Annotated in this window: 53 protein-coding genes and 6 tRNA genes (1 of these 59 running past the window's edge); 5 read left to right on the top strand and 54 right to left on the bottom strand. The window is 37.0% G+C overall.

What is annotated here, in order from left to right; translation table 11 throughout:
- From KE503_RS06055 to licT, 9 genes are all read right to left on the bottom strand, one after another.
- Nucleotides 1–903 carry the 5' portion of an MATE family efflux transporter gene (locus KE503_RS06055; protein WP_212384717.1) on the bottom strand. It extends 435 nt beyond the left edge of the window, so only the first 903 of its 1,338 coding nucleotides appear in the window; it begins with the start codon at nucleotides 901–903; its stop codon lies beyond the left edge, outside the window.
- A gap of 212 nt (nucleotides 904–1,115) precedes the next feature.
- Complete coding sequence (locus KE503_RS06050; protein ID WP_212384716.1) at nucleotides 1,116–2,189, bottom strand: C40 family peptidase; 1,074 nt, start codon at nucleotides 2,187–2,189, stop codon at nucleotides 1,116–1,118.
- Between the two features lie 288 nt (nucleotides 2,190–2,477).
- The gene (locus KE503_RS06045; RefSeq protein WP_212384715.1) at nucleotides 2,478–4,568 is read right to left on the bottom strand and encodes a PTS transporter subunit IIABC; all 2,091 of its coding nucleotides are present in this window, start codon (nucleotides 4,566–4,568) and stop codon (nucleotides 2,478–2,480) included.
- 35 nt (nucleotides 4,569–4,603) lie between these two features.
- Entirely contained in the window at nucleotides 4,604–5,539 is a 936-nt protein-coding gene (manA, locus tag KE503_RS06040; protein WP_212384714.1) for a mannose-6-phosphate isomerase, class I, read from the bottom strand.
- 35 nt (nucleotides 5,540–5,574) lie between these two features.
- Nucleotides 5,575–5,967 (bottom strand): DUF956 family protein, encoded by a 393-nt coding sequence (locus KE503_RS06035; RefSeq protein WP_022375036.1) that lies wholly within the window; start codon nucleotides 5,965–5,967, stop codon nucleotides 5,575–5,577.
- A gap of 158 nt (nucleotides 5,968–6,125) precedes the next feature.
- Nucleotides 6,126–7,040, bottom strand: coding sequence for a PTS system mannose/fructose/sorbose family transporter subunit IID (locus tag KE503_RS06030; protein WP_117945198.1), 915 nt, complete (start codon nucleotides 7,038–7,040; stop codon nucleotides 6,126–6,128).
- Between the two features lie 20 nt (nucleotides 7,041–7,060).
- Nucleotides 7,061–7,858, bottom strand: a complete 798-nt coding sequence (locus tag KE503_RS06025) for a PTS mannose/fructose/sorbose transporter subunit IIC (RefSeq protein ID WP_249182984.1) — start codon at nucleotides 7,856–7,858, stop codon at nucleotides 7,061–7,063.
- A 32-nt stretch (nucleotides 7,859–7,890) separates the two neighbouring features.
- Nucleotides 7,891–8,874, bottom strand: coding sequence for a PTS sugar transporter subunit IIB (locus tag KE503_RS06020; protein WP_055197472.1), 984 nt, complete (start codon nucleotides 8,872–8,874; stop codon nucleotides 7,891–7,893).
- A gap of 224 nt (nucleotides 8,875–9,098) precedes the next feature.
- On the bottom strand, nucleotides 9,099–9,929 hold the full coding sequence (licT, locus tag KE503_RS14855) for a BglG family transcription antiterminator LicT (protein WP_022375039.1): 831 nt from the start codon (nucleotides 9,927–9,929) through the stop codon (nucleotides 9,099–9,101).
- A 431-nt stretch (nucleotides 9,930–10,360) separates the two neighbouring features.
- Between licT and KE503_RS06010 the strand changes: the two genes are divergently transcribed.
- A complete protein-coding gene (locus KE503_RS06010; protein ID WP_212384713.1) occupies nucleotides 10,361–11,215 on the top strand; it encodes a YihY/virulence factor BrkB family protein in 855 nt (284 codons plus the stop codon).
- A gap of 57 nt (nucleotides 11,216–11,272) precedes the next feature.
- On the opposite strand, the gene KE503_RS06005 is transcribed toward KE503_RS06010, so the two are convergent.
- Complete coding sequence (locus KE503_RS06005) at nucleotides 11,273–12,493, bottom strand: 6-phosphofructokinase (RefSeq protein ID WP_212384712.1); 1,221 nt, start codon at nucleotides 12,491–12,493, stop codon at nucleotides 11,273–11,275.
- Nucleotides 12,494–12,697: 204 nt separating this feature from the next.
- Here KE503_RS06005 and KE503_RS06000 point away from each other — a divergent pair, with 204 nt between their 5' ends.
- On the top strand, nucleotides 12,698–14,470 hold the full coding sequence (locus KE503_RS06000; RefSeq protein WP_212384711.1) for an aminopeptidase P family protein: 1,773 nt from the start codon (nucleotides 12,698–12,700) through the stop codon (nucleotides 14,468–14,470).
- Nucleotides 14,471–14,538: 68 nt separating this feature from the next.
- Here KE503_RS06000 and KE503_RS05995 read toward each other — a convergent pair whose 3' ends face one another.
- Nucleotides 14,539–15,372, bottom strand: coding sequence for a substrate-binding periplasmic protein (locus KE503_RS05995; protein WP_022375043.1), 834 nt, complete (start codon nucleotides 15,370–15,372; stop codon nucleotides 14,539–14,541).
- Nucleotides 15,373–15,517: 145 nt separating this feature from the next.
- On the opposite strand from KE503_RS05995, the gene sigG reads away from it, so the two are divergent.
- The gene (sigG, locus tag KE503_RS05990) at nucleotides 15,518–16,294 is read left to right on the top strand and encodes an RNA polymerase sporulation sigma factor SigG (RefSeq protein WP_022375044.1); all 777 of its coding nucleotides are present in this window, start codon (nucleotides 15,518–15,520) and stop codon (nucleotides 16,292–16,294) included.
- A gap of 14 nt (nucleotides 16,295–16,308) precedes the next feature.
- Here the strand turns inward: sigG and KE503_RS05985 are convergent, their stop codons facing one another.
- The 3 genes from KE503_RS05985 to rpiA all read right to left on the bottom strand — a co-directional run bounded on the left by KE503_RS05985 (nucleotide 16,309) and on the right by rpiA (nucleotide 18,943).
- Complete coding sequence (locus KE503_RS05985) at nucleotides 16,309–17,256, bottom strand: magnesium transporter CorA family protein (RefSeq protein WP_022375045.1); 948 nt, start codon at nucleotides 17,254–17,256, stop codon at nucleotides 16,309–16,311.
- Nucleotides 17,257–17,343: 87 nt separating this feature from the next.
- Entirely contained in the window at nucleotides 17,344–18,309 is a 966-nt protein-coding gene (locus tag KE503_RS05980; RefSeq protein WP_249182983.1) for a Gfo/Idh/MocA family protein, read from the bottom strand.
- Nucleotides 18,310–18,322: 13 nt separating this feature from the next.
- Entirely contained in the window at nucleotides 18,323–18,943 is a 621-nt protein-coding gene (gene rpiA, locus KE503_RS05975; protein WP_117945272.1) for a ribose 5-phosphate isomerase A, read from the bottom strand.
- A gap of 135 nt (nucleotides 18,944–19,078) precedes the next feature.
- Between rpiA and KE503_RS05970 the strand changes: the two genes are divergently transcribed.
- Nucleotides 19,079–19,387 (top strand): hypothetical protein, encoded by a 309-nt coding sequence (locus KE503_RS05970; protein ID WP_022375048.1) that lies wholly within the window; start codon nucleotides 19,079–19,081, stop codon nucleotides 19,385–19,387.
- Nucleotides 19,388–19,456: 69 nt separating this feature from the next.
- Here KE503_RS05970 and KE503_RS05965 read toward each other — a convergent pair whose 3' ends face one another.
- From KE503_RS05965 to addB, 8 genes are all read right to left on the bottom strand, one after another.
- Complete coding sequence (locus KE503_RS05965; RefSeq protein ID WP_212384710.1) at nucleotides 19,457–20,770, bottom strand: fibronectin type III domain-containing protein; 1,314 nt, start codon at nucleotides 20,768–20,770, stop codon at nucleotides 19,457–19,459.
- A gap of 46 nt (nucleotides 20,771–20,816) precedes the next feature.
- Entirely contained in the window at nucleotides 20,817–21,698 is an 882-nt protein-coding gene (gene hslO, locus KE503_RS05960) for an Hsp33 family molecular chaperone HslO (RefSeq protein WP_022375050.1), read from the bottom strand.
- Nucleotides 21,699–21,709: 11 nt separating this feature from the next.
- Complete coding sequence (locus KE503_RS05955; protein ID WP_055197456.1) at nucleotides 21,710–22,444, bottom strand: class I SAM-dependent DNA methyltransferase; 735 nt, start codon at nucleotides 22,442–22,444, stop codon at nucleotides 21,710–21,712.
- A gap of 9 nt (nucleotides 22,445–22,453) precedes the next feature.
- Entirely contained in the window at nucleotides 22,454–24,016 is a 1,563-nt protein-coding gene (gene cls / locus KE503_RS05950) for a cardiolipin synthase (protein ID WP_022375052.1), read from the bottom strand.
- 103 nt (nucleotides 24,017–24,119) lie between these two features.
- A complete protein-coding gene (locus KE503_RS05945; RefSeq protein ID WP_212384709.1) occupies nucleotides 24,120–24,677 on the bottom strand; it encodes a thiamine phosphate synthase in 558 nt (185 codons plus the stop codon).
- Nucleotides 24,678–24,702: 25 nt separating this feature from the next.
- Nucleotides 24,703–24,909: a small, acid-soluble spore protein, alpha/beta type gene (locus KE503_RS05940; protein ID WP_022375054.1), complete on the bottom strand. Its 207-nt coding sequence runs from the start codon at nucleotides 24,907–24,909 to the stop codon at nucleotides 24,703–24,705.
- A gap of 54 nt (nucleotides 24,910–24,963) precedes the next feature.
- A complete protein-coding gene (addA, locus tag KE503_RS05935) occupies nucleotides 24,964–28,530 on the bottom strand; it encodes a helicase-exonuclease AddAB subunit AddA (protein ID WP_212384708.1) in 3,567 nt (1,188 codons plus the stop codon).
- Nucleotides 28,496–31,849 (bottom strand): helicase-exonuclease AddAB subunit AddB, encoded by a 3,354-nt coding sequence (gene addB, locus KE503_RS05930; RefSeq protein ID WP_212384707.1) that lies wholly within the window; start codon nucleotides 31,847–31,849, stop codon nucleotides 28,496–28,498. The genes addA and addB overlap by 35 nt, the downstream gene beginning before the upstream one ends.
- 117 nt (nucleotides 31,850–31,966) lie before the next feature.
- On the opposite strand from addB, the gene KE503_RS05925 reads away from it, so the two are divergent.
- Nucleotides 31,967–32,401, top strand: a complete 435-nt coding sequence (locus tag KE503_RS05925) for a hypothetical protein (RefSeq protein ID WP_022375057.1) — start codon at nucleotides 31,967–31,969, stop codon at nucleotides 32,399–32,401.
- Between the two features lie 51 nt (nucleotides 32,402–32,452).
- Here KE503_RS05925 and KE503_RS05920 read toward each other — a convergent pair whose 3' ends face one another.
- The 32 genes from KE503_RS05920 to istA all read right to left on the bottom strand — a co-directional run bounded on the left by KE503_RS05920 (nucleotide 32,453) and on the right by istA (nucleotide 57,582).
- Nucleotides 32,453–33,961, bottom strand: a complete 1,509-nt coding sequence (locus KE503_RS05920; protein ID WP_212384706.1) for a glycosyltransferase family 39 protein — start codon at nucleotides 33,959–33,961, stop codon at nucleotides 32,453–32,455.
- Between the two features lie 172 nt (nucleotides 33,962–34,133).
- A complete protein-coding gene (locus KE503_RS05915; RefSeq protein WP_022375059.1) occupies nucleotides 34,134–34,619 on the bottom strand; it encodes a hypothetical protein in 486 nt (161 codons plus the stop codon).
- A gap of 106 nt (nucleotides 34,620–34,725) precedes the next feature.
- On the bottom strand, nucleotides 34,726–35,388 hold the full coding sequence (locus KE503_RS05910) for a methionine ABC transporter permease (protein ID WP_055197443.1): 663 nt from the start codon (nucleotides 35,386–35,388) through the stop codon (nucleotides 34,726–34,728).
- A gap of 1 nt (nucleotide 35,389) precedes the next feature.
- Nucleotides 35,390–36,400: a methionine ABC transporter ATP-binding protein gene (locus tag KE503_RS05905; protein ID WP_055197441.1), complete on the bottom strand. Its 1,011-nt coding sequence runs from the start codon at nucleotides 36,398–36,400 to the stop codon at nucleotides 35,390–35,392.
- Between the two features lie 197 nt (nucleotides 36,401–36,597).
- Nucleotides 36,598–37,449: a MetQ/NlpA family ABC transporter substrate-binding protein gene (locus KE503_RS05900; protein ID WP_022375062.1), complete on the bottom strand. Its 852-nt coding sequence runs from the start codon at nucleotides 37,447–37,449 to the stop codon at nucleotides 36,598–36,600.
- Nucleotides 37,450–37,699: 250 nt separating this feature from the next.
- A tRNA-Lys gene (locus tag KE503_RS05895) sits at nucleotides 37,700–37,772 on the bottom strand.
- A gap of 36 nt (nucleotides 37,773–37,808) precedes the next feature.
- Nucleotides 37,809–37,882: transfer RNA gene (locus KE503_RS05890), tRNA-His, on the bottom strand.
- Between the two features lie 48 nt (nucleotides 37,883–37,930).
- Nucleotides 37,931–38,004, bottom strand: a tRNA-Arg gene (locus tag KE503_RS05885).
- 29 nt (nucleotides 38,005–38,033) lie between these two features.
- Nucleotides 38,034–38,104 (bottom strand) — tRNA-Gly (locus KE503_RS05880).
- Nucleotides 38,105–38,110: 6 nt separating this feature from the next.
- A tRNA-Pro gene (locus tag KE503_RS05875) sits at nucleotides 38,111–38,185 on the bottom strand.
- Between the two features lie 78 nt (nucleotides 38,186–38,263).
- Nucleotides 38,264–38,344: transfer RNA gene (locus tag KE503_RS05870), tRNA-Leu, on the bottom strand.
- A gap of 168 nt (nucleotides 38,345–38,512) precedes the next feature.
- On the bottom strand, nucleotides 38,513–39,268 hold the full coding sequence (locus KE503_RS05865) for a CHAP domain-containing protein (RefSeq protein ID WP_212384705.1): 756 nt from the start codon (nucleotides 39,266–39,268) through the stop codon (nucleotides 38,513–38,515).
- Between the two features lies 1 nt (nucleotide 39,269).
- Nucleotides 39,270–39,539 (bottom strand): phage holin, encoded by a 270-nt coding sequence (locus KE503_RS05860; RefSeq protein WP_212384704.1) that lies wholly within the window; start codon nucleotides 39,537–39,539, stop codon nucleotides 39,270–39,272.
- A gap of 52 nt (nucleotides 39,540–39,591) precedes the next feature.
- Nucleotides 39,592–40,455, bottom strand: coding sequence for an SGNH/GDSL hydrolase family protein (locus KE503_RS05855; protein ID WP_212384703.1), 864 nt, complete (start codon nucleotides 40,453–40,455; stop codon nucleotides 39,592–39,594).
- Nucleotides 40,455–41,840 carry a hypothetical protein gene (locus KE503_RS05850; RefSeq protein ID WP_212384702.1) on the bottom strand — a complete coding sequence of 462 codons (1,386 nt, stop codon included), beginning with the start codon at nucleotides 41,838–41,840 and terminating at the stop codon, nucleotides 40,455–40,457. The genes KE503_RS05855 and KE503_RS05850 overlap by 1 nt, the downstream gene beginning before the upstream one ends.
- Nucleotides 41,824–42,111 (bottom strand): hypothetical protein, encoded by a 288-nt coding sequence (locus KE503_RS05845; RefSeq protein ID WP_212384701.1) that lies wholly within the window; start codon nucleotides 42,109–42,111, stop codon nucleotides 41,824–41,826. The genes KE503_RS05850 and KE503_RS05845 overlap by 17 nt, the downstream gene beginning before the upstream one ends.
- On the bottom strand, nucleotides 42,101–42,298 hold the full coding sequence (locus tag KE503_RS05840) for a hypothetical protein (RefSeq protein ID WP_212384700.1): 198 nt from the start codon (nucleotides 42,296–42,298) through the stop codon (nucleotides 42,101–42,103). Before KE503_RS05840 ends, KE503_RS05845 begins: the two co-directional genes overlap by 11 nt.
- 9 nt (nucleotides 42,299–42,307) lie before the next feature.
- The gene (locus KE503_RS05835) at nucleotides 42,308–45,235 is read right to left on the bottom strand and encodes a hypothetical protein (RefSeq protein ID WP_212384699.1); all 2,928 of its coding nucleotides are present in this window, start codon (nucleotides 45,233–45,235) and stop codon (nucleotides 42,308–42,310) included.
- The gene (locus KE503_RS05830) at nucleotides 45,232–45,627 is read right to left on the bottom strand and encodes a hypothetical protein (protein ID WP_212384698.1); all 396 of its coding nucleotides are present in this window, start codon (nucleotides 45,625–45,627) and stop codon (nucleotides 45,232–45,234) included. Before KE503_RS05830 ends, KE503_RS05835 begins: the two co-directional genes overlap by 4 nt.
- Before the next feature lie 12 nt (nucleotides 45,628–45,639).
- Nucleotides 45,640–49,377, bottom strand: coding sequence for a hypothetical protein (locus KE503_RS05825; RefSeq protein ID WP_212384697.1), 3,738 nt, complete (start codon nucleotides 49,375–49,377; stop codon nucleotides 45,640–45,642).
- 4 nt (nucleotides 49,378–49,381) lie between these two features.
- Nucleotides 49,382–49,957, bottom strand: coding sequence for a Gp15 family bacteriophage protein (locus tag KE503_RS05820; protein ID WP_212384696.1), 576 nt, complete (start codon nucleotides 49,955–49,957; stop codon nucleotides 49,382–49,384).
- Nucleotides 49,957–50,370, bottom strand: coding sequence for a hypothetical protein (locus KE503_RS05815; RefSeq protein ID WP_212384695.1), 414 nt, complete (start codon nucleotides 50,368–50,370; stop codon nucleotides 49,957–49,959). Before KE503_RS05815 ends, KE503_RS05820 begins: the two co-directional genes overlap by 1 nt.
- Before the next feature lie 12 nt (nucleotides 50,371–50,382).
- Nucleotides 50,383–50,922 carry a hypothetical protein gene (locus KE503_RS05810; protein ID WP_212384694.1) on the bottom strand — a complete coding sequence of 180 codons (540 nt, stop codon included), beginning with the start codon at nucleotides 50,920–50,922 and terminating at the stop codon, nucleotides 50,383–50,385.
- A 71-nt stretch (nucleotides 50,923–50,993) separates the two neighbouring features.
- The gene (locus KE503_RS05805) at nucleotides 50,994–51,500 is read right to left on the bottom strand and encodes a hypothetical protein (protein WP_212384693.1); all 507 of its coding nucleotides are present in this window, start codon (nucleotides 51,498–51,500) and stop codon (nucleotides 50,994–50,996) included.
- On the bottom strand, nucleotides 51,500–51,967 hold the full coding sequence (locus KE503_RS05800) for a minor capsid protein (RefSeq protein ID WP_212384692.1): 468 nt from the start codon (nucleotides 51,965–51,967) through the stop codon (nucleotides 51,500–51,502). Before KE503_RS05800 ends, KE503_RS05805 begins: the two co-directional genes overlap by 1 nt.
- A 10-nt stretch (nucleotides 51,968–51,977) precedes the next feature.
- Nucleotides 51,978–52,430 (bottom strand): hypothetical protein, encoded by a 453-nt coding sequence (locus KE503_RS05795; protein ID WP_212384691.1) that lies wholly within the window; start codon nucleotides 52,428–52,430, stop codon nucleotides 51,978–51,980.
- A 16-nt stretch (nucleotides 52,431–52,446) separates the two neighbouring features.
- Nucleotides 52,447–52,950, bottom strand: coding sequence for a hypothetical protein (locus tag KE503_RS05790; protein ID WP_212384690.1), 504 nt, complete (start codon nucleotides 52,948–52,950; stop codon nucleotides 52,447–52,449).
- A gap of 16 nt (nucleotides 52,951–52,966) precedes the next feature.
- Nucleotides 52,967–53,986 (bottom strand): hypothetical protein, encoded by a 1,020-nt coding sequence (locus tag KE503_RS05785; protein WP_212384689.1) that lies wholly within the window; start codon nucleotides 53,984–53,986, stop codon nucleotides 52,967–52,969.
- 121 nt (nucleotides 53,987–54,107) lie between these two features.
- The gene (locus KE503_RS05780; RefSeq protein ID WP_212384688.1) at nucleotides 54,108–54,743 is read right to left on the bottom strand and encodes a phage scaffolding protein; all 636 of its coding nucleotides are present in this window, start codon (nucleotides 54,741–54,743) and stop codon (nucleotides 54,108–54,110) included.
- Nucleotides 54,744–54,991: 248 nt separating this feature from the next.
- The gene (locus KE503_RS05775; RefSeq protein ID WP_212384687.1) at nucleotides 54,992–55,414 is read right to left on the bottom strand and encodes a hypothetical protein; all 423 of its coding nucleotides are present in this window, start codon (nucleotides 55,412–55,414) and stop codon (nucleotides 54,992–54,994) included.
- A 127-nt stretch (nucleotides 55,415–55,541) separates the two neighbouring features.
- A complete protein-coding gene (istB, locus tag KE503_RS05770) occupies nucleotides 55,542–56,294 on the bottom strand; it encodes an IS21-like element helper ATPase IstB (protein WP_117660813.1) in 753 nt (250 codons plus the stop codon).
- The gene (gene istA / locus KE503_RS05765; protein WP_212384686.1) at nucleotides 56,257–57,582 is read right to left on the bottom strand and encodes an IS21 family transposase; all 1,326 of its coding nucleotides are present in this window, start codon (nucleotides 57,580–57,582) and stop codon (nucleotides 56,257–56,259) included. Before istA ends, istB begins: the two co-directional genes overlap by 38 nt.
- Nucleotides 57,583–57,671: the final 89 nt, after the last annotated feature.

Below are 57,671 nucleotides of genomic sequence, written 5' to 3'. Positions count from 1 at the left end.
ACCAAGGCATTCTCCAACAACTGTCATCAAGCCAATTCCCATTCCAATCGACATGATTCCATTTAAGTTCTCGATGATATTCGTCATTCCCTGTGCTGCGATTGCCGCCGTTCCCATTAAAGATACTGTTGATTGAATTGCAAGTTTTCCAAACTGGAACATTCCATTTTCAATTCCTGATGGTATCCCGATATGTAAAATACGCTTGATTTCTTTCCATTCCGGACGAATTGAAAAATAATCTCTAAGCTGCACTTTCATATTTGGGCTTCTTAATTTATAAAGTACTGCGATCATTGCAAATGCTCTGGCGATCATTGTTGCTGCAGAAGATCCTGCTACTCCAAAATGAAAAATCCATACAAACACTAGATTCAATACGACATTAATTCCATTTGCAATAAATGAAATCTGCATTGGAAGTTTACTGTTCTCCTGTGCTCTTAAAATGCAGGCTCCGTCATCGTACAATGCAATAAATGGATAGGACATTGCAGAAAAAAAGAAATACTTCTTTGCATTCTCCATGACTGCTGGTTCCACCTGACCAAAGATCAAACCAAGAATCTGACTGCTGAATAAATGACATGCAATTGCAATGATCAGTGACATGGCGAATGTAATAAACACTAACTGTCTGGCTGCATTCGTTGCCCTCTCCTTTTTCTCACACCCAAGATAATGTGAACAAACAACCGTACCACCAGAAGCCAATGCAAAAAATGCCTGAACAACCAAAATATTGATGGAGTCCACTAAACTGACCGCTGAAATTGCTGCCGATCCTAAGTTACTGACCACAAGAGTATCTACCGTACCCATAAATGAATTTAAAAGCTGATCTACTGCCAATGGTAACATAAGAGCGATCAGCTTTTTGTTTGTGAAACGTCTTTCTTTCATGCTTTCTTTCTACATCTCTTTTCTGTCTTTATTTTCCTAACCAAAAATATTCCTTTTTCATTTTATAAATCTGATGTTCTTCTGTCAACATCAGAACTTTAATTTTTTATTTTCATACCAAATATATAAAAAAAGGAACACAGAAGACCAATCCGACATGAATTGCTCTCCTGCGCTCTTTTCATATACAAACAATATTCGTAGTTCTTTTTCTATCCTATGATACGTCTCGCACAGATTGGTGTTCTGTAATTTACATTTGAAATCTTAATTCCACCTCTTGGATATGGTGCAGAATTACTTGCATGTACCACCTGACCACCACCGATATAAAGTGCCACATGATTGATACTTCCACCATCTCCGTAAAACACTAAATCCCCAGCTCTTAAGTTGCTTGTAGATACTGCTCTTCCATCCCCTGCCTGAGAACTGCTTGTACGGCTGATGCTGTATCCAAATTTTGCCATGATCTGCTGTGTAAATCCAGAGCAGTCAATTCCCCTTGTTAAACTGTTTCCTCCATAACGATATGGATTTCCAACAAACTGTTGTGCATAACTTGCCATTCTACTTCCTGTCACTGACGAGCTGCTGTATGATACAGAAGCTTTCTTTGTTGTCTGTGCAAAACTTGTTTTTGCAGTTTCATCTCTTGTTTTGGTTGCATGTTTTGCTTGTTCCTTTGCTTTTTCCGCCGCCTGAATCTGTTTCATGGATTTTGCTTTTCCAAAAGAGTATGTTACTTTTGCATAATCTTTTGAGACATATCCTGTTTTACCATCAACTTTGACTTTTGCCCAATCACCGTTCTGCTTCTTAACTTTTAATTTATCATCTTTAGATGCCAATGCAATAATCTTCGATTCCGTAGACGCATTCTTGCGAACTCTTAATGTTTCTGCCTGAACTTTGGCTATTTTCTTCACATTTTGTTTCGCAAAATTCTCAATTTCATCTCCAAAAACAAGATACTGATTTTTTACATACCCTGTAACATTTCCTGATCTTACTTTTGACCATTCTGATCCTCTCTTTAACACGGTTGCAATATTCCCTTTTTTCATTTTTCCTAAGATCTTCGCATTTGTACTTCCTTTTTTTCGAACATTCAATGTCGTTGTAGAATAAATATCTGCAACTGCCTTATTCGCATACTTGCTGTTTGTTATTGTATTGGTTTCTTTTGTCGTATTTTTCTCATCTGCTTTTATATTTCCTGTCGTTAACATACTTGCTACAATCGTAAGCATCGCCATCGATAGTCTCATTTTCCTCGTTATCATAATGTTCCTCCTTTAAATGTTACAATTTTGTTAACTCGAGTATGTGTGTATTATAGCACTTATAGATAGTATGTCAATACTTTTCATTATTATTTCGTAATATTATTGTAATATTTTATTGATTTTTGTAACATTATGTCGATTATATTGATTTAAAATTTTTTATTTCTACTATTTTTCGCATGCAAACAAAAAGAAGGGATGTTATTTATAATCTAATATCGATCATAAATAACATCCCTTCTTTTTAAGTTTAAGAATTGTATCTATATTTAATTTTATAGTTACCTATTTGTAGATAGTTAAAATTTCTTCCCCTACATTACACTCTCCGATATGATTTAATGCAATGCTTGCATATTCTGCATTATTACTTATAACGACTGGAGTTGTCATAACATATCCATCTGCTTTTATATCTTCTAAATCAAACTCACAAATAAGTTCTCCTTTTTTCACTTTCTGTCCGGCTTCTACCTTCATATAAAAACCTTTTCCATTTCGTTTGACGGTATCAAGACCTAGATGAATGAGAACTTCTGCACCTTCCTTTGACTCCATAGCAAGTGCATGCTTGGTGCGGAATACAGCCGCAATAATGCCATCTACTGGTGCATATAATTTTCCTTCTTCTGGAACAACTGCAAATCCTTCTCCTAACATTCCTCCAGAAAATGCTTCATCTCCAACTTCTTCTAACTCAATCACTTTTCCTTTGATCGGACAGGCAATGCTTTCCTGTTTCGTTTCTTCCTCGGAATGTACATTTTCCTTTAGTAACTGTTTGATTTCTTTCTTTGCACGTCTAGTTCTTAAGTAATCTTCAAATTCTGATTTCAACACTGTTACATGTGGACCATAGATAATCTGAATACTGTTACCTCGTTTCAGAATTCCCCTTGATCCCGTTTCCCTGATCATAGCATCATCTACCAGACTTATATCCTTAAGTCCACACCGAAGTCTTGTAACACAACAGTCAATATCTCCAATATTCTTTTTGCCCCCAAGGCCAGCTGCAATTTTCGCTAATAATTCTTCTGAGAAATCTTCTCTGTATTCATATTCAGACTCCTCTTCGAATTCTATTGTTGTTTCTTCTTCTCTTCCCGGTGTCTTAATATCAAATTTCAGGATCAGAAAATGGAACAAAAAATAATATACGATAAAATAGATAATCCCAAGTGGAATTACCATCATCCAGTTTGTCTTTCCCTGTCCTTGCAAGATTCCAAAAAAGAACAGATCAATAAGGCCTCCTGAAAATGTTAATCCCACTGTAATTTTCAGTACATGCATCATCATATATGCAAATCCCGCAAAAATACAATGAATTGCATATAATCCAGGAGCGATAAACAGAAATGTAAATTCCAATGGTTCTGTAATTCCTGTAAGCATTGATGTTAATGCAGCAGAAATCATAAGCCCACCGACAACTTTTCTTTGTTCAGGTCTTGCACAACGATAAATTGCAAGTGCTGCTCCTGGCAGTCCAAAGATCATTAGTGGAAACTTTCCTGCCATAAATCTTGTCGCTTCTACATTAAAATGTGTGGTTGCAGGATCTGCCAACTGAGCAAAAAAGATATTCTGTGCTCCATCAACCATCTTCCCTGCCACTTCCATCGTTCCACCAAGTGATGTCTGCCAGAACGGAAGATAAAATACATGATGCAGTCCAAATGGAATCAATGCACGTTCCAGCACTCCGTAAATAAAAGTTCCAAAATATCCAGAGGCTTTCACAATTCCTCCGAGCGAATACATTAATCCCTGAATCGGCGGCCAGATAAAGAACATTAAAATTCCTACTCCAACATATACAATGGTACAAATGATCGGTACAGCTCTCGTCCCGCCAAAAAAAGACAAAACTTCTGGAAGTTTTATTTTATAAAGTCGATTATGCAGATATCCAACCCCAAGACCAACAATAATTCCACCAAATACACCTAACTGCAATGATGTAATTCCAAGAATCTGGTCAGTTGCTCCCGTATGCATCGTATAAGTATCACCATATAAAGACAACATGGATGAAATTGCTTCATGCATCACAAAAAAAGACAATACCCCGGATAATGCTGCTACAGCTTTCTCTGCCTTCGCCATTCCTATAGAAACTCCCATTGCAAATATTAGTGCAAGATTGTCAAAAATGATACTTCCACAATCGCCTCCCACTTTAAAAATTCCATACAAAACTGTCCCCGGACCCATGATCTTAATCAGATGGTATGTTCGAAGCATTGTTTCATTCGTAAATGATTGTCCAATTCCAAGTAAAAGTCCTGCGACCGGCAGAATGGCAATTGGAAGCATAAATGCACGTCCAACTCTCTGCAGAACATCAAATATTCTTCCTTCTTTTTTCATAAAAACTTCCTTATTAATATATTCTGTCTATAAGATTACAATGTAGAGATCATTATTTCCATTGTACCATCAAAAATAACTTCTTTCTGATCAGAACAAATAACAAAATGATCTCCTTTTTTCACTTTATTTTCTTCTAATGTTCCAGATCCTTCCGTAATACTTACCATCATAAACGGATTGTCATTTTGAATCACATTTTTACCAGTCAACTCATAACGATCAACTTTAAAAAATTCACTATCAACATATCTTGTTTTTATACCATTCTCAAGAGTTGTCTGAAGAAATTCTTTGTTCTGATCTATGTTGGCAGGTACATTTGTTACATCGATTGACTGCTTTACATGAAGCTGTCTTTCATTTCCATCTGCATCTTTTCTATGATAATCATAGACACGATATGTGATATCTGAAGACTGCTGCGCTTCATAGATTAAAGATCCACTACAGATCGCATGTAATGTTCCTGATGGAATGTAGAAGAAATCTCCCTCTTTGATCTTAAATGAATTTAATAGATGTTCATAATCATCATCCTCAATTGCTTTTATAAACTCTTCTTTTGTTTTTGCATGATGTCCCATCACCATTTTTGTTCCTTCATCTGCCTGAAGTACAAACCAACATTCTGTTTTTCCAAGAGAATTTTCATGTTCTTTGGCATAAGCATCATCTGGATGCACCTGTACAGATAAATCATTTTTGGCATCAATGATCTTTACAAGTAATGGAAATTGATTTCCTTCGATATTTCCAAATAATTCTCTGTGATTTTCAAACAGCCAAGATAAAGTTTTTCCTTCGTATTCTCCATCCGCGATTGTACAATCTCCATTCTTATGTGCAGAAATTGCCCAGCACTCTCCTGTGTGATCACTCGGGATCTCATATCCATAAATATCTTTTAATTTTGTTCCACCCCAGATCATTTCTTTAAAAACCGGATTCATTCTTAAAATATGTCCCATAACAGCCTTCTCCTTTTTCATCTTGTAACCAAAAGTTACTTTTGTTTTTTGATCTTCACACTCTTCTTAGATGGCATAAAATTACGTTTTAACACATCAAAGAAGCTTAAAGAACGTACAAGACGCTCGGATGGTATATATTGGTTGATCGCACGCAACACTTTCTTTGGTTCTTTGGACGCAAAAGAATAAGTTCCATTTTTCTTTGTCTGAATCGCGTAACGTGGAATCTTCTTTCCTTTAAACATCACAGATGCGATCACATAATCAACTTCTCCCCATGGAATCTGAATATAATCATTGACATTTCTTGTATTAAAGAATTCAAATCCTTTATCTCCGACCATGATCTTTCCATAGTTTGTAAGTCCCTGATAAGACGTTGCCTCTACTACAACATCGACTCTTGTATTAATTGATTGTGCCATAAGCCCTCCTTCGTTTCATATGTTCTCTTTGTTTATTTTATACAATTTTCTTTGCTTATACAAGATGACTTTTTATCTATTTTATTTATATAAACTTTCTTCTTATATAAGCAAAAAGCCCGGACATCCGGGCCTTTTGTATATGTGCTTGATCATTCTTATAATAATCCAATAACGTGTCCACCGATACCAACGATGAATAATGCGATGATAATGATGATTGGAGAAACGTTTTTCTTTAATAACCACATGCATAACAGTGTTAACAGTAATGGTACAAATCCAGGAATCAGGGAGTTTAAGTTGTCCTGAAGAGTTGTAACCTTCGTTGGATCAAGTGCCATACCGGATGCCTGCTGTGCTAATGCAGTTTTGATTCCTTCAGCTCCTGCTGGAAGTTTAGCCCAATCGATATAAGCTCCTTCACTTAATGTAACTTTAGATACAACTGGAGTAAAGTTGATACTTACCCAACGTTCGATCAATGCACCAAGGACGAACATACCAAGGATAGATGCTCCTTTTGTAACTTTCTGAAGTAATCCACCAGATAAGTCTTCTGTGATCTTTGTTCCTACGTTGTAACCAAATTCCTGTGTATACCACATAAATGCCCAACGGATAACGTTCCATAATACGAAGAATAAAACTGGACCAAGGATGCTTCCACCCATTGCAAGAGAAGCTCCTAAAGCTCCAAGGATAGGTCTTGCTGTGAACCAGAATACTGGATCACCAACACCAGCTAAAGGTCCCATCATTCCGACTTTAACACCCTGGATCGCACTGTCTTCTACAGGTGCTCCGTTTGCTTTATCTTCTTCCAGAGCCAGTGTAACACCAATTACTGGAGATGCTACATAAGGATGTGTGTTGAAGAATTCCAGATGACGTTTTAACGCTGCAATCTGATCTTCTTTGTTTGTGTATAATTTCTTGATAGCTGGGATCATTGCGAAACACCAACCACCATTCTGCATACGTTCATAGTTCCAAGAACCCTGAAGGAAAGTAGAACGTAATGCTACAGATAATCTATCTTTTTTTGTTAATTGAACTTTATTTTCTGCCATTTTTCTTACCTCCTTCTTAATCAATAATCATTTAAAATATCGCCTAATGGGTCACCAGTATTGCTTCCACCGTTACCAGATCCTGCATTCTCAGACAGTTTCAGGTAAATCAGTGCCATAGATACAGCGATAACACCTAATGCGATCAGTGTTAAGTCTGAAACAGCAGCCAGACAGAAACCAATTGCGAAGAAAGGCCATACTTCTTTTGTAGCCATCATGTTGATAACCATTGCGTAACCTACGGCTACGACCATACCACCACCGATGGACATACCATCTGTTAACCATGCTGGCATACTATTTAATGCTGCAGCTACGGCAGATGATGGAATTGCAAGTAATGCTGCTGCTGGGATCGCGATACGGATACCCTGTAAACAAACTGCAATGATATGCCATGCTTCTACACCTTTGAAGCTACCTTTTGTAGCAGCTGCATCCATCTGATGAACACAGATAACGGAAAGTGTACGAACGATCATTGTTAAGAATAATCCTGCTACTGCTAATGGGATTGCTACTGCGATGGCAGTATCAACACCAGCTCTTCCCTGTCCACCTTGAACAAGAATGATTGCAGATGCAACGGCTGCTAATGCAGCATCTGGGGCAACGGCTGCACCGATGTTAGCCCATCCTAAAGCGATCATCTGAAGACTACCTCCAAGGATGATGCAAGGAACAAGCTGTCCGGTTACAAGTCCGATTAATGTACAAGCTACTAATGGCTGATGGAACTGGAATTCATCCAGGACACCTTCCATACCAGCCAGGAATGCAACGATAACAACTAATACCATTGAAATAACTGACATGATAATTCCTCCTATATATTTTTATAAATTGATTATTTAAGTTCTGCTTTCGCTTTCTTAAGCATTTCGTCCATGTTTTCTGGAGAATCGCTTGGTACTTTACGTACGTTAAATGTAACACCTTTGTCGATCAGTTTCTCGAAAGTTTCTACATCTTCTTTACCCATTGCAACGGCTTTTGTTACGACAACTTTACCTGTTGAATGAGCTAATGATCCTAAGTTGATCTCTTTGATATCAACTCCACCTTCGATTGCTTTTAATACATCCTGAGGTGTTTCAAACAGAAGCATTGCTTTTGTTTCACCGAATCTTGGATCTTTTGCTACTTCGATCATCTTCCAGATTGGGATAACGTGAGCTTTTACTCCTGGAGGTGCTGCCTCAATGATCATTCTCTTACGAAGATCATCTTTTGCTACGGCATCAGATACAACAATGATACGGTCTGGGTTTACCATCTTTGTCCATGTTGTAGCCACCTGTCCATGTAATAAACGTGTGTCGATACGAGTAAGACCGATCTTAATGTGACCGTCTCCAAGTACTGTTCCTTCTGGGATTGCTCCCTGAGGTGCTGCTGCAGCAGCTGGTGTAGCTTCTTCTTTCTTAGGTTCAAGAGATTCTGGATAGATTCTCACACCTTCTTTTCCGCTTCCGGAAATCTGAGCTGCAACTTCATGTGCTGTGTCCATTGTCATACGGGAAGCGTATGCATCAATCAACATTGGAAGATTTAATCCAGCAACGATTGCCCATTTGTCCTCATGTCCGGCAATTAATCCGTTAGCCTGATTAAATGGAGTTCCACCCCATAAATCAACCATAATCAGCACTTCATCCTGGTTTTCGAATCCGGCAATGGCATCTTCCATCTGTTTCTTGATGTCTTCTGGTCCCATGCTTGGCTGTAATGTACAAGCCGCAACATTCGGCTGGTCACCAAAAATCATGGATCCAGACTGTAAGATACCCTTGGCGAAATCACCATGTGTAGCAAGAATAATTCCTACCATTTTTTTATTCCTCCTTTTCTATATTTTCATAAGCTAATTAATTATATATTTTATAAGAAATTCTTATAAATAAAAAAACCTGATTCAAATCCGCAAATTCCCATCATCCAAATCTCCCCACAAAAATATATTCACGAAGAAATCCGGACTTTCTGAAAAATCCATGATTCAAATCAAGTTTAGCCTGCATTACCAGTAACAATCCTGATCAACAATATAAACTTTTATCTTGTAGTAACTCGCTTGATATGTACGGTTAAATACATAAGTTCTTCATCTGTAATATCATGATTGCAAGTCTTCTTCACATAGTTCTTAATTTCATCTACGCATTCAATACATTCGTGATACTTATTCCTTATGATCTCCTGGAATTCTGTATCATCACTTCTTACTTCCTTGCCCATATAAACTCTCTGTGCAAAGAACTTTAAATGTGTGATAAATCTCTCATAGAAAACAGATTCCTTATCGATCTGTTCTCCAAAGTGTTTATCCACAATCTTTAAAATATCGTTCACAAGCTTCGTCATCGAAACCATCTCTGTCATATCCAGATCAAGTTCTGCATTCACAATATGTAATGCGATAAACGCTGCTTCATCCTGAGGAAGCGTCACTTTCAATTCTTTCTCGATCATACCGATCGCTACTTTCCCGATCAGGTACTCCTGATAATAAAACTTCTTGATCTCCCATAAAAACGGATTCTGGAACGGCACTCCCATCTCCACTCTCTCAATTGCAAAATTGATATGGTCGGTAAGTGAAATATAAATATTATCATTAATATTCTTCTGTAATGTATCCTTCGCATATTGAATGATCTTATTGCAGATCTTCACTCTCTCGATTGGGATATCAGTTAACATCTCCTGAAAACGCTGTGTCATACCATGGTCTTTCATGACGTAAGTCTTCTCAATCTGACTTGTCTTGATCTCATCTCCCTTATGTTTCTGAAAACCAAGGCCCTTACCCATCAGCACGACTTCTTTATGATTCTTGTCTTCTGAAATTACAATATTATTATTTACAATCTTTGTAATCTGCACAACCTTACCTCATACTCTCCAACGGAAAGACTTTAGTCTTACCAGCTGCACATTTCACAAAAAAAATAAACCGTACTTATATACTTCCACTTTCCCTGCTGTGAAATTCAATAAGTTGGTTTAGCCTGCACTACCAGTAACAATCCTCCTCATAATCTCTTGTTAACTTATGTTTATATTTTAACAAGGTCTTTTTACTTTGTCAATAGAATAATTTAAGATTTTTTTATAATTTGTTTATTCTTTTTAAATAATTATAATTCCTTTTTTACTCTGATAGGAACTATACCACATATTTATTCTCTATGCAATATGTCTTTTTGCATATTTATGATATTTCTTAAAATCCAAATCTCAGATCCTAGAATCCAAACCTTGTACAATCGCTTGAATTATGATATTATGAGGTATCAATTACGAGGTATTAAATTATGTTAAAATTAATTTCCATGATTGGATCGATCATAGATAAAGCACAGCGAGATCACGTAACTGCGTTCTCTGCACAGGCCGCTTTCTTTACGATTCTTTCATTTTTTCCGTTTATGATCGTAGTACTAAGTCTTACAAAGTATTTTCCGATCACACCAAATGATATGATAGAACTGGTTCTTACTTATCTGCCACCCAAATACAGTGGAATGCTCGTACCGATCATAAGATCTTTAAACGGAAAACTTACAACAACTTATATGTCAATCACAATCCTTACTTTATTATGGTCTGCATCGAAAGGAATCTTGTCTATGATGACAGGACTTAATACCATTCATGAGATTCCTGAGAAAAGAAATTATTTTGTTTTACGATTTATTTCAAGCATCTATATCGGACTTTTAGCCATTGCCGTATTATTTGGATTGATCCTTTTACTGTTTGGTAATTCTTTATTGCTTCAATTATATCGATTGGAACCTGTGCTTGAAAACAAACGTGTTTTTTTCGCAGCTATCCGATTTTTACTTGCATTCTTTACATTTATGATTGTTTTCATCATTATGTATCGTTTTCTGCCAAGTGAAAACTTTAAGACAAAGGAAATTCTTCCTGGAGCATTGTTTAGTTCTGCTGCATGGTTAGTATTATCCTTCTTCTTCTCAATGTATTTTGATAATTTCTCTTTTTTCAGTACCATGTACGGAGGACTTACAAGTATCTTACTGACTTTGTTCTGGTTGTATTTTTGTATGATGATGCTTTTTATCGGAGCCGAGATCAATCATTATTTTATATCCCAATCAACCAAAAGCAAGAAACAATCTCATATTCCTTATGAAATCAGATAACAAAGATCCGAGATGCTGCACAACAAACAGTATCTCGGATTTTATTTATATATCTAACTATAAAATAAAATGCCTTGGCACTCCATTCTCATATGGTATTTGCACTTCTCCCTGAATTAGTGGTTTTAAATATGTAAGCAAATCATCTTTAATGTCATTGCCTTCTTCATTGATCCATTCCATCGGTACTTTTTTCTCAAAATTTGCGATCTTAGACAAATCTGCTAATTCAATTTCTACCTGATATGGATCATCACAAATTCTCTTTAATGCAGACATTTTTCCGCTTTCCCCACGGATCGCACTAACCGCTGCAAATGCTCCAAGATTTCTTGATTCAATGATATCTGTTTCGCTTAACATATATCCAGCACATCTTTGAAGAATATTTAATTCTACAGATCTTACTTTGCATCCGATCCTATTACCTACTAAACCTTCTAGATATTTTCCGATTCCAGATAGATATTTATGTCCAAACGCATCTTCTTTCCCAGATTTTGTTTCCTCACCAACATAATGTCCTGTGGCATCTTTCACGCCTTCACTGACTGCCACAATAATATTATTCTCTTTCTCAAGTGCTTTGTTAACGTCTTCGATGAATTTTTCTTCATCAAATACTTTCTCGCACAGATAAATGAGTTGTGGAACTCGTCTTTCTTCTGTTCTTGCAAGTGCTGAAGATGCCGTCAGCCATCCGGCATTTCTCCCCATGACTTCTACGATCGTTACAGATGGTACATCGTATACAAAGCAGTCACACGCAATTTCTGTAAATGCTGTTGCAATAAATTTAGCAGCAGAACCGAATCCAGGACAATGATCTGTCTCTCCAAGGTCATTATCAATCGTCTTTGGTGCTCCCATAACTTTAATATCATCTATGTTATTTTCTTTGCAATAAATGGATAACTTATATACGGTATCCATTGAATCATTTCCACCTGTATAGACAAAATATCCTATATTATTCTTTCTTAAAATGCGAATGATCTCCTCGAATTCTTCCGCATTTTCTTTCGGATCTTTTAGTTTCCAGCGGCATGATCCCAACGCTGCTGCTGGTGTTACAGAAAGCAGATCTCTTTTTTCTTTTGTGTCACACACCTCATCTAAATTTACAAAGTTTTCATTCAGTACACCTTTGATTCCATTCAGTGCTCCATAAACATGTCCCACCTGATTACTTGCAATTCCTGCGTCGATCACACCTGTGATCGTAGCATTAATTGCTGCAGATGGTCCTCCTGACTGGGCAACTAGCATATTCTTCATAGTTTTCTCCTTTATACTTTTATATTTGTTCAAAGTGATTATACATTATCTCATTTGTTCTTTTCAACTTTTTTGAGTGAAATAATGCTCACTCCCCATTTCATTTTTCTTTACGAATTTTTGTCAATCTACTATAATTAATATAAACATGCACTACTGATAATTTTTACAGTGCATTAAATATGACAAATGGAGGTATTGATCATGAATACAAATTTTATGAAACTTCGTGATATAATGAGAACTCAAAACGTTACATATTATCTCGTTCCGAGTGAAGATCCTCATCAATCTGAATATGTGGATGATCATTTTAAATGTAGACAATATATTTCAGGTTTTACTGGTTCTGCCGGCACTTTTCTTGCAGGTTCCAATGAAGGATGGCTTTGGACCGACGGACGTTATTTTACGCAAGCCGAACAACAGATTTCTTCTGATATCACTTTAATGAAACAAGGTGTTTACGGTGTCCCTACAACTCTTCAGTTTCTGGAGCAAAATCTTCACCCAAATGATGTTCTTGGAACAAACGGGCTTATGATCTCTGCTTCCTACGGAAAGAAAATTGCGAAACTTTCCAAAAAATGTGGCTTTGATTTTCGTTTTGATCTACATTTTGTAGAGCATCTATGGGCAGAAGATAATCGTCCTGCAATGACAAAAACTGTGGTTTACCACCACGATGTCAAATACAGCGGAGAACATACTGATTCAAAGCTTGAACGTGTGCGAAAGAAAATATCTGCAGCAGGAGCCGATGCCTTTTTCCTTTCCTCACTTCCTGATATAGCATGGTTATTTAATCTGCGCGGTGACGATATTGCCTGTACTCCTTTATTTTATAGTTACGCATGGATCACAATGGATAAATGTTTTCTATTTTTAAGAAAAGACTGCATTTCCGCTGCTGCTTTCAATCGTTTTAAAGAACATGGAATTCTGGTCTGCGATTACAGTGAGATCGACTCTTTCTTAAAAGACCAGCACACAAATGTTTTGTTAGATCCAGATCTTACTAACTATTTTCATTATAATCTTTTATTTAAATGTAAGATCATAGAAGATAAAAATCCTACCGAACTTATGAAAGCTGTCAAAAACGAAACGCAGATGGAGCATTTAAAGGAATGTCACATCAATGACGGAGTTGCCATGACAAAATTTATGTACTGGCTGAAAAAAAATGTCGGAAAGATTCCTATGACAGAACGATCAATTTCTGACCATCTGGAAGCAGAACGCAAAAAACAGCCTGATTATGTCGGATTAAGTTTTGAAACTATTTGTGCATACAAAGATCATGCTGCTATGATGCATTATCAGTCTACAGAAGAATCTGATATTGCTGTAACTGCTGAAGGAATGCTGCTTATCGACTCTGGCGGTCAATATTATGGCGGTACAACTGACGTTACACGAACCTTTATCCTCGGTCCGATTTCTGATGAAGAGCGAAAATATTTTACATTAGTATTAAAATCTATGCTCACGCTTGCTGATGCTAAATTTCTTTCAGGATGTCGTGGCAGCAATCTTGATATTCTTGCAAGGGAACCTCTCTGGGAAGAAGGTGTCGATTATCGTTGCGGAACCGGCCATGGCGTTGGATATTTTCTAGGGGTTCACGAAGGACCAAATGCTTTCCGCTGGAGATCAAACCCAGAAAATCTTGATGCCGTATTGCAACCTGGAATGGTCATCACCGACGAACCCGGTGTCTATGTCCCTGGCAAATATGGTATTCGTACAGAAAACATGCTCCTTTGCAGGAAATGGCAGCAAAACGAATATGGAGCTTTCCTTCATTTTGAACCTCTGACTCTTGTACCAATCGATTTAGATGGCGTTGACCTTTCATTATTCAACGATAAAGAGAATCAACTTCTTCGTGATTATCAGCAATTAGTATATGACAACCTTGCTCCTCATCTTGAAGAAGATGAAGTTTCATGGCTTAAAACCTTATTACTTTAAACTCCAAATTTTATTTGTATAAAAGAAAAGACGGACATGATCTTCATTGGTCCGTCTTTTCTATTCTCCTATTCTTTTGTCTTGATCCACTGCTCTTTTATCTTCTGATAACTTCCATCATTATTCAGAACCTGCAGTGCTACATTAAATTGATCCAGATACTTATATCCTTTCGCAAACATAATACCATAATTACTTTCTTCAGAATTAAGCTGTTCATCTAACACCTCAAGATTTGTTGTGTCTTTATGTGTATTCATATATGACTGAATTCCTGGTGCATCATAGATCGTCGCTTCAATCTTGTCTGCCTCAAGATTTTCAAACACTTCTTCTGCCGTCTTATATACCTTGATCTTATTGCCATCCTCTGCGAGATATTCTTTCGCATATTCTTCACTGGAAGTTCCCTCAACAACGCCGATCGCCATATTTTTTACATCCTTCCGGTCTGTAATGTCCGCATTCTTATTGACTACGATCTGAAGATATGTCTCATAATATATATCTGTAAACGAATAATCTCTCTGTCTTTCATCTGTAATTGAAATTCCTGCGATTGCAAGATTGATTTCCTTATTCTTTATCTTCTGTTCAATCTGCTTCATACTAAGCGGATAAAGCTTATATTCAAAGCCAAGATAATCGCTGATCTTATCTAACAGATCTATATCAAATCCTACAATCTTCTTTTGCTCTTTATCATAATATGAAAATGGAGCCATATCATTTGACACACCAACTTTCAATGTCATATCTTTCATGGTTCCCTGTACTTTGTCTGCTTGTATAACTTCTCGTTTCACTTCTTTTTGCGTATCTTTCTTCTGCCATGGCATATTGCATGCACTTAAGCAAAATATAAGACTTCCCATCATGATTGAAGCTAATATCTTCTTCATCTTTACTCTCCTTTGATTGTATTTATCCTCATGATAGCACCAGCAAAATCATAAGTCAATTTTCTCTTCCATTTTTTTCAACGTATAAAATCTGCTGATTCCGTACATCATTTTATTAAACGAATCACTAATGGAGGAACTTATTATGGCACGAAATAAAGTGGAAATCTGCGGTGTTAATACTTCTTCTCTTCCTTTACTTTCCAACGAAGAAAAAGAAGCTTTATTTGAAAAGATCGAGCAGGGTGATAACAACGCCAGAGAACAATATATCAAAGGAAATCTACGTCTTGTTTTAAGTATTATCCAAAGATTTTCTTCCAGCGGGGAAAATGCAGATGATCTCTTTCAAGTTGGCTGTATCGGGCTTATGAAAGCTATTGATAATTTTGACCGTAATCTGAATGTGAAATTTTCTACTTATGCCGTTCCAATGATCATCGGAGAGGTAAAACGTTACTTAAGAGACAATCATAGTCTGCGTGTCAGCCGTTCCCTTCGTGACACTGCTTATAAAGCGATCAGCACAAGGGAATCTCTTACAAAGAAATTAAATCATGAACCAACAATTGATGCCATCGCAAAAGAAATTGATATGAAAAAAGAAGATGTCTTGTTTGCCCTCGATGCCATCGCAACCCCTCTTTCTCTTTATGAACCAGTGTATCAGGATGGCGGCGATACGCTTTATCTGATGGATCAGGTAAAAGACAAAAAAAACAAGGAAGCTGTCTGGGTAGAATCCATTGCATTGAAAGAAGCTATGAACCATCTTCCAGACCGCGAATATGATATTATAAAAATGCGTTTCTTCGAGGGCAAAACTCAAACAGAAGTTGCAGATGAAATTTCTATCTCACAAGCACAAGTCAGCCGTCTTGAAAAAAATGCACTAAAGCAAATGAAGAACCACCTTGCGTGATTCTTCATAATCCATTATAAAATATTCTTCTTTTTCAGGATATATACAGCGATCAGGCATACAATAACTGAAAATATAGAAATTGCAGCAAATCCATAAGTCTTCGTCGCAAATAGCATTCCTGCCACGTTGACATTCATTCCATAAAGTCCGGAGATCATCGTTGGCAATTCTAGTATGATCGTGATCGCTGCAAGGAATTTCATGACCTGATTCAGGTTATTATCAATGATCGATCCAAACAGTGACATTGTACTTCTTAAGATATTATGATAGATATCCGTCATCTCCATCGCCTGCTTATTCTCAATGATAACATCCTCTAACAGTTCCTGATCTTCTTCATAATGTCTTAAGCCAATATGTTTCCTTAATTTCTCTAATACCACTTCATTTGATTTCAATGCGGTTGTAAAATACACAAGACATTTTTCCAGATCATAAAGCTGAATTAAATCTTGATTCTGATATGTCTCATGCAGAAGATCTTCTACCTGATTTGCTCTCTGATCGATCACACGTAGATAGTACAAAAACAGTGCTGCATTGTTATACAGTATCTGATAGACAAATCTTGTCTTCATATAGGTATAAAAATTCGATACAAGACCATCTACAAACTGCTTTAAAATATTTGTCTGCTTTAGACATACCGTAAATACGATCTTCCTGGTAATAAAAATTCCCAATGGAATCGTCTCATACCATTTTTTCCAGTTTTCTTCTTCCACAACAGGAATATTCACAAGAATCATCGTATAGTCATCTTCATTCTCTAATCGGGAGCGTTCTTCTGTATCCAGTGCCGCTTTCAGGTCATCCATATCGATCTTATAATCAACCGATATACTCGTCAACTCTTCCATTGTCGGATCTGTGACCATTACCCATGATTCCAGTTCAATATGATCTAATTCTTCTAATTCTTTTTTACCTTCATAATTCTTATAAATCTGGATCATCTTATCGCTCCTCTCCGTTTTCATACTTATTAAGTATAACCGATAAGAAAAGCTCCGTCTAGTCAAATCCTTAGTTTTATCTATTCTTTACTCAAACGGATATTTCATTCCCCACTGCGTTTTAACACTTGTTAAAATCTTCATAGTATCTCTTGTGATCTCTGGATTATCATCACTATATTCTCCACCGACTGCAGCTTCCATTGCTTCTACTTCATATTTCAATGCATCTTCTGTCTTTCCTGCTTCAACTATTTCTACTTCTCCAGTCTCTGTATTTGTGATCGTTGCCTTACATGCTCTTGGATATTCATATACTTCAATATATCCTTTATCTCCTGTCACAACTCCTCGTTTTGGCTGTTTGGCACGAAGTGTCAGACACATAACTACCATCTCACCTTTTGTATTCTTCATAATGATTCCTGATTGTTCATCAGCACCTGTCTCTAGATATTCAACTGTTGTAAGGATCGTATTTGGTATTTCACTCAAAAATGTTCTTGCAAATGATGTCGCATAAACCCCAATATCTAATAACGCTCCTCCTGCTGCTTCTAATGCAAAAAATCTATTTGTAGAATCATATCCTTTATTACTTCCAAAATTAACTTGAACCATCTTTGTCTTTCCAATGGCTCCTTCTTTGATTCGTTCTTTTAGTTTCTTATATAATGGCATATGAGAGATCGTCATCGCTTCTCTTACAACAACGTGCTTTTTTTCAGCAAGTTTTAATACTTCTTCTAGCTGTGCTGCATTGACAGTAATTGCTTTTTCACATAAGACATGCTTTCCTGCTTTGACTGCTTGCATCATATTTTCATAATGTCTGCTGTGTGGTGTTGCGATATAAATGATATCAATCTTCTCATCAGCAAGCATTTCTTCATATGTCTTAAAGACATGTTTTACTCCATAAGTCTCTGCAAATTTTTCTGCTTTTTTCAAAGTTCGATTGCTGACTCCGTAGATTTCATGCCCCATCTTTATAAACGTTTCTGCCATCTCATTTGCAATTGTTCCGCAACCTAAAATTCCCCATGTACTCATCTTTCTTCTCCTTTTAGCTCTCGATGATCTTGATACCATCTGTTCCTGCTACAACTACCTTAGCTGCTATCTGATAAAATAGCGATATCTCAATAACTCCTGTGATCTGTTTTAAGTCTTGATCTAGTTTCTTAAGATCACTGATTCCTTCAAAATACAGTTCCAGCAATTTTTCATTTCTCTCTTTTACTTTTGCTCCAAGTTTTTTTGCTTCCTTTGTAACATAACTTGCTGCCTCTGGCACAATTTCAAGAACAATCGGTACTTTACAGTCGAGTTTCTCTACAACCTTTGTCTCATCCACAAGTAATACATACTCTTGTGCCATCTTTGCAATAATCTTCTCTTTTGTATGAATCCCACCACCACTTTTATATGCATTCAGGTTTTGATCTACTTCATCACATCCATCAAATGCTATAGTCACATCTTGGGCCTCATTAATATCTATTACTGTAATTCCAAGCTGTTTGCATACTTTCTTTGTCTGATCAGATGGTGTTATAGCTTCTATAGCTTTTCCTGCTTCTTTGATATATTCACAAAGATAGCTGATCGTCTCCCCACCTCCAAGTCCGATCGTACCATGATCTGGCACCAGTTCAAGGGCTGCTTTTGCACACAAACGTTTCATCTTGCTTTCCTCCTTGTTTGCAAAATTTTATTTTACAATATCATATTATCACGAAATTTTATTTTGTCAATCCTGGATTGCTTTTTTCTTTGATTCAGTATAAAATAATAGAAAAAAGAAAGGAGTTTTTTCGTTATGAAGAAAACATTCAAAGACCTTTTTAAATTAGCAACTGCACTGGCTACAGTCGCTGGTATCGCATACGTTGCCCGTGATCAGATCAAAGCTATTATCGATAAAGTCAAAGAAGTATCAGGAGATGATATTGATGATGATTTCGATGAAGATTCTTTTGATGATGACTCTTTCGACGAAGAAGAAATCTTCCACGAGCCAACAAAGGATGACCGAGACTATGTTTCCATCAATATCACAGAAAGCAATGATAGTGCAGACGAAGAAGATGAAGCAGGGGAAACTCCATCTACAGAAGACGAAGAGTAATATAATTTAAGTGCAAAATAAAACAGACAGCTGAGTATTGATGACCAACTGTCTGTTTTATTTTATACTTTATCTTTTTGTTTTGATTTTCTTTACATATCCATAACTTCCATATGCTTTTCTTGACAATGTCTTTGTCTTTTTCTTCGAGGTCTTATAGCTGTATTTCACTGTACGATATGGACGAATCTTATAATAATATGTTTTTCCTCTTTTCAATCTCTTATTTGTATAAGAACTTGTTTTGGATGATACCGTCTTGATCTTCTTATAACCTGATGATTTTCTTGTAGAACGATAGATCATATAACCACTGACTGGAGTTGAAAGTTTTTTCCATTTTAATTTAATGGTTCTTTTTGTCTTTTTATAAGATGTTATCTTTACTTTTCCTGCCGGTTTTACTGTTGCATAAAATCCAAGATAAATCGGATCCATTGCACCGCCGATCACACATCCCTGTCCATTATCTCCGATTCCATTTTCATAAGTCTTTCCATTGACATTTCGATACTCTACAGCAAGATCATCAAAAATTTCTCCTATCGTTGCAATCTTCTTCTGACAATAAGCTTTTGCCAGTTGTGTTTTTAAAAACTTGAGATAAGATGACTTACATACTAAAGTGACTGTATTTTTCTGTCCCGGATTTCCATTTTTTGCACCTATTGTGATCTTTCCATTTGTAAATGTGAAACTATTATTGGTTTTTGTCTTGTCATTATCCATATTCAGAAGGAAGTTTTTAAGACCATATGTACCAAGTGCCTTGTATGTGTAAGAAATCTTGGGATTCTTTGCATAAACGTCAACAGTTCCCGATATCTTATAATAATCTTCCAGATCATAGTTGTATTTATATGTCCCAGACCACGGACTCAATGTATGAAATCTTGGTGCGTCGTGCTCATCTGTAAGAGCTGGGGTGCTGTACATAAATGGCAGTCGCTTGATCACTTTTCCATCTTTTTTGATCAAAATACCTGCATTCTGATTTAAGGTTGTAGTTACCTTATCATTTGCAAAATTTACTTCAAGCCTTGCTTCATTTTCTGTTCTTCCATCATCAAACCAAAGTCTAATGTCTTTCTTTCCTAGTCCTTTATCACTTTCTGTATCCATCTCTGCTGTGATCTTTCTAAGGTCAATCGTTTTTGATGTCAACATCAACTCATGCTCTATTGGCATATCAATTCTCTGATAATAATCTCTTTTCAATGCAGATAACGTATAAACAGTCTCTCCTATTACCTCATTATTCTCATTTGTCGGTGTATAACAGGATTGCTTCGTTGTAACTGTAATATCATCTTCTGCAGCAGATACTGGTATCGTTGTAAACAACAATGTCATGCTCATTAAAGCCACTAAAATCTTCTTCATTGACATCATCCTCTCCTTCTGAATCTCTGCGATTCCCTTGCGACAATTAATGTGTTGCCTCTTCTAACATTCTCTTTAAGTCGTCAACGCTGTAATGATAATGTGTATTGCAGAAATGACAGTTTACTTCAATCGGCTCTCCATCATCGATCATACTCTGAATCTCATCCTTTCCAACAGAAATCACTGCTTTTTCTACTCTTTCTTTGGAACAGTTACAATGAAACTGTGTTGGAACTTTCTCATAAATCTTCATATCCATATCACCTAAGAGATCTTCCATCATCTTCTCTGGTGTATGCTCATGTTCTAAGGCATAAGTCACAGACTTAAATTCTGCGATCTTCTTCTCTAGCTTACTGATCGTCTCTTCTTCGGCGTACGGCATCATCTGAATGATAAATCCGCCTGCCTGACGAACTGTGTTATCTTTGTTCATTAAAACCCCTAATGCTACAGATGTCGGGATCTGTTCACTTGCTGCAAAATAATAAGTTAAATCTTCTGCAATCTCTCCAGATACTAAATGTGTCTGTCCAGAATATGGCTCTTTTAAACCGATATCTTTAATAACTGTTAAAACACCAAGATCTAAAGCCTTTCCAACATCTAATTTACCTTCTTTGCTTGGTGGAAGCATGACATCTGGATTATTGACATATCCCTTCACATTTGCCTTGGAATCTGCGGTAACCGTCAAGCCGCCGATCGGTCCACTGCACTGAATCTGTAATGTGATCACATCACTATCATTCTTGCACATACTTCCCATCATGGCTCCTGCTGTTAATAATCTTCCAAGTGCTGCTGTCGCTACCGGACTTGTATTGTGTTTCTGTCTTGCTGTTTCTACGACATCTTTTGTGTATGCAGCAAAGAAACGTACCTGATCATTTGCTGCTGTTCCTCTGATAATATAATCGTTCATCTTTTTCCCTTTCAGTTTGCAATAAAATATAATCGTTGTGTATCTTCTTTTACCTCACCCATCGTTTCTGCATCCAGAACTCGAATAGTTGAAAATCCTGCTTCATGAAGAAGTCTCGTAATCTCCCCTTCCTCATAAGCCTTTTGCAAATGTAATTCTTCGTACTTATTATATGTACCTTCCTCATTCTGAATAAACAGACTCAGCTGATATTCATTGATTCTATCTTCTTCATCATAGAAATTATCCCAGATAAAACTTGCATCTTCACGGTCTTCCGCAAATGTATTGCATGCAAGAATTTCTTTGTATTTGTAATGACTGTTCATATCAAATATAAACACACCATCTTCTTTTAAAAATCTCTTAACCCTTCTAAATGCTTCTTTTAGATCATCTTCCTCAAGAATATAATTCATACAGTCACAAATACTTACTGCTGCATCAACCTGTTGTGGAAGTTCTAAAGATACCATATCCTGTAATACATACAAAATATGATCATCTTCTTCACTCGCTGCGATCTCCAGCATATCCATAGAGTTATCAACAGCTGTTACCTGATATCCTTCTCTGGCAAGTCTTCGTGACATTTTTCCTGTTCCACACCCAAGATCTAATACTTGTGCAGCTTTTTTTATCTTATATTCTTTAAAAACATTTAAAATGTTTAAAAGCCATTCATCATATGGTGTCTGATCCATAAATTCATCATACACCCTTGCAAAATCTTTGTAACTTTCCATCTCATCCTCTTATAATAATGGAGCCAGTAATCTCAACACACTTTGTGCCAATGTCTTTTTTAAACTTCCCTGACACATCTCCTTTGTGATCCTCTGGCTGATCTCAAATGTTTTCTCCATATCATGTTTTACCTGCATCACTGCATCGTTGTTATACATAAAGACGCCATTCTCAAAATGCAGATATAAACTTCGATAGTCCATATTGATCGTTCCAACGGTTGCCACTTTATCATCACTTGCAAAACATTTTGCATGAATAAATCCAGGCGTATATTCATAGATATGAATTCCTGCCTCTACTAATTGTCTGTAATAAGACTGTGTTAACCAGAATACCATTTTCTTGTCTGGAATTCCAGGAGTCACGATCTTTATATCTACTCCTCGTTTCGCTGCCAGACAAAGTGCTGTGATCATCTCATTATCAATGATCAGATATGGCGTATAGATATAAACATATTTGTTCGCTGTATTGATGATATTTAAATACACATTCTCTCCAACGATCTCATGATCTAATGGATTATCTGCATATGGCTGAATAAATCCTTTTCCCTGAAATGCTTCTTCATAATGCTTATGTGGCAAAAATGCACCATAGCCTTCATCTGTCTTACGAATTGCATTCCATACCTGTAAAAACATGACCGTAAAATTCCAGACTGCATCTCCGGTTACCTTAAGTCCTGCATCTTTCCAATATCCAAATCGCTCGATCTTATTAATATATTCATCTGCTAAATTAAGGCCTCCTGTATAGGCTGTGTGTCCATCGATGACAACAACTTTTCGGTGGTCTCTGTTATTCCATGCTGTTGATACAAATGGCTTGATCGGATTAAATGCCATAGCCATGATTCCGAAACGTTCAAGTTCTTTATAATATTTGTAAGGAAGAAGGTCCACACATCCTACGTCATCATACATAAAACGTACTTCAACCCCATCATTGACACGTTCTTTTAAAACTTCTAAGATCGTATCCCACATATAGCCTTTGGAAACAATAAAAAATTCCATAAAAATATAATGTTCTGCCTTCTTAAGGTCTTCAATCAATTCATCGAACATCTCTTCCCCAGACGGATAATACTTTGCATCCGAATTCTCATAAATTGGATACCCACCATACTGATCAATATATTTTGCCTGGCCAGCCACCTGATAATCTTCCTGTTCCAGATGTTCCATAACTCCATAATCCTGCCCTAGCAAAAATTCCGTATCATGAATAGATTTCTCCAGTTTCAAACGTAGTTTCTTCGCTGGCTGTTTATCTCCAAGGACAAGATATAAAAATCCTCCGAAGATCGGAAAAAGCAAAATTGGTATCGTCCATGCAAGTTTATATGCCGGATTATCATCTTTATTTGCAATATAGATCACCACAAAAATGCTGAAAATACGGAAAATCCATTCAATTATTTTGGAATATTCTCCAATCACAATAAACAAATAGGTCATCCAGATAAGCTGTAAAATAATCGCAACTGTAACAAACACCAGTCTGCGTAATAAAAATTTGAGAATTTTTGAAATTGGTTTTGTCAAATACTTTGTTATCTTCATCTTATGTCCTTACCTTCTTCAAAAGCTACTTCTTCTCATCTTAGCATAAATAAATTCCAATTTCAATTTTTTGTTCGATACTGAACAAAATCCTAACACAAAACTATTTCATAAATCCAGACATCATACAGCCACCTGCTGCCCCGCATTCCATGATCTGCTTGATATTTTTTTCATTGATCCCTCCAATTCCATAAACCGGAATATCAACTGCTCCTACAACATCTCTTAAAAAATCAAGTCCTCTTGGTGGCAAACCTTTCTTGCAATCTGTAGCAAACACATGTCCCGCGAACACAAAATCTGCCCCAAGCTCCTGTGCTTTCAATGCTTCCTCTGGTTTATGGATTGATGTACTGACGGATTCAAAATCCGTCAAATTTCCTGCCTCTTTTAAGAATACAGGATATGAAAGATGAATCTTTTTGATTCCAAGTTTTCTTGCAACATTGACAAAATTATGAATTGTAAGCGAAGCACTGTGATTTTCACAAATCTCCTGGCATTTCTTTGCAATCTCATAATAGTCTTCTTCTTTTAAATCTTTCTCTCTTAAAACAATTGTTTTAATGTCTTTTTTTGAGAGATCTTCCATCACATCAAAAAATGGACGTTTACATAAACTTCTGTTTGTTACTGCTATAAAACATGACTTGCTCATTTTAACTTCCCTTCGTATCTTAGTTTCATTTCTCTTTCTGGTTTCTTTGTCTTATCTTACGGTTCATGACCCCGCCAAGTCTCCCTGTCTCACTTGCTGACAATGACTTCCATCCACTTTTCTTTAGCTTGTCAAACAAACCAAGTTCTACGGCAGTCTCATATTTTAACCGCTCTATTTCATTCATTTCTTCCAATGTCTTTTCAATAAAATCTTTTTCCTTTGGCATCATGTTTCTTCCTTTCTGATTTGTCATTTATTCTTAGCGTATGACAAATCAGAAATTTCATACATGAACTGTGATCGTTTTTTGTAATGTCACAGAATAAATATAGATTTCTTTTACATTTTTCCCTGTGATCTTCTCTAATGCCTGTTTATAAGATTCCATCTGCGCATGGTATCGATTGATCAGAATATGTTCTTCTCCTTCGTTAACTCTGTCTGTCTTGTAATCTACCAGCACAATCCCGTCTGTTTCCTCAAAATACGCATCAATGATACCCTGAACAACAACAAAGTCGTCTGTTTTTGCCTCTTGGTTCATATCTGAAAATGGTATTCCTGTTACAAATTGACGTTCTTTATACAATCTTTTTTTCTGATCTGCTGTTTTCATACGTTTTCCAAGCTGTGAGTTTGTAAGTGCAAGAATTTCTTTTCGATAGATCACTTTATCATATTCTTTTTTTAATTTTCCCTGATCGATCCATTCTTTGATATCTTCATTTAAACTTTTCATCGTGTGATCTTTGGAAAAATTGAGTAGTTCAAGCACCTTATGAATCACGGTACCTTTAGATGTCGCTGAAATCTTTTCATTCTTCTTGATAAATGCAGGAACCCTTTTTTCCTTTTCCTGATGAACGGATGTATACAGCCGTTCTTGCTTATCCGCTGCCTGACTCATACGTTTGATCTCAGATACAGAATATTTTAAACGTCCTTTTGTCTCTGTCTCATTGCGATAATGATAATCAAATTTGTCTTTCATTTCTTTTACTTTATCTTTTGGAATCTGATCCTTCAGACGTTCATAAAAAATCTGTCGGTTCATCTCATGCAGAAGTTCATTTCCTTCCTGCTGCCACAAAAGATCTTCAAGTGTATATATCTTCAATCTGTAGTCTTCTTTAGGAACCTTTGGAAGTGCTTTCTTGATCCAGTCAAAATAGCATCTTCCATTCAAAAGATTAATCGCTGTGACATCTTCTTGGTCATGCCACATAATATCATCTGTCTTTATTCCTGTAAGGATCAGTTTTTCCTTTGCTCTTGTCATCGCAACATAAAGGACTCTTAATTCTTCCCCTAAAGATTCCTGATTCATCTGGTTTCTGATCAGATTTTTTAAGATCGTTTTCTTTTTTGTCCTTCGAATTGGGTCAATATGATCTGCCCCGATAAAATAATCTCCATGGAAGATCATACTTCCATTTGCATCTCTTAAATTAAATTTCTGATGAATCTTTGAGACAAATACGATTGGATATTCCAATCCCTTACTCTTATGAATACTTGAAATACGCACAAGATCCTGATCCTCACTCATGGTATTTGCCTCACCATAATCCATATCATACTCCTTGCACTGTTCCATAAATCGCACAAAATGGAATAATCCTTTGATCTGACTGCTTTCAAACGTTTTTGCCTGTTCAATAAGCATCAAAATATTTCCCTGTCGCTTCTTTCCCTGTGGCATTGCACCTGCATAATAATAATATCCGGTCTTTTCTAGTGCGAGCCAGATCAGCTGTGTTAATGACAGATATGTTTTGGCATCCCTTAAAAGTTCAAGAAGTTGTAATGCTTTCTTAGAACCTTTTATGCTCTCTTTTGTTTCACAAAGACATTCATAAAGTGAATTTTTCCCACCATCAACTTTCAATCGTCCAAGTTCTTCCTCTGACATTCCGATCATTGGCGATCTTAAGACCGCTGCAAGATCAATGTCCAGATAAATATTATCAACGACAGAAAGCAGACTTAGCAGTGTCCGGATCTCCACAGTATCAAAATATCCTTTCTGGCTATTCGCAAATGCAGGAATGCCTGCATCCATCAATTCTTTCTGAATCACTTCAGCATTCCCTTTCATAGATCGAAGCAAGATCACTATATCACTATATCTTGCTTTCCTTAAAATGGTATTGCCTTCTTCATCTTTTCCTGTAACCATCATCGGTTTTTCTCCATTTACCATCTCGTGAATCCTTGATGCGATCATTCTTGCTTCCAAAACAACGGCATCTTCCTCTGAATTCTTTACTTCCTTTGATTCTAAAAGTAAGATCTCTGTTTGGGCATCACATCCTTGTTCAAACTCCATCGTTGGAACAAGAGCAACATTTTTCGTATATTCAATGTTTCCAAGATCTTCATGCATGATCTGGTAAAATACATCATTAACAAAGGTAAGAACTTCACTGCGGCTTCGAAAGTTGTTTCGCAGTTCGATCAATTGATATTCTTCTCCCTTTTGCTGATATCCATGATATTTCTCAAGGAACAACTCCGGCCTTGCCAGGCGGAAACTGTAAATACTCTGTTTGACATCTCCTACCATAAACATGTTATGTCCACCCTCTGCTTCTTTTGAAACACTTCGTAAGATCGCATCCTGAATATAGTTACTGTCCTGATACTCATCAATATAAATCTCTTCGTATCCGTCTGATTTTTCTTTTGCGATCTTGCTTGGTACCGGATTACCTTGCTCATCATAATGATCGATCAAAAGATCCAATGCAAAATGTTCCATATCATCAAAGTCCATGATATTTTCGTTCTTCTTTTTCTCATCATAACGCATCATAAATTCTCTTGTCAGATGTATTAGGCCCCTGATCGGACTTTTGATCCTCTTTAATTCATGAAAAATCTCTGACTCATTCTCATAAAAATATGCAGCCTTTAAATCATCGAGCAGACCATACGCCTGTGCTCTTAACAATTTACACTGTTCCTGCAGCATTTCATCGGTCTCATCTGTTTTCTTCTTACGCCCGGAAAGTCTTGGCTTTTCAATCTTCACAAAAACTTCACACAACTTTGAAAATGTCTGTGCCTCACTGATCTTTGTTACGATTTCCAGATCTTTTCGGAATGTTTTCTCATAAAAACATGGCCCTCCCGATGAAAGTGACAATTCTAAAGCTTCTTTTATCAGGTTTAACGCACCATCAATTGAAATCCTTGCATCCCTCAAAATGATCTTCATAAATGGTGCCTGTTCAAATTGTTCTAATGTCTCAACAGATATGTTTTCTTCTGCCTGATCAAGCCATTTAAAAGGCTCTCTATGACTTCGTGCATTTTGATATAATTTTAAGATATATTCGCTGATGATATTATCATTTTTACCCGGAGAATAAGATTCAATAAGATTAATAAAATCTTCTTCTTTCTTCTCATAAGCCTCTTCTAACAAGTCATCCAACACTTCCTGACGGATTGCTGATAATCTTCCTTCATCCCCCGGTGCTGTGCTTGGATCAATGCCAAGCACATAAAAATAATCACGGATTAAATTCATACAAAAACTATGGATCGTTGTAATCTGTGCTTTATGGATCAGAGAAAGCTGTTTCACAAAATGCTGATTCCCCGGAAACTCTCTTACTTTCTCATCAAGTGCTGCCATGATCCTTTCTTTCATCTCTCCTGCTGCCGCTTTTGTAAATGTAACGACTAGCAGATGATCTACATCGATCGGATGCTTGTCATCTGTGATCTTTTGTATGATACGTTCTACCAAGACTGCCGTCTTTCCGGAACCTGCTGCAGCAGATACTAAAATGTCGGCATCTCTTTGATCAATGACTTTCTGCTGTTGTTTCGTCCAAGGCATGTTTTCCCTCCTCTAGTGATATTTTCTTGATCTTCTCCACCTGATCAACACCTTCTTCATAAGCACAGATATTTTTAAATTCACAATACTCGCATGGTTTTCTTCCTTCATATTCATATGGTTTAATGGAAATATCACCATGCATCAATGAATTTCCAAGATCCGTCATCTTCTTCTCTACATATTCCCCAAGATTTAACAACTGCGTTGTATTTAAAATAGAAGATCGCTTATCATATCCTGACTTTGTTGCTCTGACCGGTAATGTCAGATATCCTTCTGGTCCCGTATGTTCCATATGATCGATCAACTGAAAATCTTCATTGACAACACCACTCATCTTAAGATCTTTCAAAATCTTGTCGTTCGCTTCCCTCTCATGCTCCACATTGACAACCGGATCATCCATATGGAAATAAAACATCCCAGCCGGATAGACTCTCTTACCACTTTTCTTCTCATACAATTCCATCATAGCATTCATATAAATGATCAACTGCATCTGTAGTCCATGAAAAATCTTTGCAAAATCAAACTTCTGCTTTCCTGATTTATAATCAATGATCTTTAAATATTTATTTTCTTCATCTTCCACGCTGTCCATGCGGTCAACCACACCGGAAAAGATCATTTTCTCTCCGTCCTCTAATGCAAACGTCATAGAATCCAGATGATTTTCCTCACCAAACGCAATTTCGTACTCTTCTGGTGTAAAATCTCCTCTCTTAATATGCTGTTCCATTGCCCACACAGCTCTTTTAGAGATTCGTTTCATACGTTCCAAGACATATTCATTCCTATGACTACTTTCAAACAATTCTTTCTGAACATCTGTAACTGCCAATTCTACCATAGCATCTACAAATTCATCTCTTGACTCATCATCTGCGAACTTCCAGTCGCTGCGTTTTCCGACCAGCTCCATTGTCTTATGAAAGACTTTTCCCATATCCGTCGGCAGAATTTCATGTACCAGTCGTTTACGAAGTCTAAGTCCATATTGCATAAAATGTGAAAATGCACATCCAGCAAATTTCTCCATTCTTGTTACACTTCCAGAAATCGTATCTCCATAAAGATCATGGATCAATTCTTTGCTAAGCGGAAGTGCCTGATTCGTATAAAATCTTGCATCCACATAATCTGTAACTGGTTTCAAGTCCTTCAGTGCATAATATAATGTCTGCATCCATTTCATTTTATCCGAATCCTCATTCTCCGTAAGATCAAGATCTTGCAGACAAAGGATCATCTGATCTAATGCTTCTTCTTTTGTGTACCCAGTCTTTTGTTCTTCTTCCTCCATTGAAATTTTTAATTTTGGAAAAATTCTTAAGATTCTTTCGATAAAATAAGATGGGCGATTGTTATTTCCTGCTGCATCCATCATGCGATACGATACATACAAGCGGTCAGTTGGTTTTGACACTGTAAGATATAAATAAAACTGTTCCATATATGCAGACTCTTTTGCTCCCGGTGCAAGACCGATCCCGTAACTTTGAAGAATCTCTCTTTGATAGTCACTGACTACTCCTCCGCCATCATTTGCAGCTGGAATCACACCTTCATTGACACCTAAGAAAAATAGGATTTTTACTTCCTCTGTCCTTGTTCGTTTCATATCCCCGATCACAATCTGATCAAGACTTGGCGGAATCACTCCAATCTGCATTTCTTCCAATCCACTTTCAAGAACACTTAAGAAATCATCATAAGAAAGCTTTTCCTCCCCTAAAATTTCTGCCATCTGTTCTAACAGATCAATGACCTGATCATATACTTTCGCATAAGTTGCTGCCTGAATCAGATTTCCTTCTTCTTCAAACATCTCTTGTTTCTTTGCCATCTTTCCTTCGACATCAAGCATTTCCAGAAATTCATACAAATAAATAAGCTTGCGTTTTACGGTACTTCCCCTGCGCTTTAATCCAGTCTTTAGATCTTTCACTTCTTCCATAAAACGAATTCTTAATTCTTCCGCTCTCTGTGTCTCTTCATCAGAAAAAAGTTTTGAAGCAAACGGTCTGTTCCATCTTGCAAAACCACGAATTCCGCATGCCAGCACGTAATTTTCCAGAAAATCTGCTTCTTCCATCGTAAAATTTGAAAATCCCGATTTTAAATATCGAAATACCATATCATAGGAAAAATCTTTCTGAATCATCTTCAAGACAGAAAGAAGTGTCTCAATACAAGGATTATTTAATAACTTGCGGTTCACATCCACAAAATATGGAATATGCAGATCATCAAAACTCTTTTCCAGTTCATTCTGGTAACTGTCAAGATCCGCAGTCAGTACAACAATATCTTTGTAGCGATATCCTTCTTCTCTTACAAAACGTTCGATCTCATTTGCCACCGCCCTGCTTTCCTGCCTTGGATTCATAAAACAACGGATTTTTATGTCATTTGGTACCTCGTCGTATGTTTCATATGGATATCGTTCGATATTTTGCTCTAAATGTCTTAATTCCTTAGAATCTCTTCCATCCGGCCAGCATATGATATCTGGCATAACAGGCGTTCCTGCCTCCTGTGCAAGCTTGATCAATTCATATTTTTCCTTCTTTGACATGGCAAACAATTCATATTCATGGTATCTGCTTCTTACATAACGCCCATCTAAAGTAAGTCCTACATAGACATTTTTTCCTATCCTTAAAAGTTTCTCAATAACCTTTCTCTGTATCGGTGTAAATCCTGTAAATCCATCTAGATAAAACGTCGCATCCTTAAGCTTTTGTGATCGATCCATCTTTTGTGCCAGCACATCTAAAAGCTGTTCCGAGATCAAATAGCGTTCCTTGATATAATCTTCAAATTTCTCCATCACAAGAAGTATGTCATCCATCTTTGAACGCAAGCCTTCTTCTTTCATTATATCCATCGTCTTCTTTAAATCTTCCATTGAAACATCATACTGATATACTTCTGCAAAAAATGATTTCAATTCATCAATAAATCCCTGTTTCTTCATACTGGATGAAAAAACCTTTAACTCGTCTTTGTGTTGTTCCATGACCTTTCTTATTACCATGGATTTTCCTTCATCTTCCAGCAGATCTTTTGGAATATAGGACAATTCTTCAAATATACGATAAGTCAATCTAAAAAATCCCACCACATCAATATTAAATGTTCCATGGCGTGGATGTCTTTGTACAAGCTGTCTTTGTGCATTGAGTGTTGACTGGTCAGGTACAAGGAAGAAAAACTCCTCATCTTCATGTTCCATGGAATCTTTGATCATCTGCTCATAAATAAAATCTGTCTTCCCAGATCTTGACGATCCTAATATAAACTGTAATGCCATATCTTTTCCTCCATTTTATATCATTTTATTATATCCTATCCTTTATTTTCCGTAAAGATGTTCTAAACACAGCTGCTTATGCATAAATTAGAGATAGAATCTTTTAGGAGGATAACTATGTCATCAAAAACGAAAATCGTCGTATTTAAAGCACGGGAACTTATTTACACCGGAATTTTTATTTTGCTTGGAATCCTTTTGATCCTGCTTCTGGTCTTTATGTTTATACCATCACATAAATCATCAAAAAAATCAAAAGAAACTTCCGGTTACGCACAAGGAGTCTATACCTCTCCATTAAAACTTGGCGAAAATGAATTAGAACTTCAAGTTACAGTGAAGAACGGAAAAGCAAAGCATGTTTCCCTGAAGCATTTAAATAAATCCATAAAAACCATGTATCCTCTGGTCGAACCATCTTTAAATGAAATCAACAAACAGCTTCCAAAAGTAAACAGTATCGATGAAATTAAATTTGATGGCCAGAGCCAGTATACAAATACATTATTAAAACAGGCAGTTAAAAATGCATTAAAAACGGCACAGGAATAATTTCCTGTACCGCTTTCATACTCTGAGTTTGTATTCATATATTTTAATTTCTTATTTAGCCTTTGCCGAAATCTTCTCATAAAAACGTGTGACTGCATAAGCAGCTGTCGGTATCTGCATAAAAATATATGGATATACATACTGCCCCTTTGTCTCCCAGAACAAATGGAACAAGAATCCACCGATCAAAAAAATCAGTCCAAATGCTGCCTTATCATATTCTTTTAAATACTTTATCACAAAGATCCACACCGCTGCCAAAAGTAAAATTATATATGCTTTCATTCCCGTATAAAGATATGTATCATGTTTTTCTTCATTGAACAGGTGATGCAGCTGTTTTGTTTTCACATACTGCCCTGCCGCTGCCTTCGGCCCCGAAAAAATAGATTCATATAATGGATCTGTCCATGTTGTTGTAAGCTTTTTGCTAAAAAATTCACAAGCCTTCTTAGGATGTCTTTTATACTGTTTAATATATCCAGATACCATCTTTTCTCCTTGCTTCGCTGCTTTTTCTCTATCGTAATTATTGCTTACATATACATCGATAAATTTTTTATTATACCATCCTCCAGAACGAACATGATTATCAGGATCTGTTCCCATCGCGACCCACAAGATACTTGGGACTCCTTTATTTATCTTTTTCCCAGTCGCTACTTCAAATCCAACCGTCATGATCATCTTACCTGCAACAAATACTATGACAAATAATACCATCATCTTTAAGATATTTTTATCATGTTCTTTTAAATAATGTAAAAAAAGATAACAAATACACGCTGCCAGTGCAATAATAAAATTCTTCTTCATAAGTACTGCTAGCATAAGAAAAATACTGCTTAGGATCATATCTTTCCATTTCTTTGTCCTGACTGCGGCAAATAGATAAAAAACTCCAACTGTCAGAAGAAAAAATCCCGGAATCAATCCATATGCAAATGTCAGGAAGAAAAACTGTGGCAGAAATAAAAAACTTAAAGTAATTGCTGTCAAATTAACCTTATGCTGGTCATTAAATATTTCTTTTGTAATCTTATATATGAAAAAATTAATTCCAAAAATCGCTGCAAGATTCATTCCAAATAATAGCTTTGCATCATGGCTTATAAATCCCAATATATATTCATAGATCAGAAATCCAATCTGATGTGGGTATCTGTACATATAATGCCCCATATCCATTGTTGTAAATTTTCCATGATGGATCGCAATGGATGCTTTATGAACAGACAATGCATCATATCTTAATACAGAATTTATATTTATGATCATATAAATTCCTGCCACAAGATATATCACAGAAAAAAATAAAAACAGTTTTTTCTCATCGATTCTTTCCGAAAATTTAAATAACAGGTAAAACAAAAGAACCAGCCCGATCATAAAAACTGCTGTCATCCATACATTTGTATTGCGGATGCTGATATGTTCCTTAATATCCATAACATAAGTGGAAAATATTAGATTCTTGATTGTGAGAATTGCGAGTATCACAAAAGAAATCGCATATACCATACCATTTGATATGCGATAAAGTAGTTTCATAGCTTTCATAACTTACTCCTTTTATCCTTATTGTACAAAGCGCTGCATTTGCAGCTGAATCCCTCTTTGAATATTAAACAACAAAAGTATTAAATCTGTCTATCATTTTTTTCTTAAATTTTTCTTACGTTTTTTATACAACAAAAAAGACACAGGATTAAATCTCCCTGTGCCTTTTTCTTTATTTCTTGTATTCTTCTAATTTCTCTGTTTTTGTATTTCGTTTGTAGATCTTTCCATTGTCTTTATCTACATAAAAATCTCCGTATTTCTTCCCAGAATCATCATTTGCATCATAAATCTCAAAATGATATCCACTGGCTCCATCTTTATATTCCTGCTCATCTCTTGTCTCGTTGCGTACTTCATATTTTCCATCCTTATCATCTGTCTGAAGGCGATTTAGTAAATAATCGTGTGCATCATCATAATTATCAAATCCATTTGCTACATCTTCAACGGCATCACCGACTCCGTCTGCCACATCATCAACGGCATCCTCTGCATCATCTACCAAATTATCTTCTGTCGTATTGGATGCATTGTTATTCTCTGTTGTACCTTTTGTTGTAGAATCCTTTCTTCCATTCCCACATCCGGTCAAAACTACAGACACTGCCAAAGTCAATGCAAAAATAAAACTTGCAAGCTTCATCGTCTTTTTCATATTGTATCTCCTTTTCTTCTTAACATCTTGATACTTATATTCTGTCCAGAAGAAAAGAAAATATTTATTTTGATACGAAAATTTCTTATTTTTATTTTAGCTACCCTTATTTTCTTGTAAGTTTCAGTGCAATCTTATCCCCGATCCACTGTCCTACCTGAACAATGATAACCAATGCAACAACGGTAATGATCAGCACCCCTGTCTCATAACGGTTATAACCATACATGATGGCAAGATTACCGATTCCACCACCACCGACAGCTCCTGCCATTGCAGAATATCCAATAACACTTACAAATGTAACAGTTAATGCACGTACCAGCGCAGGTGTTGCTTCTACAAATAAAACTTTGCGGATGATCAGCGGCATACCAGCTCCTGTTGCAACCGCTGCTTCGATCACACCTTTATCAACTTCACTGAAAGCACCTTCTACCAGTCTTGCATAAAATGCGATCGCTGCAATTGCCAGTGACACAGATGCTGCAATTGGTCCAATGCTTGTTCCTACAACCAATCTTGCTAATGGCTGTAATACGATGATCAAAATAATAAATGGCAATGAACGGATCACATTGATGATCGTTCCCGCAATTCCGTTAACAACCTTGTTTTTATAAAAAATCGGATTTGATGCTAAATGTAAGACCAGTCCTAAAATTGTTCCAAAGATTGCTGCTGCGATCATGGAGATCAATACCATCTCAAAGGTCTCAAAGGATGCCTGGGCAAATTCTGACTGAATGATTTCCATTGTTTGATTCATACTATCTTCCTCCTAGCCTCTCTAATTTGTATACATTCTTGCTGATGTATTCTAATGCTTTCTTACGTTCTTCATCTTCCCCGCGTAAGATTACGATCAGCATACCAAATGGTTTATTTCTGATATAATCAACTTTACCATTGATAATATCCATCGTGATATCGTAGTTCTTAGAGGCAACACTGATCACAGGATCGTAAGAATCATCTCCTGTATAGCTTAAACGAACAATTTCTTCATTTGGTTTGGCTGTTAATCCTTCTGGTACTTCTACATTTAAAACTCTCTGTACCAGACTCTTTGCGATATCTGACTTTGGATCTGCAAATGCAGAATAAATATCTGTCACTTCTTTTAACTGTCCGTCTTCCATAAATGCGATACGGTCAAATAATTTCTTTGCCACATCCATCTCATGCGTGATAAATACGATCGTAATATGTGTTTTTTCATTGATCTCTTTTAATAATTCCACAATCTCTTCTGTATTCTCAATATCTAAGGCTGATGTTGCTTCATCACATAACAGAATATCTGGATTATTTGCTAAAGCTCTTGCGATCGCAACTCTTTGTTTCTGCCCACCACTTAAGTTTGCTGGATATGCATCCGCTTTCTCTGGAAGATGTACGATCTCTAAGAGTTCTTTAACTCTGTCTTTGATCTTATTTTTTGGATAATCGTTTGCATATAATGAAAATGCTATATTTTCAGCAATTGTTGATCCGCTGATCAGATTAAAATGCTGGAAGATCATTCCAATATTTAATCTGGTTTTTCTTAATTGTTTTCGATTAAATTTTGTAATGTCTGATCCTTCAATGATCACTTCCCCATTAGTTGGTCTTTGTAACAGATTGATCACACGTACCAGAGTACTCTTTCCTGCACCACTTGGTCCTACGATTCCAAAGATCTCTCCTTTGTTGATCTTTAAGCTTACATTATCAACCGCTTTGAATTCATGACTGCCATTTTTGAAGGTTACATCTATATTTTTTAATTCAATCATGACTTTATCCTTTCTATCTTTCTTTCATTATCTTACTATAATTCTCAGATCTTATATAGTTTTCCAAGAATCAGATAAGCTATTGTCCCTCAGTTTTCTGACAGACAATAGCTTCATCATAACAATTTCAGTTGATTTTTTCAATAATTTCTTGCTTCTTCCATAAATTACTTATAGTTTTTCATCTTCTCCTGTTCTTAGAACAGAGGTACAACGGCTCCATCATATTTGTCGTTGATATATTTTTTCACTGTATCGCTCTTTAATGCTTTGATCAGAGCTTTTGTTGCTGCTAATTTTTCATTTCCTTTTTTAACAGCCACGATATTTCCATATGTTTTTGCTCCAACAGAATCAGCATCTTCTGTTGCTAAAGCATCTTTATTTACCTTTAATCCTGCCTGTAATGCATAATTTCCATTTACAACTGCGATATCAACATCTTTTAAAGATCTTGGAATCTGAGCTGCTTCGATTTCTTTGATCGCCAAGTCTTTTTTATTCTCTACGATATCTTTCTTTGTTGCTGTTAATCCGGCACCATCTTTTAATTTGATCAGTCCTTGATCCTGTAATAATAATAATGCTCTTGCTTCGTTCGTTGTATCATTAGGAACTGCAACTGTTGCACCCTTCTTTAAATCTTTCAAAGTCTTTGTTTTTCCTGGAAAGATTCCAAATGGTTCATAATGAATCATTCCAGCAGAAACTAAATGTGTCTTCTTCTTTTTATTGAAATCATCTAAATATGGTTTATGCTGGAAATAGTTTGCATCTAAATCTCCAGATTCGAGTGCTGTATTTGGCTGTACATAATCAGAGTATTCTTTGATCTCTAATTCGTATCCTTCTTTTTTTAATTCTTTCTTTGCTACTTTTAAGATGTCAGCATGTGGAGATGGACTTGCTCCGATGACGATCTTCTTTGTTTCTTCTTTCTTTGTATCACTACTGCTGTCTTTCTTTGCTCCGCATCCTGCGAATGCTCCGATGATAACTGCTCCTGTTAATGCCAATGCTAAGGCTTTTTTTAACTTTCCTTTTCTCATATTTTTCACCTCATAATCTTTCTGTTATTTTTATTTGTGTGTTATTGTTTCAACTGATTAAGTTTAGTATAACAGTGCATTAGGAGTTTGTAAAATATGTATTTCTTTTAGTTTGATATAGTTTTTGGCTATAACGGAGTGTTTAATTTGTGGGAGATACTATTTAGTCTAGTTATTCGTTTTTTTAATATATATATCAAAAAAGAGACATAATCCTAAATTTCTTTAAAATCATATCTCTTCTAGCAAGTGAGCGTGCGGGGATTCGAACCCCGGACAACTTGATTAAAAGTCAAGTGCTCTACCACCTGAGCTACACACCCTTATGTGATTATCTTGTAAAATAAGCAAAATAACAGGGTGGGTAATGGGATTCGAACCCACGGCCTCCAGAGCCACAATCTGGCGCGCTAACCAGCTGCGCTATACCCACCATAATGTGTTACTTCTATATGTAATAATATATTCAGATATAGAAAAACGAGCCTGAAGGGATTCGAACCCCCGACCCACGGCTTAGAAGGCCGTTGCTCTATCCAACTGAGCTACAGACTCAAATTTTATAGGATTCTATAAAATTAAAAAGCGGGTGATGGGAATCGAACCCACGTGATCAGCTTGGAAGGCTGGAGTTCTACCATTGAACTACACCCGCTTATAGTCGGGGTGACAGGATTCGAACCTGCGACCTCTTGATCCCAAATCAAGCGCTCTAGCCAAGCTGAGCCACACCCCGTAAGTGTTATGCAATTTCACAACTCATAACGAAAATATATTACCATACTTTATTATGTTTGTCAATTCTTAAAAGAACTGCGGATGACAGGAGTTGAACCTGCACGTCGTAGACACTAGAACCTAAATCTAGCGCGTCTGCCAATTCCGCCACATCCGCATAATGAGCGTGCGGGGATTCGAACCCCGGACAACTTGATTAAAAGTCAAGGAATCAAATCTACGTTAAACCGCATAAACTCTATTGTTCTGTAATTAGGTTGGAACGAAAATGGAACATTCTCGCTTCAACGTTGTTTATAATATCACATCATTTTCGACAATGCAACTACTTTTTTCGATTTTTTTTCAAAGCTGTGCAAGTTTTCTTTCCTGCGTATGTTCCAGATGTGCTCCATCCTAACTGTTTCCAGTATTTCTTCAAGGCTTGCGTTGTCTTTGCTCCCCAAATTCCATCAACCACTAATGGATGTTCGTTTGCGTATGTACAGTTTGCGTTCAGCTTCTTCTGCAACCACTTGATCGCATTCTTGGAAGAGTTCTTTTTAACAACACTGTATGATACTTTTATGTTATCATACTTAGGTCGTCCATATCCTGCGATACGGCTATTACCACGAGAGTAAGATTTTTTGCATACTGCACCACCATTTGGAACAACCGCTGTTCCATTGCTTGTATTCCCCTCAATCGTGAATACCATCTCGTCCGTAACTGCATATACAATACCAGTGTGGCAGATTCTTTGAGAGTTCTTGAAGAAAATCTGATCTCCAATCCGTGGTGTTTTATGCCACTGGTCATTGTCTTTGAATTTTTGTGCTGATGTTGGAGTGTATGCACTAAATCCATGTAAGAGTTTTTTTGCTACATCCCTGCCGTATGCCTGCACCATACACCAATCCACGAACATGTCACACCAGTAGGCATCGGTACCGTTAATGCCAAAGTATGCTCCATACTTAGTGTAGTTGTTACTACCTGCGTTTTTTGTCTTGCTGTTTAGATTCTTGTTGCTTTTCTTCTCTAAGTATCCGACTTCTCTTTTGGCTACTGTAAGAAGCTTGTCTACCGTATTTGCCATATTAGTTCTCCTTTTTGTATTCAATTACCTCTGCAATATCTGTCTTATTCTTTGCAAGCTCGCTGTCTCCAATACCGCTTGTTGTTGGGTCTACCAATACACCAACAGCTACTAAGATATTAAGGATGATACCTACAAGCTGTGATACTGCATCCTGTGTGATTGGTGCTGTGATACCTAAGATTCCTAGAATCTGATAGATAAATGCAATTAAGGCAGAAGCCAATGCTACTAATGTTGCTTTATTCTTGAAACGTAATTTAAGATTCATAATTTCTCCTTTCATTTTGTGGAAATATATGTTAAAATCTCATTTTAGTTAACTAGCTCTTGTAATAATCCAATGTATTTAGTGTTACCTCTAATTTATCAATCAGTTTCTGATGCCCGTCAGCATTTAGATGTAATTTGTCACTTTGCCAATACTTGGATAATTCTGTCGGATTTGATGGCGAATAAAAATCAAAACAACAATCACATATCGGCAATGAGTACATTTCAGCACATTCTTTTATGATATTTTCTTTTAGTTCCATAACGCAAAAATCTGTATTGTTACCATTATTTGGTTGCAATATGACAATAATATCCGCAGATGGAAAAGTCTTTTGCAAAGTTTCCAAGCAATACTTAGTTGCTCCATAAATCTGCCCTTTATCAGTGCTGTATCTGTTTCCTATTCTATCAATGCCTTGTCCTGCATCAACTGTAGTCCAATCATTTGCCCCACCCATGAATGTAATTAATTTAACGTCCGTAGTTGCATAAGCTTTCCCATTTATTGTAATAGGAAATGATGCTATCAGTTCATCTAATCTCGTCACAAATGACTTGATTGTATCCTGTCCTTCGCCCTCTGGTCGTGCAATTTTTGACGAAGCAAGTCCTACATTTTTTTGTATTAATCCGTGAGCATTTGCAAATTTATCAAAATAACTTGACAAATATGCCGTATAGCTATCGCCAAGTGTAACCATAAGTCCACCAGAATACAATTTTGTTTCATTTTCTCGCTGATTTGGCTTATTTATCGGATACAAATTTAGTCCATTGTACGTTAATACACCTTGCCGTGATTGTGTGCCATTACTCTCTTCGTAAATTTTATAATCCGTCACATCTAGTTTTCCAGATTCACCACCACCGATTTCTATTTCATTTCCATTACCGTCAAATAGATTCGCCATTATTCCACCTCCAACGATTTAAAATAAGCATGTAACTCAGTTACATTATTATCGCTTAATGCTTTGTTGTACATTACTGTTGCCGCTATTGTCCCCTCATTGTAAACAGTTAATGGTTGCACTGGCGTTGACTTCCATTTTTTAAAATCGGTAATTTCTCCACCGTTATATGTTTTTTGTAATGTACCGTCAACGTACATTTTAATTACACTTCCCGATACAGTAATTATTAACGACATATATTTATCTCTACCTATATCTGGTGTTGTTTGTCCTGCGATAACCTCGGATGCAGAAGTATTTATGTACCTTGGAGCAAGAATGATTTTTGCGGCTGACGTGTTACTTTTTTTGGCGGAATTAAGTATATTAGGCACTTCTGTCGAATACATTGCTACTGTGAAATCTGTACCAAGGTCAACTGATTTGCTTTCATTATCTTTTTTGCGAACATCTCTAAATACATACTGTTCCATACCGCCTTGACTTGCTGTTTTAGCAGACGTTCCAAAAGTCAAATAATTACCTGTTTCATCATCACATTTATAGACATTTCCCCAACCAGAAAGGTTATAAGATGTCATTTCTTTGTTGCGGAAATCAAAATTTGCAAGCAATCCGTCAGAAGGTAATAGTGCACCACTGTTTTTCTTTGCAATAGCTGTTATTGTTACATTTCCTGTTACACTGTTTATTGTTATGACACCATTGTTATATGCTGTATTTGTTATATCTACGCCACCCATAACAACTGTTACACTGTTAATTGTGTAGTTTGTATTTGCCACAAGGGATGTCGTGTATGATTCTCCTTTTTTTACATTAAATGCAGTATTTGTGCTTGTAACGTATGTTAAGTTTTGAACAATCGACCATGCATCTGTTGGCGTATTTTGGGTGCTTAATGCATTTTCCAATGCTTCTATGTTTGTTTTTTGATTTACTGTATAGACAGCGTTCTTTAGTATTGCAATCAATAAATTTTTTGCTGTATTCGACAATCCTGTTCCACTATTTTTTATCTCATCTATAGATTCCTTTAGTGAACCAATTTCCTTTCCAACTATAGCCGAATCCGCAGGCTTATCTGATTGTGTAAGTGTTTTATCTGTGTCTACCGCAGCCGAATTATAAGTACCACCAGATGTCCATGCAGACCCATTCCAGTAATACCAATTGCCACTTGTGTAACCAGACTCACTACCTTGATAGACATAGACTCTTGTTTTGTCTGTCATACCTGCGACAGTAGTTGCAATATAAGGTGCTCCAATCTGCCCCATAATCGCAGACCAAGGTACTTTTTGTAAATCTTCTTTTCCAACCAGACAATACATATCTTCTGTCGGATTAGACAATAGTGGTAAATCATTTATCTTTGCCATTTGCATCCACCTCTTTTACTTCTACACCAGACTTCTCTAGAAACTCTTTCAGTGCTTTCTGGTCCTCAAACTCGATTTCTTTTTCAGTAGGTTGTTCCATCATCCCTGCATACAGCCTGTTTTTCTGCATCAGCACATCGTTATGTACCTTAATCAATGACATTTCCACAACGTCCAATGTGGCACCATTCTGCATTGCTTCTGTGATGATTGTATTTATTTTTGTGCTTAAGTTCTCCGATAATACAGAGAATGTCATGTCAACCTGCATTTATTACCTCTACTTTCTGTTGTGTCATATCCGCAGATGCTTGCTCAATAGCTTTGGAAATCTGCTTTTCGGTCAGCACAACCTCTTGAACCTTAATGATCGTATATCCAAAATTCACATATTCTTCTATCATATCTGGTTGAATATAAAATCTGATATTATCTTTTTGAGCTATATATTTATCCATGATACTCTCCTATGATTTTAAAGCCGTTACCATTAACCCTTTTTCAAAAGTTAATGTGCTGATATATGCTTTTGTAAAATCGTCATTCAGTCCTGTTACTACGTTTATAGACCCAGTTTGACCAACAGATACCGTGTAACCGCCTCCCTCGATGTAATCCGTAACACCAAGAACAGGAGACCCAAGTGCTATGATACTTCTTCCAAACAGTCCCATACCATATGCGTTTTTGTATATTACCCTACCGCTCATATGTGCCGTTCTTTGACCGTTCCTTAATATTTCTACCCATCCATTGTTTAAACTAGCTGTATAAGGAGCTACGACATTTGAGCATATACCAGTAAACGTACCTGTTGCCGCTTTAAGTTCTCCGCTGAATGTACCAGTAACACCCTCTAACTTGCCTGTAAATGTTCCACTTGCCGCTTTAAGTTCTCCAGAAAACGTACCTTTTGTTGCGTTGATTCCGTCTTTATCCCATGTACCGATAACATTGTTGTTCTCGTCATACATCTTAAAGACACCGTTTCCGTTGTTCTTGCCACCAAGTGCAAGTTCTCCACCTTTAGCATAAGTAAATGATATGTATAACTGTTCTCCCTCTTTGTAGATACCTTTAATCGCTCCGTTATTCGTCAGCAAGTTAAATATCTGTTCGTGGGTAAGTGCTTCAACGTCCATAACCAACGGTATTGATTCCTCATCTAGTACGGTCTTTTTATCCGCTGTATACAGCCTGCATCGTATATACAGCACATCTTTCATGCTCCGTTTGCTGACCACAATCATACTTCCTGCATTAGTTGTCAGATAATCGCCTGTCTTGACCTCTAAGCAATTATAGAAAGAATACGTCAATGAACTTTCAACACTTGAACTTTCATAAGTTTTAGTCCATGTCTTTCCATCTTTTGATTCTTCCACTACAAAGATTCCTTGATATTCAACTTTCGCTGAATTTGTGCCATCTCTGTAATATGCCTTAAATGTCATTTCATCTGGTGTTGTACTTCCATCCTGTGCTTTTTTCAGAATGTTTATGGATGGTTCTAACAAGTACACTCTGCCCGGACTACCATCACGTATCTTTGCGATATTAAAACGCTTCTTCGCTGTATACGTCATATATGTTGCAGTAACATCTATCCATCCAGTATCTGTTGTAAGACTTGACACTGTATAGACTTTACTAGATGTATCAAACGTACCGTTTACACCGTCAGATTTTGCAAAAGAAAATGAAGTATCTTTTGTTACGTCCGTCTGTCCCCAAAATGTCTGTACTGTAAATGTTACTTTTGGAAATTTCACATAATTTCCATCATGATCTACACTAACACCTTGGTATTCGTTGTCCATCTTAAGGATTAGATTTCCTGCCTTTTTTATATCCTCAATTTCTTCGGTTAATTTCTTCCCACCGATAGAAATGTTGTCTCCGCTGATAACTACCTTGCCTGTATCCATATCAACTTGAAAGATAATGTTTTCTGTACTATCTCTGACGGTAATCGCACCAGTGTTGATATAATCTGCATTAATTCCCTCTGCGTATAGCAATCTTGTTATCATCTCGCCTGTGATTGTAAAACCATATGGATATGTTTTACCGCCATCCGTGGAAAAACCGATTGCATCTGATGTTAACTTAATAACATTTCTTGATTCAGCAAGCGACCTCTTATCATGCAGGTAATAAATACTAGAACCGTCTGGTTGCTTCTCTTCCGTTGAATACAATCCACTACCACTTTTAAGTGTTTCGTTCAGTTTTTTAATCGCATTTTCACGATTTGTCTTTTCACGTTCAACTAATTCTTTTCCTTGAATCAGTGCTTTTTGTTCGCTTGACGTGTAATTGCTTTGATTTCTCATTGGAGACTCTGCACTGTTTTGTAGTGTTGTATACCCAAAGAATACAAAATTTACATCTGTTAATACTGAATAGAAACTTTTCCCTTTCCAGTCTGTGACTTTTATCTTGTCTCCAAACTCTGCAATTGGATAAGAAATATAATCCATCGTAAATCCACGAAACGTTACATCTTTGAATCTTTCATAAATCCAAGAAACTAATGTCTCTTCATGACCTGCAACTAACGGATTCTCTATTTCTAAAACGTAGCCATCTGAACCGTATTTGACTAATTCTTCCACATCTTCTTCATTTTCGTTACCATCTTCATCGGTTGTTGTCTTAGTGACAGTCTTTGTCATTTGTGCACCTGTTACCTGCACATCGTTTGTATCATTCGTCAGAGTGTTGTAATCGGTCAAAGTATGAACATTACCGCTGTCATAGTCAAAATCATAGGTCATTATCTGTAAATGCCCTGTGCGGTCAATTCTTGCATTTCCGCAGGCAATCATTGCAATAAATCCTATAATCTGTCTGTGCGTGTACTCGCTAGATGGCATGGTTGGTATTTGGAAATCGTTATGTAAAAAGTTACTGTCTCCAATCAAGATACCGCAGGTATCACAACTATCTATCAATACGCTCTTTGCTGTCGCAGGAAATGTCAATGTTGTGCTGTATGTCTTATCTGCTTTATACATATCATCGTATCCAACAATTGTTACAACACTTCCGTAGGTTTCTGGTTGAGTGACGGTAAATGTACCGTATTCAATTTTTTCTGTTGTAGATGATAATTCAAACGTCAGATATAGTCTGATTTTTGCTCCAAAGAAATCATAATCAGATAAGTGATCATCGTCGTTCATGATTTCTAACTGTACGTTTCTGCTAAGGGCAACTCCTAAAGGAATAGAGTTTGCCCCCGCAGAATCAACCAGACTATTGTTATCTATTGAAAAATCATCCTCTGTCAGTTCTAAAACTGTGCCATTTGCAAGTGTAACTTCTGCATACTCTTTAAAATCCTGTCTTTCTGACATGAGTTCTTTAAATTCGTTACTTACATTTATCATAATGGGTCAATCCTCTGTGCATTAAAAGAGAAGCTTTCAAACTTTTCTTCTCCGTCTTTCAATGTTCCAAATTTAATATCAGACACCTGTCCTACATAAAATGTATCGTCTCTCCATTTACCATAATATGGACTAAAATAATGCAACTGAAATTTTGTCTTTTTATTGCTTTTACTGTAAACAATCATTTGCATTATCTCTGCTACATCTTTTGCAGGTATATCAGTCGCAGTATAAGGAAATCTTTCGATTGTAAACATTGGTGTAAATTTACCAATTCCAGACTGTGAACGTGTAGAACCTTGCGTATAAGTTGTTTCATATGCTGCAGAACTTCCACCATCTGGCTGAAATATTTTCTTACCATTGATTTTTATATAATCTTGTGCCATATTTACTCCTTTCTACGCAAGGCTAAATGGGTTTCTACCGTTACTCATTTGTCTTAGTTTCGCTTCTTCGATAAATTCATCAAATAACGTTCTGCGATTGATTTGTGCGGTAAAGTGATAATCTCCACCATTGTTACCGTTATTGTCTGATTCTAAATCTTTCATAACTGCTAATAACTGTTCAAGTAAGTTAATTACGTCATTATTATTGCTGTTTGTACCACTCTGTTTCTGTGCGATCACTGCGGATGCTTTCGCAGGTATAATCTTACCTGTGGCAATTGTTGGTGTTCTGAACGGTACATTTGCCAACTGTTCAGACTGATTCATAAGGGTTTTGAGTGTATCTGGGAAAGCTTTTTCCAGACCTACTGTAATACCCGCAGGAATCATCTTACCAATCGTGTCTCTCATCAGTCGTGATGGAGAGTGTATTCCGAAGAAATTCTTAACAGACTTCCATGCGGACTGTGCAAGTTCTACCATCTTGTTAACAAGCATCCAAGCACTGTTAGCTACACCGTTAACAATACCTCTTACAATGTTTCTACCAACACCCCACCAATCCGTGTTTGCAAACCTGCTCTTCATGTCTCTGATCGCTTCGCCTGCCTTAGAAGCTAATTTAGATGGCAGATTCTTAACCGCATTGATAATATATGTTAATATCTTTCCTGCCGCACTTCTGATTGTGGATAACCTGCTAGTAATACCACTGCCCATGCTACTTACACCATTCGTACCGATGGATTTTAATTTAGATGGCAGGTTCTTAATGGCGTTGATCGCACCGTTATATACATTCTTAACCGCTGTTACTGCTCCACCCTTCGAAGCCATAATTCCGTTTTTCAAACCTAGTATTATGTTTTTTCCTAACGATAGCCAACTATAAGCTGTAAACACACTTACAATAGCTTTTACAATTTGCGGTATATTTTGGACAAGTGTAGGTATAGACTGAATAAGTCCTTTAAGCAATATTGCAATAAGTTGTATACCTGCAATTAACATCTTAGGAGCATTATCAATAGTTACCCCTGCTATATTTGTAACAATTTTTGGAACTTCTCTGATAATATCTGGCAGTGCGTTGGCTATACCTTTTGCAAGATTTAACATAAGGTTTATACCAGAATCAAATAGTTTTCCTGCGTTAACTCTCCAACTGGCAGTAAACTTTGTGAATGCTTTTAATCCCTCACTAATAAACTGCTGTGTACCTTTTGTAATGCCCTTAGATAGTTCATCCATAAAGGATGTTCCAAGTTGGGTTAAGGCTGTTAATGCTTTACCTGCAACAGATATTGCTTTGACTAAGATTCCTACCCAGTCAATTCCTGTTAGTAACTGTGCTAATTTTGTTCCCAGTAATGACCAGTTTGTAGTATCCAAGGCATTTTCCAGTGTTGTAAGGATTCCGATTGCCAGACCAGAAAGTCCCGAACTGATAGATGTAATGTCTATTTGTGTTATCGCACCGTTTAATCCCTGTCCAATAGATTTACCGATTGTATCCCATTTAAGGGTATTCACTGCACCTGCTAACATCTGGAATGGAATGTTAATCCTGTTGGCAAACAATCGTCCTACATTAGACCAGTCAACCTCATTAAACATACCGTTAATGCCGATACCTATTTTTGCTCCGAGATTCTTCCAGTCAATCCCCTCGATCAGAAGATTCAGAGTATTAACAATTGTATTGATACCTGCACCAATAGTTCTACCAAGTAAATCCCAGTCGATGTGATCCACCAGACTGTTAAAGGTCCGTGTGAAAGCGTTTACAAAGTATGTAATCTTCGGACCTACATTATTCCAGTTGATCGCATCATAAATCTTTTGTAAGCCTTTGTTAATACCGCTTGCAATGTAAGCTCCAAGCCCCTCCCAGTCCTCTTTTTTTATGAGGTCCTTAATCTTCTTAGCAATGTCTGCAATTTTAGAATCAATAGGGACTTTCTCAAACATATCTCCAATGGATGGTCCAGTGTATCCGCCACCACCTCCGCCACCTGTTGATGGCGTTGAGTTTGAACTAGGTGTATTGTCTTTTTCTTTCTGATACTGTCTGATTTCGTCCAGACCAGAAAGATATGTCTGCATCTCTTTATTTGCTTTTTTTGTTGCATTTGCGTTTTTCTTTGTAGACTTCGCTGCACTATTAGAACTCTTAGAAGTCTTTTGCAACGATGCCGCATAATCTTCTTGTACAGCTTTTGCTTTCGTAAAAGATTTCTGTCCTGTTAGTGCTGCTATAAACATTCCAATGTACGTGATCGCTCTTGAAAGCATATTCATAAATGCGGTCAGAATCGGTGCTACAACGGACAAAATCGGTGCAAATGCTGTTGCTAAACTGTTCTGTAACTGTGTTAATGCTGACATCATAGAACTGATAGAAGCATTAGTCGCTGACGAATATTGAGCAAGGTTATTGATACCTGTCATGATTCCACTATTTACTTTAGAAATCATTCCAAAAACAGTAGAATATAAGACACTCATTCCAATCATTCGACCGATTGAAAAGCTTGCATTGTTAGCACTGTTTGTAGTGCTTGTGAAGTTCTGTGCCAGTCCACCAAGACGTTTTCCAAGTCCAGATACTACTCCGCCCATTCTGCTAAAAATAGATGAAATACCGCCTGTTTTAGTCTTAGCACTGTCCGCTGACTGACTAACATTCTTGAATGATGAACCGAGCCTGCTATTTGTATTGACAAGTCCTTTTTCTTTTGCATCCGTCTGTGATATTTCTTTGTTCAAGGCATCCAAAGCCTTTTGACTGGCACTTGATGCCGTGGCAGAATATGCACCAGTCATAGGTGCTGTCTTGATCGCAGGTGTTTGTACTGTTCCACCACCGCTTTCTAACTGCCGTTTCTTAGCGATCAATGAATCATACTGCCTGCCCAACTTCTCTGCCGCACTCTCTAATGCCATAAAAGCAGGAGATGAAGTAACACTCTGATTTCTTGCAAACAGTTCTTGTTGTGTCTGTGCAACTTGATTGAACTGTGCTTCTACCTGCTGTAGTGTCTGTTCTAAAATCTGATAGGCTGTTGTATTAATAGGACTGTCACTTATTTTTTGTTGTGCCTGTGCCGTCTGCTCCAAGCTGTTATTTAACAGTTCTACCTTTGTTTCTGTGCCTGTGATCTCTGCATTAAGTTTGGCTAATGCATTAGCGCTTTCCTCACTTGCAAGACCTGTCCCACCTGTCAGTTTCGCAGTCTTAGGTAATCCTGTGTCACTACCTGCTGTTGGTGCTTCTAATTGCTTTTTCTTTGCGATCAACTGTTCATATTGCTGATCTAGTTTAGCCGCTGCACTTTCCATTGCTTGAAATGCAGTGGAAGAAGTTGCACTCTGATTTCTATTAAAAATATCCATCTGTGCTTTCTCTAACTCTGCAAGCTTCTGTCCTGTGCTTTCTATTGCTTTATCTAACGTATCTAGTGCATTAGACTTAATATCTATGCTTTCTAGCTTCTTTTCTGCCTGTGCGGTCTTTTCGAGCTGATCTGCCACAGACTTTGCTTTCTCCTCTACAGTATCTAATCCCTTTGTATCCGGGGCCTTGATACCGCCTTTCATTGCATCCTTAATAGATTTCCCAATGCTGTCCACCTGTCGGGACAGACGTTTTAAAAGGGATGTGATCTCTTTCACACTTGCTTTAGCATCCGTTGTGTCAATCTCTGTTTTAATATATATACTTCCGTCTGCTTTTTGTGTAGCCATTTAATCACACCCCTTTCTGTCCATTAAGAAGTGCATTAAGTCTGTCTCTTTCTGCCTGTTCTTCTTCGGTGTATTTAACGTCTAAATCAATAAGATTCTTGTTCTCTTTGTAGAAATCACGTTCCCAGTCATCAAGTTTCTTTCTTTTCGCTTTCTTCATGCGAACATTAAGAATCTGTGAAAACAAGGACTCTCCAATCTCCATATAAGCTCCTAAAAAAGTCCACCAATGAAGATATTGCATGGCTCTGATTTCTTTTCCTAAGACCCTATTAACCGATGGAATAATAACCGCACCGTCCTGTTCCCAGTCCATTGTGTGCGGTTTTTTCTTTTCATCGTCTTTTATACCCATGTCAATAAATTCGATGGCTTTTTCTATTGCTTCTTCATAGTCCTGCGGTGGCATTTCGTCAAAATCAATGTATAAAATGGTAAGAGCAACAATCCACTTTTCATCGTTCTCAAACTCTGGATCATTAAAAGTCTTTAATATATCCAAAATTGCTCGAAAATCTGTACGAATATCGTACTTAATGCCACCAACTACTATGGATGTTGGAAGTTCCCAGACTTCCATTATTTATGATATTTAGAAGTTGCTCTTTTAATCTTCGCCTGTTTCTTCTTGATTCTCTGATCTGTTACCTGCTCAATAATATCTGCGATCTCAACGATAATGTTCTCGATGAAGAAATCTCCGTTTTCTGTCAATGTCAGCGGATTACAGATAGCAAATACAGATTTAGAAGCTTTAGAGTTAAGCAAGTAATCAATCTGCCCCTCTAATTTGTCGGAAAGTTCCAAGATATCCTGCTCTGTGGCATCCTCTGGAAGTTCCATCTTCTCCAAATTAGCAACAACTTCTTCGTATCTTCTTACGATATTTAAATCAACTGGGTTAAAGGGGAATCTACCGATTTCCTCATCATTTTCATTCGTCAGAATGACATTTAACGCCCCAGTTTTGACCTTTCGTCTAAGTTCTTCCATATCCTGCACTCCTTATGATAAAACTGCTTTGTCGTTGTTTTTTAAGTCCTGTGTAGCACTTTCTGAAAATGTTCCAGATGTTACGTTGTAAGTACCTTTTCTGCGGTTTCCTGCGTAGTTAACTGTGAAAGGAATCTGGTAACCACTTGTGTCTCCACCGTAGGATGTTGGAACAATATAACAATCCTCTGCGTATGCTTCATAAGCTCCGCTTGATGCTTCTTTCCATAGGTGTACTTCTACTGCGGTAGTTTTCAGATTATCGTCTTTGTAACGATTATCAATGATCTCCTGCAACTTCTGGCTTAATGTGCTGTCAGCTTCTGCATAATAAGGGTCGGCTTCTGAAGAAACCTCATATCCGTTGTGTTTGAATGTAGATTCTCCGATAATATTTTTACTTGTTTCTGTATCTGGATTAAGTTCGATATTGTACTCTTCTAAGTCTTTTCCAAGACGTTCATAGGATGGTGTTTTACCACCGCACAAAGAGCCTGCATCTAAGAAATGAGCCATATACTTACGGTCAATTTTACCTGTTGTAACTGCCATTATGATTCTCCTTTATCTTTTCAAGGTCAGTGATCTACATCCTGTCGTAGACCAGTTAATAGTTAATTTATTTATCTATCAAAGTCGTTTTGATATCGGGCAGAAATATTGATAGCCCAATTCTCAGACTTGTTTTCGTTTATACTGTCCAAATATGCAGGTGTCTGTCTGTCAATCGTTAAAAACTTTCGATTGCCTGTCAGCACTGGATATTCTTCTAGCTTATATGTATTGTTTTTAATCGTGATTGTTTGTTTTTCTAACCATTTGCCAAGGTTATCCAACCACTCTTTAATGTCTGCTTTCCTCTTTGGTTTTGTACCACTTGCACGATATATCACGCAAAACGGATACAGACATACCTGTGTGACGTGACCAGTAATACTCTCTTTTTCTGATTCAATCACTGCACCGCTTACTGGGAACATTGCTTTTCCGCTTGCATCATCTAATGTAGAAAATGCAATTTCGTCTCCCTCTCTTAATTCTGGGAATTGATTTACCAGTTCTTGCAATGCTGTTGTGATCACGTCAAAACCATCAATGTCGTACTTGACTGGTTTCTTTTCTTCTGCCATTAACTTCCTCCTGCCTGCTTCTTAACATGAGTAACCCATGCTTTACCGTGATTCTTCTTTGCTGTTTCAAACCATTTTGGAGTCGCTTTTGGATTCTGGTAGCTTAAGTCAACTTTTGCATTTGTATGTCCTGCAAATTCAGTGACTAATACTTTCTTAGCACCTTTTCTCGCCCACGGAGACCCTGTTAATTCGTCAACCATGCCTTTACCATAGTACAAGAAACGTCCCATCGGTCCAGTACCTGCACACACCATTCCAGTACCTGCAAGAGAAGCACTTTTTGCTCTCGTTACGTTAATGAATGTACCTGTTTCATGTGGCATATATGGGACCATATCAGTCATAACTTGACTATCTAACCAATATTGAGCACTTTGTATTTGTTCATCGAATCTCGCCAGACTGATATTAGCTCTCATGTTCTGTGTATTCACATTAACATTTCCTAATTTCTTCTTAGCCATATATAACCACCTACTTAGCCATTACCTCAAAGTGCGGGATTATGTCGTAAAAGGCACTTCCAGTTATTGCAAAGACATAATCATACTTAAGTTTCATTTCTTCATAGAATCCGTCAATATAATCATCCTCTGCAATCGGTTCTTCATTCTTCCATTCGCCAACGATAAAGAAATCAAAACTATTCGCCTTAGAACTAAACGTAAGTGCTTCTGACAGCTTATCATTCGTCTGTTTACACCATTCTTTAGGCGGTAGCCATAATTTACTCCCTACCATCTTTTGACCGCTTTTTAGGCTATACTGCACGTTTAATACAGCATTGTCCTGTGAGTCAGAACCATACTTAGCAATGATACTTGCTTTATCCATATTCAAGTTTGTATTATGCAAAATAGAGGGATACCATGTATCTCCCAATTTACTTTCATACCTATTGAAAAGTGTGATTGTATCGTTATACATCGTACCCCTCCGTTTTTTATACTGGATATATTCCCATGTACAGTAAACTTACTCCATTAGCATCTGTGACACCAGATAGATAATCTCTTATCTTATCATCGTATAACTGCTTTTGTGCTTCTTTGTCTGCCAGACACTTATCTATCAATGTAGCCGTGCCTGCGTTATTAGAAGTCACATAGCTTATACTCTCGTTTCCTGCACTCTTAGATGCTACCTGCTTACTCATAACTGAACCATCTTCCAAGGTAATGTATCCCTGTGATGCTTCGACTCTTGCTTCTGCCTGCTCAATCTTATAAGTGATCGCCAGAAGTTCGCAGATACATCTTTTCACTGCTTCTGCATCGTCCTCTTCCGTTGGAAAAGCAATCTTAAGCTTCTTAACATTATCCACGCCTGTTGTGGCATTATCTATCTTCTTGCAAGAATCCCAGACAAGGCGGTTAAAGTCCTGTTCTGGGATAGCTTTCTCTCCAAAAAGGTTTTTGTAATATTCATAGTCAACATAATTTGCCATGAAATCACACTCCTTTTTATCCGTTGGATTTAATAACACCCATGCGGATATTCTTCTGGTTAAATGCTAAAGACCAGTTTCCTTTAGTTCCTAACTCTGTATTTGTAGGAGACTCTTTTGCAATCTTGTTAGCATTAATAGAAAATCCGTTAGGATGTAATACATAACCCTGTTTTGTATACAGCTTTTCAATACCGGCAGATGTTTCTGGGTCATAGTCTGTATAATAAGGATTTTCATAGTTTGTCTTATCACAAGTCAATACTGAACCTGTACCAAGCATATAAGTTTTGTATACTGGGTTTGTTCCTGTTGTATCAACTGTAAATTTGTCTGTTACCAGTGGGATAAATCCACCGATTGTAGGAAGATTTACTTCTCTTTCTACTGCGTTAGCAATAGTGTATTTGTTGTAGTCAACAAGTCCCATTGCTTTGTACTTTGCGTAGATGTAAGAGTTTAATACAAGTAATCCCATCTTGTCAGCGGAATCTCCTAAAGCTTTCTGCTGTGCGAAGATAAGTGTTGTATCATCAATTTTGTTTGCATCTCCTACAGTGCCCTCGCCAGTTAAAGATAAGTCTGTAATATGGTTTTCCATACCAGACAGGCTTAAAACTGCATCAACTGTAGTCATTAAGTCACGTGTTCTTACCTGCTTATAAAAGCTTGCAACAGAGTTTGCAACGTGAGTCATAGGCTCTGCACCTGTTAACTCTTTTGTAAAGTCTTTTGCTTTCCAAGCTTTCATTCTCTGAATCAACATGCAAGTCTGTTTCTTTCCTGTGATTTCAACAGGTGTATTGTCTGTTTCTCCATCGTTGTTTAAAGCCTGTGAGTCCTGTTCATCAATCGGTGTATAGAATGGAATTGTTGCGACATTTCCTTTTTCTCCGATTAAATCCATGATTGTATTGTCCTGTGCTAACACACCAGATGCAATAATAGCATCATTCCATGTTGGATTTTCATTCATGTATCGTGAAAAAACTTCTGGGTTAAACGAAAAACCGCCAAATGTTCCTGTTCTTGGCATAAAAAAAGTCCTTTCTACCCTAAGTGAATAGATAAGGACTTTGTATATATGCCCCATCTACCTACAACTATCAAGGGATTTTAGGTTAGCGGCTCACTTTCAAATTGTGAGTCGGTGTTATCTATTTGTCATTTAATAAGGTTACATAGAGATCTGGGTCTTCTTCCGCTAATTTCATCTGTTCATCTAAAGACATTGCCGTTAATTTCTGATAACCTTTTTTCTGCTCTCCGCTGTTAAACTTAGACGTAAAAGACGGAATATCAATCTTAGGTTCTTTTGCTTTCTTTTCATCAATTAAGATGTTCTCAATTGGTTTTCCATCTTTAGTAGTCAGCTCCTTGAATACATCTTCTGCATTCTTCCCATTTTCTTTCTCTAATTTTGAAAGCATTTGAGTGCGGATAAACTCTTCTGTTGGTGCATTTACAAATTTTTTATCAGATAAGAAATCTTTGACTTTATCTCTTAACTCTGTATGTTTAGCTTCTTGGACTCTTGCTTCTTTTTCGTCCGCAAGTTCCTGTGTTAATGTTGTAATCTTAGTTTTAAGACCGTCAACATCTTCTTTCTCTAATTCAGCTAATCGGGTCTGTACATCGTCTAAAGATGTTTTGTATTCATCTTTTTTCTCTACCTGTTTATTATAATCAGCTACAGTCTTATAATTTTCGGCATGTCTTTTTTTAAGCTCTGCCTTTTTCTCTTCTGGGATTTCGATTCCTAATTCTGCTAAAATCTGTTCGTAATTCTGCATTGTATATCCTCCTACATTGTTTGTATACCGCTATGTCTGCGGTAATGGATTAAGACTTATATACCTAAGTCAAGGTAAAAGAAATGTGGGGACTTGAACCCCACTCGAGCCTCGAACTCTTTTCCTGTCGTCATGTAACCAAAAACGCTTAAAAAACTCTGTACTTACAAGGAGGCTGTAGCAAATCTGCATAATTCCTACATATTTATTGTAAACCCTAAAATATGCCGTTTCAATACCCTCTTTTTTTACATTTCCGCAAGTTTCTTTATCTGTCGCTGTATCTCTTTTCTCTCGTCCATAAAATCAGAATCAATAACCATAGAAGAAAGCATATCATACACTTCCACCATCAATCTACCGACCGATTCCATAAGTTTATCACGGTGTCCTTGATCTCCGTTTTCTTTGTATGCCATTTTAGCACTTAAGTAGTTGTCATACAATGCATCTATATTTTTATCATACTTGCCATTGCTGTACTTCTTAATAAGATTCTCTCCTGCATCCATGACGGTTTCCGCTATGTCTCCATGCTCCATCTTTTCCAGATTGCATAATGTTGTTGTAATCTTATACATTGCATCAAGATTAGATGTTGTGAGCTGTTTTAATGCTGAGTTTTTTTCTCTTTCTAGCTGTTCTTCCAGAACATGTTTGATTTCACTCATAATTTGACCCCCTTAAGCTTCTTTTTGTATTTCTCATGAATGCAGTCCTGTGTCTCTGTAATATACACCACTATAAATGTCAACATTAAAATGTACATTTTTGATCATTTAAGAATGTACATTTTTGCTATTCTTCCTCTTGATCGGTATATTTTTTTAAGCGATAAGATTTTCCTGTGATATTTACCACATGTGCATGATGTAACACTCGGTCAAGAATCGCATTTGCGATCACTGGATCAAAAAATACATCATCCCATGAGTTAAAGTTGATATTTGTGGTAATGATCGTACTCCTTTTTTCATATCGCTTATCGATCAATTGGAAAAACAGCTTTGCATCATCTTTTTCAATCGGAAGATAACCAAGCTCATCAATGATCAGCAGCTTATATTTAAAAAAGTGTTTTAATCTTGCTTCCAGACGATTCTCCAGTTTCGCTTTTTTTAGCTGCATGATCAGATCATGGCATTTGATAAAATATGTACTGTAACGTTTTTTTGCTGCAGTTACTCCGATCGCAGTGGCAAGATGTGTCTTACCTACTCCGCTCGGACCTAAAAACACGATGTTTTCAGCATTTTCCAGAAATCTTAAAGTTGCAAAATCCTTGATCTCTTCCGGATTTACGGATGGCTGAAATTCAAAATCAAAGTCACGGATCCCTTTTTGATGGGGAAAAGCTCCGACTTTTACCATGGATCGGATCATGTTTGCTTCTTTAAAATCAATCTCATAATTCGTCAGTTTACAGAGTCCTTCCGTAAAGGATAATGGTGACGAAGTGATCAGATCGATCACTTCATCAAGATGAAGATCCATCTGATTCAGTTTCAGATACTCAAGGTTTTTCTTTAATTGTACATATGTGCTGTTCATTTTTAAACATTGCTCCTATCTGTGTCAGGTTTTCTTTTGCAATCTTTTCAATATCCATTGCCGGATCTTTGAACGTCTGTTTACTGATGGCAACATAATGATCCTGTGTATAATTGAGTTTTTTTGCACTGACCGGATGTATCACGATCAGTTCTGTGTTATAATACACATGCAGATAATTATCATATACCTGTAATACCAGACGTTTTCCAAGATATTTTGGTGGTACGGAATATTGATTGGAACGATAAGTGATCATACAGGATGAATTCACTTTTACAGTTGTATGGGTCATCTGATAGGGCTTTCTTATCACATTGCGTGGAAGTGGTGATAAGTGAGCCTTTTCTTTTTGAAGATACATCACAGGGATCCTTCCGGTTCCCGGGTGTACCGCATGATTGATCCGTTCATTCAGTTTATGGACCAGCTGATTGAGCTCATGATAATCGAGAAGTCCGTTATAAGCATAGAGTTCATCAAGCAGTTTCATCGGAGCTTCTACTTTTGCTTTTGTCTGAGGCCGTGCAGCAATACAGGGTCGTACCTTAAATCCATAATCCGAGGCAAACTGGGCAAAGCGTGGATTCACCTTTCCTTTACTGTAAGCAGTCCGTGGCTGATCCATGACCGTCTTCATGTTATCCGTCAGAAGTTCTTCAGGGACTCCGCCGAATGTTTCAAAGGCATCATCGATAAAGGAACATAAGATATCCTGTGTTTTCGATAATGATAATCTGTAAACACGGAACCGGGATGATGACAGCAGTAACACAAAGATGTTAATATCAATCCATTCACCGGATTTTAACAGAAACTTCATGGATTCTTTCCAGTCCAGCTGTGCCTGTTTCCCAAGAGGAGTTTCAAAACGCAGATGAGATTTCTTTTTGATATGTCGTTTCTGCCTTCGTTCAAAATAAGACTGGAATTCCGAATGCTGGCTGATGTATCTGCGGAAACTTGACTGGGCACAGGAAAGCCCGTGATTGTCTTTTAAGAATTGCCATAAAACACGTTTATAATAGAAGATCTGCTGGTTTTCATCGGAAAGAAGATCTTTGATGATATCATAATGATCATCAATACAGGATGAACGCCTGCGGGCTGTTGGTTTTTCATATCCTTTTAGATATTTATCAACCGTCCGTCGATCCTTGCCCAGCTCTCTGGCAATCTGACTTTTATTAATTTTCAATGTACCATCCTCCAAAAAAGGGTTTAGTTTTACCAGATCTTTTAAAGAATTGATCTGAATGTCACTAGTAATCTTTGGTGTATATATCATAATAAATTCCTCCGTAGAGAATTTATTATAATGTGATTTTGTACATTTTTAAATGATCATTTCTGTACATTCTTATATTAGCATTTATA

It is taken from the genome of Anaerostipes sp. Marseille-Q3525 (genome assembly GCF_018223505.1).
GTDB classification, from domain to species: Bacteria; Bacillota; Clostridia; order Lachnospirales; family Lachnospiraceae; genus Anaerostipes; species Anaerostipes amylophilus.
Note: the sequence above shows the minus strand (reverse complement) of the source record. Positions and strands in the feature narration are given on the sequence as shown.

Excerpts from the sequence above, each read along its gene's own strand:
- KE503_RS05835 (WP_212384699.1), bottom strand. The coding sequence starts at position 45,235 with ATGATAAATGTAAGTAACGAATTTAAAGAACTCATGTCAGAAAGACAG.
- KE503_RS05825 (WP_212384697.1), bottom strand. The coding sequence starts at position 49,377 with ATGGCTACACAAAAAGCAGACGGAAGTATATATATTAAAACAGAGATT.
- KE503_RS05965 (WP_212384710.1), bottom strand. The coding sequence starts at position 20,770 with ATGAAGAAGATTTTAGTGGCTTTAATGAGCATGACATTGTTGTTTACA.
- KE503_RS05805 (WP_212384693.1), bottom strand. The coding sequence starts at position 51,500 with ATGGCAGAAGAAAAGAAACCAGTCAAGTACGACATTGATGGTTTTGAC.
- manA (WP_212384714.1), bottom strand. The coding sequence starts at position 5,539 with ATGGGACATATTTTAAGAATGAATCCGGTTTTTAAAGAAATGATCTGG.
- KE503_RS06050 (WP_212384716.1), bottom strand. The coding sequence starts at position 2,189 with ATGATAACGAGGAAAATGAGACTATCGATGGCGATGCTTACGATTGTA.
- KE503_RS05815 (WP_212384695.1), bottom strand. The coding sequence starts at position 50,370 with ATGGAAGAACTTAGACGAAAGGTCAAAACTGGGGCGTTAAATGTCATT.
- KE503_RS05810 (WP_212384694.1), bottom strand. The coding sequence starts at position 50,922 with ATGGCAGTTACAACAGGTAAAATTGACCGTAAGTATATGGCTCATTTC.
- KE503_RS05970 (WP_022375048.1), top strand. The coding sequence starts at position 19,079 with ATGAAGAAAACATTCAAAGACCTTTTTAAATTAGCAACTGCACTGGCT.
- KE503_RS05905 (WP_055197441.1), bottom strand. The coding sequence starts at position 36,400 with ATGATTGAATTAAAAAATATAGATGTAACCTTCAAAAATGGCAGTCAT.
- KE503_RS06000 (WP_212384711.1), top strand. The coding sequence starts at position 12,698 with ATGAATACAAATTTTATGAAACTTCGTGATATAATGAGAACTCAAAAC.
- KE503_RS06020 (WP_055197472.1), bottom strand. The coding sequence starts at position 8,874 with ATGGTAGGAATTATTCTTGCTACACATGGTGATTTCGCCAAGGGTATC.
- KE503_RS05980 (WP_249182983.1), bottom strand. The coding sequence starts at position 18,309 with ATGAGTACATGGGGAATTTTAGGTTGCGGAACAATTGCAAATGAGATG.
- KE503_RS06045 (WP_212384715.1), bottom strand. The coding sequence starts at position 4,568 with ATGAAAAAAGAAGGAAGAATATTTGATGTTCTGCAGAGAGTTGGACGT.
- KE503_RS06035 (WP_022375036.1), bottom strand. The coding sequence starts at position 5,967 with ATGGCACAATCAATTAATACAAGAGTCGATGTTGTAGTAGAGGCAACG.
- KE503_RS05985 (WP_022375045.1), bottom strand. The coding sequence starts at position 17,256 with ATGATCCAGATTTATAAGAATTATGAAGGTAAAAAAGAATTAGAAGAA.
- KE503_RS05820 (WP_212384696.1), bottom strand. The coding sequence starts at position 49,957 with ATGGAAGTCTGGGAACTTCCAACATCCATAGTAGTTGGTGGCATTAAG.
- KE503_RS05995 (WP_022375043.1), bottom strand. The coding sequence starts at position 15,372 with ATGAAGAAGATATTAGCTTCAATCATGATGGGAAGTCTTATATTTTGC.
- istA (WP_212384686.1), bottom strand. The coding sequence starts at position 57,582 with ATGATATATACACCAAAGATTACTAGTGACATTCAGATCAATTCTTTA.
- KE503_RS05845 (WP_212384701.1), bottom strand. The coding sequence starts at position 42,111 with ATGCAGGTTGACATGACATTCTCTGTATTATCGGAGAACTTAAGCACA.
- KE503_RS05955 (WP_055197456.1), bottom strand. The coding sequence starts at position 22,444 with ATGGAAAGTTACAAAGATTTTGCAAGGGTGTATGATGAATTTATGGAT.
- KE503_RS05795 (WP_212384691.1), bottom strand. The coding sequence starts at position 52,430 with ATGTATAACGATACAATCACACTTTTCAATAGGTATGAAAGTAAATTG.
- KE503_RS05925 (WP_022375057.1), top strand. The coding sequence starts at position 31,967 with ATGTCATCAAAAACGAAAATCGTCGTATTTAAAGCACGGGAACTTATT.
- KE503_RS06030 (WP_117945198.1), bottom strand. The coding sequence starts at position 7,040 with ATGGCAGAAAATAAAGTTCAATTAACAAAAAAAGATAGATTATCTGTA.
- KE503_RS06005 (WP_212384712.1), bottom strand. The coding sequence starts at position 12,493 with ATGAAGAATATGCTAGTTGCCCAGTCAGGAGGACCATCTGCAGCAATT.
- KE503_RS06010 (WP_212384713.1), top strand. The coding sequence starts at position 10,361 with ATGTTAAAATTAATTTCCATGATTGGATCGATCATAGATAAAGCACAG.
- KE503_RS05900 (WP_022375062.1), bottom strand. The coding sequence starts at position 37,449 with ATGAGAAAAGGAAAGTTAAAAAAAGCCTTAGCATTGGCATTAACAGGA.
- KE503_RS05785 (WP_212384689.1), bottom strand. The coding sequence starts at position 53,986 with ATGCCAAGAACAGGAACATTTGGCGGTTTTTCGTTTAACCCAGAAGTT.
- KE503_RS05780 (WP_212384688.1), bottom strand. The coding sequence starts at position 54,743 with ATGCAGAATTACGAACAGATTTTAGCAGAATTAGGAATCGAAATCCCA.
- KE503_RS05790 (WP_212384690.1), bottom strand. The coding sequence starts at position 52,950 with ATGGCAAATTATGTTGACTATGAATATTACAAAAACCTTTTTGGAGAG.
- KE503_RS05915 (WP_022375059.1), bottom strand. The coding sequence starts at position 34,619 with ATGAAAAAGACGATGAAGCTTGCAAGTTTTATTTTTGCATTGACTTTG.
- istB (WP_117660813.1), bottom strand. The coding sequence starts at position 56,294 with ATGAACAGCACATATGTACAATTAAAGAAAAACCTTGAGTATCTGAAA.
- hslO (WP_022375050.1), bottom strand. The coding sequence starts at position 21,698 with ATGAACGATTATATTATCAGAGGAACAGCAGCAAATGATCAGGTACGT.
- KE503_RS06025 (WP_249182984.1), bottom strand. The coding sequence starts at position 7,858 with ATGTCAGTTATTTCAATGGTATTAGTTGTTATCGTTGCATTCCTGGCT.
- rpiA (WP_117945272.1), bottom strand. The coding sequence starts at position 18,943 with ATGAAACGTTTGTGTGCAAAAGCAGCCCTTGAACTGGTGCCAGATCAT.
- KE503_RS05860 (WP_212384704.1), bottom strand. The coding sequence starts at position 39,539 with ATGAATCTTAAATTACGTTTCAAGAATAAAGCAACATTAGTAGCATTG.
- KE503_RS05850 (WP_212384702.1), bottom strand. The coding sequence starts at position 41,840 with ATGGCAAAGATAAATGATTTACCACTATTGTCTAATCCGACAGAAGAT.
- KE503_RS05920 (WP_212384706.1), bottom strand. The coding sequence starts at position 33,961 with ATGAAAGCTATGAAACTACTTTATCGCATATCAAATGGTATGGTATAT.
- KE503_RS05800 (WP_212384692.1), bottom strand. The coding sequence starts at position 51,967 with ATGGCTAAGAAGAAATTAGGAAATGTTAATGTGAATACACAGAACATG.
- KE503_RS05840 (WP_212384700.1), bottom strand. The coding sequence starts at position 42,298 with ATGGATAAATATATAGCTCAAAAAGATAATATCAGATTTTATATTCAA.
- KE503_RS05910 (WP_055197443.1), bottom strand. The coding sequence starts at position 35,388 with ATGAATCAAACAATGGAAATCATTCAGTCAGAATTTGCCCAGGCATCC.
- KE503_RS05830 (WP_212384698.1), bottom strand. The coding sequence starts at position 45,627 with ATGGCACAAGATTATATAAAAATCAATGGTAAGAAAATATTTCAGCCA.
- sigG (WP_022375044.1), top strand. The coding sequence starts at position 15,518 with ATGGCACGAAATAAAGTGGAAATCTGCGGTGTTAATACTTCTTCTCTT.
- KE503_RS05865 (WP_212384705.1), bottom strand. The coding sequence starts at position 39,268 with ATGGCAAATACGGTAGACAAGCTTCTTACAGTAGCCAAAAGAGAAGTC.
- addA (WP_212384708.1), bottom strand. The coding sequence starts at position 28,530 with ATGCCTTGGACGAAACAACAGCAGAAAGTCATTGATCAAAGAGATGCC.
- KE503_RS05945 (WP_212384709.1), bottom strand. The coding sequence starts at position 24,677 with ATGAGCAAGTCATGTTTTATAGCAGTAACAAACAGAAGTTTATGTAAA.
- KE503_RS05855 (WP_212384703.1), bottom strand. The coding sequence starts at position 40,455 with ATGGCGAATCTATTTGACGGTAATGGAAATGAAATAGAAATCGGTGGT.
- addB (WP_212384707.1), bottom strand. The coding sequence starts at position 31,849 with ATGGCATTACAGTTTATATTAGGATCGTCAAGATCTGGGAAGACAGAT.
- cls (WP_022375052.1), bottom strand. The coding sequence starts at position 24,016 with ATGAAGATAACAAAGTATTTGACAAAACCAATTTCAAAAATTCTCAAA.
- KE503_RS05940 (WP_022375054.1), bottom strand. The coding sequence starts at position 24,909 with ATGATGCCAAAGGAAAAAGATTTTATTGAAAAGACATTGGAAGAAATG.
- KE503_RS05775 (WP_212384687.1), bottom strand. The coding sequence starts at position 55,414 with ATGAGTGAAATCAAACATGTTCTGGAAGAACAGCTAGAAAGAGAAAAA.